The organism is Variovorax boronicumulans (assembly GCF_029892485.1).
Lineage (GTDB): Bacteria > Pseudomonadota > Gammaproteobacteria > Burkholderiales > Burkholderiaceae_C > Variovorax > Variovorax boronicumulans_B.
On record NZ_JARXVG010000002.1, the window covers coordinates 339435 to 397105 of the forward strand.

General features: G+C 66.6%; 51 protein-coding genes and 1 tRNA gene (2 of these 52 cut by a window edge). 18 read left to right on the top strand and 34 right to left on the bottom strand.

Annotated elements, in window-relative coordinates; genetic code table 11:
- The 6 genes from M2282_RS06755 to M2282_RS06780 form a co-directional block, all read left to right on the top strand.
- On the top strand, window positions 1–628 hold the 3' portion of the coding sequence (locus M2282_RS06755) for a class II aldolase/adducin family protein (protein WP_280808003.1). The gene continues 161 nt to the left of window position 1, outside the view; the window shows 628 of its 789 coding nt (coding positions 162–789); its start codon lies beyond the left edge, outside the window; it ends in the stop codon at window positions 626–628.
- A gap of 84 nt (window positions 629–712) precedes the next feature.
- A complete protein-coding gene (locus M2282_RS06760; RefSeq protein WP_280808235.1) occupies window positions 713–1672 on the top strand; it encodes a Bug family tripartite tricarboxylate transporter substrate binding protein in 960 nt (319 codons plus the stop codon).
- Complete coding sequence (locus tag M2282_RS06765; RefSeq protein ID WP_280808004.1) at window positions 1669–2628, top strand: D-2-hydroxyacid dehydrogenase; 960 nt, start codon at window positions 1669–1671, stop codon at window positions 2626–2628. The genes M2282_RS06760 and M2282_RS06765 overlap by 4 nt, the downstream gene beginning before the upstream one ends.
- Window positions 2629–2669: 41 nt before the next feature.
- Complete coding sequence (locus M2282_RS06770; protein WP_280808005.1) at window positions 2670–3644, top strand: tripartite tricarboxylate transporter substrate binding protein; 975 nt, start codon at window positions 2670–2672, stop codon at window positions 3642–3644.
- 84 nt (window positions 3645–3728) lie between these two features.
- Window positions 3729–6008 (top strand): glycoside hydrolase family 3 N-terminal domain-containing protein, encoded by a 2280-nt coding sequence (locus M2282_RS06775; protein WP_280808006.1) that lies wholly within the window; start codon window positions 3729–3731, stop codon window positions 6006–6008.
- A 168-nt stretch (window positions 6009–6176) separates the two neighbouring features.
- Window positions 6177–6869: a class I SAM-dependent methyltransferase gene (locus M2282_RS06780; protein WP_280808007.1), complete on the top strand. Its 693-nt coding sequence runs from the start codon at window positions 6177–6179 to the stop codon at window positions 6867–6869.
- A gap of 91 nt (window positions 6870–6960) precedes the next feature.
- Here M2282_RS06780 and M2282_RS06785 read toward each other — a convergent pair whose 3' ends face one another.
- The 8 genes from M2282_RS06785 to urtA form a co-directional block, all read right to left on the bottom strand.
- On the bottom strand, window positions 6961–7311 hold the full coding sequence (locus M2282_RS06785) for an alpha/beta hydrolase (protein ID WP_280808008.1): 351 nt from the start codon (window positions 7309–7311) through the stop codon (window positions 6961–6963).
- A gap of 150 nt (window positions 7312–7461) precedes the next feature.
- Entirely contained in the window at window positions 7462–7803 is a 342-nt protein-coding gene (locus M2282_RS06790; RefSeq protein ID WP_280808009.1) for an FmdB family zinc ribbon protein, read from the bottom strand.
- Window positions 7804–7814: 11 nt separating this feature from the next.
- Complete coding sequence (gene fmdA, locus M2282_RS06795) at window positions 7815–9047, bottom strand: formamidase (protein WP_280808010.1); 1233 nt, start codon at window positions 9045–9047, stop codon at window positions 7815–7817.
- Between the two features lie 24 nt (window positions 9048–9071).
- A complete protein-coding gene (gene urtE, locus M2282_RS06800; RefSeq protein WP_280808236.1) occupies window positions 9072–9761 on the bottom strand; it encodes an urea ABC transporter ATP-binding subunit UrtE in 690 nt (229 codons plus the stop codon).
- 326 nt (window positions 9762–10087) lie between these two features.
- A complete protein-coding gene (urtD, locus tag M2282_RS06805; RefSeq protein ID WP_280808011.1) occupies window positions 10088–10831 on the bottom strand; it encodes an urea ABC transporter ATP-binding protein UrtD in 744 nt (247 codons plus the stop codon).
- Between the two features lie 14 nt (window positions 10832–10845).
- Window positions 10846–12048, bottom strand: a complete 1203-nt coding sequence (urtC, locus tag M2282_RS06810) for an urea ABC transporter permease subunit UrtC (RefSeq protein WP_280808012.1) — start codon at window positions 12046–12048, stop codon at window positions 10846–10848.
- Between the two features lie 31 nt (window positions 12049–12079).
- Complete coding sequence (gene urtB / locus M2282_RS06815; RefSeq protein ID WP_280808013.1) at window positions 12080–12994, bottom strand: urea ABC transporter permease subunit UrtB; 915 nt, start codon at window positions 12992–12994, stop codon at window positions 12080–12082.
- Window positions 12995–13136: 142 nt separating this feature from the next.
- Window positions 13137–14402, bottom strand: a complete 1266-nt coding sequence (urtA, locus tag M2282_RS06820) for an urea ABC transporter substrate-binding protein (protein WP_280808014.1) — start codon at window positions 14400–14402, stop codon at window positions 13137–13139.
- Between the two features lie 263 nt (window positions 14403–14665).
- Between urtA and M2282_RS06825 the strand changes: the two genes are divergently transcribed.
- From M2282_RS06825 to M2282_RS06845, 5 genes are all read left to right on the top strand, one after another.
- Complete coding sequence (locus M2282_RS06825) at window positions 14666–18070, top strand: hybrid sensor histidine kinase/response regulator (RefSeq protein ID WP_280808015.1); 3405 nt, start codon at window positions 14666–14668, stop codon at window positions 18068–18070.
- Window positions 18033–18953 carry a response regulator transcription factor gene (locus M2282_RS06830; RefSeq protein ID WP_280808016.1) on the top strand — a complete coding sequence of 307 codons (921 nt, stop codon included), beginning with the start codon at window positions 18033–18035 and terminating at the stop codon, window positions 18951–18953. Before M2282_RS06825 ends, M2282_RS06830 begins: the two co-directional genes overlap by 38 nt.
- 107 nt (window positions 18954–19060) lie before the next feature.
- The gene (locus M2282_RS06835; RefSeq protein WP_280808017.1) at window positions 19061–19828 is read left to right on the top strand and encodes a TIGR04325 family methyltransferase; all 768 of its coding nucleotides are present in this window, start codon (window positions 19061–19063) and stop codon (window positions 19826–19828) included.
- Between the two features lie 179 nt (window positions 19829–20007).
- A complete protein-coding gene (locus M2282_RS06840) occupies window positions 20008–20817 on the top strand; it encodes a substrate-binding domain-containing protein (protein WP_280808018.1) in 810 nt (269 codons plus the stop codon).
- Window positions 20818–20894: 77 nt separating this feature from the next.
- Window positions 20895–21632 (top strand): transporter substrate-binding domain-containing protein, encoded by a 738-nt coding sequence (locus tag M2282_RS06845; protein ID WP_280808019.1) that lies wholly within the window; start codon window positions 20895–20897, stop codon window positions 21630–21632.
- A 1-nt stretch (window position 21633) separates the two neighbouring features.
- Here M2282_RS06845 and M2282_RS06850 read toward each other — a convergent pair whose 3' ends face one another.
- From M2282_RS06850 to alaS, 22 genes are all read right to left on the bottom strand, one after another.
- Entirely contained in the window at window positions 21634–22041 is a 408-nt protein-coding gene (locus tag M2282_RS06850) for a hypothetical protein (RefSeq protein ID WP_280808020.1), read from the bottom strand.
- Window positions 22042–22123: 82 nt separating this feature from the next.
- Window positions 22124–24343, bottom strand: a complete 2220-nt coding sequence (locus M2282_RS06855) for a M1 family metallopeptidase (protein ID WP_280808021.1) — start codon at window positions 24341–24343, stop codon at window positions 22124–22126.
- A gap of 685 nt (window positions 24344–25028) precedes the next feature.
- Complete coding sequence (locus tag M2282_RS06860) at window positions 25029–26345, bottom strand: MFS transporter (RefSeq protein ID WP_280808022.1); 1317 nt, start codon at window positions 26343–26345, stop codon at window positions 25029–25031.
- Window positions 26346–26381: 36 nt separating this feature from the next.
- Complete coding sequence (locus M2282_RS06865) at window positions 26382–27488, bottom strand: porin (protein WP_280808023.1); 1107 nt, start codon at window positions 27486–27488, stop codon at window positions 26382–26384.
- Window positions 27489–27511: 23 nt separating this feature from the next.
- Entirely contained in the window at window positions 27512–28480 is a 969-nt protein-coding gene (locus tag M2282_RS06870; RefSeq protein ID WP_280808024.1) for a PDR/VanB family oxidoreductase, read from the bottom strand.
- Window positions 28481–28499: 19 nt separating this feature from the next.
- Window positions 28500–29546 (bottom strand): aromatic ring-hydroxylating dioxygenase subunit alpha, encoded by a 1047-nt coding sequence (locus tag M2282_RS06875; RefSeq protein ID WP_280808025.1) that lies wholly within the window; start codon window positions 29544–29546, stop codon window positions 28500–28502.
- Between the two features lie 12 nt (window positions 29547–29558).
- Entirely contained in the window at window positions 29559–29780 is a 222-nt protein-coding gene (locus tag M2282_RS06880; RefSeq protein WP_280808026.1) for a recombinase-like helix-turn-helix domain-containing protein, read from the bottom strand.
- A gap of 31 nt (window positions 29781–29811) precedes the next feature.
- The gene (locus M2282_RS06885; protein WP_280808027.1) at window positions 29812–30969 is read right to left on the bottom strand and encodes an FAD-dependent monooxygenase; all 1158 of its coding nucleotides are present in this window, start codon (window positions 30967–30969) and stop codon (window positions 29812–29814) included.
- A 35-nt stretch (window positions 30970–31004) separates the two neighbouring features.
- Window positions 31005–31991: a Bug family tripartite tricarboxylate transporter substrate binding protein gene (locus tag M2282_RS06890; RefSeq protein WP_280808028.1), complete on the bottom strand. Its 987-nt coding sequence runs from the start codon at window positions 31989–31991 to the stop codon at window positions 31005–31007.
- A gap of 14 nt (window positions 31992–32005) precedes the next feature.
- A complete protein-coding gene (locus tag M2282_RS06895; RefSeq protein ID WP_280808029.1) occupies window positions 32006–32977 on the bottom strand; it encodes a VOC family protein in 972 nt (323 codons plus the stop codon).
- Window positions 32978–32990: 13 nt separating this feature from the next.
- Window positions 32991–34466, bottom strand: a complete 1476-nt coding sequence (locus tag M2282_RS06900) for an aldehyde dehydrogenase (RefSeq protein WP_280808030.1) — start codon at window positions 34464–34466, stop codon at window positions 32991–32993.
- 10 nt (window positions 34467–34476) lie between these two features.
- Window positions 34477–35274 (bottom strand): aspartate dehydrogenase, encoded by a 798-nt coding sequence (locus M2282_RS06905; RefSeq protein WP_432422874.1) that lies wholly within the window; start codon window positions 35272–35274, stop codon window positions 34477–34479.
- 20 nt (window positions 35275–35294) lie between these two features.
- Window positions 35295–36998, bottom strand: a complete 1704-nt coding sequence (locus M2282_RS06910; protein WP_280808031.1) for a thiamine pyrophosphate-binding protein — start codon at window positions 36996–36998, stop codon at window positions 35295–35297.
- Window positions 36991–37824 carry an SDR family oxidoreductase gene (locus M2282_RS06915; protein ID WP_280808032.1) on the bottom strand — a complete coding sequence of 278 codons (834 nt, stop codon included), beginning with the start codon at window positions 37822–37824 and terminating at the stop codon, window positions 36991–36993. Before M2282_RS06915 ends, M2282_RS06910 begins: the two co-directional genes overlap by 8 nt.
- Window positions 37825–37829: 5 nt before the next feature.
- Window positions 37830–38666 carry an IclR family transcriptional regulator gene (locus M2282_RS06920; protein WP_280808033.1) on the bottom strand — a complete coding sequence of 279 codons (837 nt, stop codon included), beginning with the start codon at window positions 38664–38666 and terminating at the stop codon, window positions 37830–37832.
- A 42-nt stretch (window positions 38667–38708) separates the two neighbouring features.
- Window positions 38709–39581, bottom strand: a complete 873-nt coding sequence (locus tag M2282_RS06925) for an alpha/beta fold hydrolase (protein WP_280808034.1) — start codon at window positions 39579–39581, stop codon at window positions 38709–38711.
- Window positions 39582–39588: 7 nt separating this feature from the next.
- Window positions 39589–40137: a cupin domain-containing protein gene (locus M2282_RS06930; protein WP_280808035.1), complete on the bottom strand. Its 549-nt coding sequence runs from the start codon at window positions 40135–40137 to the stop codon at window positions 39589–39591.
- 30 nt (window positions 40138–40167) lie between these two features.
- A complete protein-coding gene (locus tag M2282_RS06935; protein WP_280808036.1) occupies window positions 40168–40983 on the bottom strand; it encodes an SDR family oxidoreductase in 816 nt (271 codons plus the stop codon).
- Between the two features lie 7 nt (window positions 40984–40990).
- Window positions 40991–41977, bottom strand: a complete 987-nt coding sequence (locus M2282_RS06940) for a Bug family tripartite tricarboxylate transporter substrate binding protein (protein WP_280808037.1) — start codon at window positions 41975–41977, stop codon at window positions 40991–40993.
- 176 nt (window positions 41978–42153) lie between these two features.
- Entirely contained in the window at window positions 42154–43413 is a 1260-nt protein-coding gene (locus tag M2282_RS06945) for a D-amino acid dehydrogenase (protein WP_280808038.1), read from the bottom strand.
- A 314-nt stretch (window positions 43414–43727) separates the two neighbouring features.
- Window positions 43728–44744: a 2-dehydropantoate 2-reductase gene (locus M2282_RS06950; RefSeq protein WP_280808039.1), complete on the bottom strand. Its 1017-nt coding sequence runs from the start codon at window positions 44742–44744 to the stop codon at window positions 43728–43730.
- 163 nt (window positions 44745–44907) lie between these two features.
- On the bottom strand, window positions 44908–47532 hold the full coding sequence (alaS, locus tag M2282_RS06955; RefSeq protein ID WP_280808041.1) for an alanine--tRNA ligase: 2625 nt from the start codon (window positions 47530–47532) through the stop codon (window positions 44908–44910).
- Window positions 47533–47786: 254 nt separating this feature from the next.
- Here alaS and M2282_RS06960 point away from each other — a divergent pair, with 254 nt between their 5' ends.
- The 3 genes from M2282_RS06960 to M2282_RS06970 all read left to right on the top strand — a co-directional run bounded on the left by M2282_RS06960 (window position 47787) and on the right by M2282_RS06970 (window position 51845).
- Complete coding sequence (locus M2282_RS06960; protein ID WP_280808042.1) at window positions 47787–48608, top strand: ferritin-like domain-containing protein; 822 nt, start codon at window positions 47787–47789, stop codon at window positions 48606–48608.
- A gap of 166 nt (window positions 48609–48774) precedes the next feature.
- A complete protein-coding gene (locus tag M2282_RS06965; RefSeq protein ID WP_280808043.1) occupies window positions 48775–50277 on the top strand; it encodes an ATPase domain-containing protein in 1503 nt (500 codons plus the stop codon).
- On the top strand, window positions 50274–51845 hold the full coding sequence (locus M2282_RS06970; protein WP_280808044.1) for a hybrid sensor histidine kinase/response regulator: 1572 nt from the start codon (window positions 50274–50276) through the stop codon (window positions 51843–51845). The genes M2282_RS06965 and M2282_RS06970 overlap by 4 nt, the downstream gene beginning before the upstream one ends.
- A 13-nt stretch (window positions 51846–51858) precedes the next feature.
- Here the strand turns inward: M2282_RS06970 and M2282_RS06975 are convergent, their stop codons facing one another.
- From M2282_RS06975 to M2282_RS06990, 4 genes are all read right to left on the bottom strand, one after another.
- On the bottom strand, window positions 51859–52071 hold the full coding sequence (locus M2282_RS06975) for a hypothetical protein (protein WP_280808045.1): 213 nt from the start codon (window positions 52069–52071) through the stop codon (window positions 51859–51861).
- Window positions 52072–52585: 514 nt separating this feature from the next.
- Window positions 52586–52870, bottom strand: a complete 285-nt coding sequence (locus tag M2282_RS06980; protein ID WP_280808046.1) for a hypothetical protein — start codon at window positions 52868–52870, stop codon at window positions 52586–52588.
- A gap of 493 nt (window positions 52871–53363) precedes the next feature.
- Window positions 53364–53735, bottom strand: a complete 372-nt coding sequence (locus tag M2282_RS06985; RefSeq protein ID WP_280808047.1) for a hypothetical protein — start codon at window positions 53733–53735, stop codon at window positions 53364–53366.
- A gap of 708 nt (window positions 53736–54443) precedes the next feature.
- A tRNA-Gly gene (locus M2282_RS06990) sits at window positions 54444–54517 on the bottom strand.
- 206 nt (window positions 54518–54723) lie between these two features.
- Between M2282_RS06990 and M2282_RS06995 the strand changes: the two genes are divergently transcribed.
- The 4 genes in view from M2282_RS06995 to M2282_RS07010 are tightly spaced (at most 35 nt apart) and all read left to right on the top strand, a layout consistent with a single transcriptional unit that may run on beyond the window.
- The gene (locus tag M2282_RS06995) at window positions 54724–55494 is read left to right on the top strand and encodes a GntR family transcriptional regulator (RefSeq protein ID WP_280808048.1); all 771 of its coding nucleotides are present in this window, start codon (window positions 54724–54726) and stop codon (window positions 55492–55494) included.
- Window positions 55491–57227 (top strand): fumarate reductase/succinate dehydrogenase flavoprotein subunit, encoded by a 1737-nt coding sequence (locus M2282_RS07000; RefSeq protein WP_280808049.1) that lies wholly within the window; start codon window positions 55491–55493, stop codon window positions 57225–57227. The genes M2282_RS06995 and M2282_RS07000 overlap by 4 nt, the downstream gene beginning before the upstream one ends.
- Before the next feature lie 30 nt (window positions 57228–57257).
- Complete coding sequence (locus M2282_RS07005; protein ID WP_093433491.1) at window positions 57258–57491, top strand: 4Fe-4S dicluster domain-containing protein; 234 nt, start codon at window positions 57258–57260, stop codon at window positions 57489–57491.
- Window positions 57492–57526: 35 nt separating this feature from the next.
- On the top strand, window positions 57527–57671 hold the 5' portion of the coding sequence (locus tag M2282_RS07010) for an ABC transporter substrate-binding protein (protein ID WP_280808050.1). Its footprint extends 1268 nt past the window's final position; the window shows 145 of its 1413 coding nt (coding positions 1–145); it begins with the start codon at window positions 57527–57529; its stop codon lies beyond the right edge, outside the window.

The following is a 57671-nucleotide window of genomic DNA, read 5'->3' on the forward strand; positions in this document are numbered from 1 at the left end:
GCACGGCGCATTCCTCATCAACCCCTACGGGATGATGTACGAGGAGATCACCGCGTCCAGCCTCATCAAGGTCGACGCCGATGGCCGCATCCTCTCGTCGCCCGACTTCGGAGAGCTCAACTACGGCATCAACAAGGCCGGCTACGTGATCCACAGCGCGGTGCATGCCGCGCGGCCCGACGTGGCCTGCGTGATCCACACGCACAGCTGGGCGTCGATGGCCGTGTCCTCGCTCGAATGCGGCCTGCTGCCGCTCACGCAGACGGCCATGCGCTTCCTGAAGATCGGCTATCACGAGTACCAGGGCGTGGTGCTGAACACCGAGGAGCAGGCCTCGCTGCTCGCCGACCTCGGCCAGAGCGAGGCCGTGATCTTCCGCAACCACGGCGCGCTGGTGGTGGGCCGCAGCGTGGGCGAGGCCTTCAACTGGATGCACCGGCTCGAGCTGGCCTGCCGCGCGCAGATCGGCGCGATGTCCTGCAACACGCCGCTGAAAGCCGTGCCGCAGGAGGTGCTCAAGGAAACCTGGAACAACTACCAACCCGGCACCCGCCGCCCCTACGGCCTCATGGAGTGGCCCGCGCTGCTGCGCAAGCTCGACCGCATGGACCCGGGCTTCCGCGACTGAGAACGCCTCATTTCCCGCCACGAAGAAATCTCCAAGGACACAAGAATGAAACGAGACAACCCCCTTTTCTTACTGCGAAGGCTCATGGGCGTGGCCACCGCCGCGTTGCTGGGCATCGGCCTCGGCACCGCGCCCCGTGCCGATGCGCAATCGGCATACCCCGGCAAACCGGTTCGCGTGGTCGTCGCCTTCACAGCAGGCGGCACAACCGACATCCTCGCGCGCGCCGTCACGCAGCAGATGTCCGAGAAGCTGGGCCAGCCCTTCGTCATCGACAACAAGCCCGGCGGCGGCGGCAACATCGGCACCGAGTTCGTGGTGCGCGCGCCAGCCGATGGCTACACGCTCATCGTCAACTCGGTCGGTCCGATGGCAGTGAACCAGACGCTCTACAAGAACATGACCTACGACCCGCTCGCCGACCTCGTGCCGGTGGTGCAGATCGCCGACGTGCCCAACGTGCTGGTCGTGAACCCCGAGGTGCCTGCGAAAACAATGGAAGAGTTCATCGCCTACGCCAAGGCCAACCCCAACAAGCTGAACTACGGCTCGACCGGCATCGGCACCTCGTCGCACCTCTCCAGCTACATGCTCAGCAAGCGCATCGGCGCGGAGACTCTGCACGTGCCCTACAAGGGCGCCAATGCGCTGACCGACCTGCTCGCGGGGCGCATCCAGTTCATGTTCGCGACCATCCCCTCGGTCATCTCGCACATCCGCGCGGGCAAGCTACGTGCGATTGCGGTGAGCAGCCTGAAGCGCTCGCGCTCGCTGCCCGATGTGCCGACCGTGGCAGAGAAGGGTTTCGCCGGTTTCTCGGCGGGCTCATGGTTCGGCTTCTTCGCGCCCAAGGGCACGCCTACGCAGGTGATCGCGCTCCTCAACAAATCGGTGAACGACGCACTGCCTTCGCTCGAAGCGCAGATGATCCGCGAGGGCGCGGACCCGGTCGGCGGCACGCCCGAGCAGTTCGGCAAGTTCACGCGGCAGGAGTACGACAAGTGGAAAGTGATCGTGCGCGAATCGGGCGCGACCGCCGAATGAGTTCGCCGCTGCGCATCCTGATGACGCACGAGGCCGCGCAGCGGGCCGGCGCTGGCATCGCCGAGGCCCTAAATGGCCGCTCGCATGTGCTGGTGGATACGGGAGACGATGCGGACGTCGCCTTCGTCTCGCGCGACGTCACCGGCCTCTCGACCAAGCACCAGGTGCTGCCCCAAACGCAGCAGTTTCACGATGCCTTGCGCGGCGCGCCATCGCTGCGCTGGGTGCATGCGCATTCGTCGGGTGCGGATCGGCCCGTGTACGGCGAACTGCGGGCGCGCGGCGTAGAGGTGACGACTTCGTCGGGCGCCAATTCGGGCGTGGTCGTGCAGACCGCGCTGGCCGGCGTGCTGATGCTGGCACGCTGCTTCCCTCAGCTGCTCGCGGCGCAGCGCGAGAAGACCTGGGCACCGCTCGTGGGCAGCGGCCTGCCGCGCGACCTGGCGGGCCAGACGGCGGTGATCGTCGGCTGGGGGCCGATCGGGCAAGGCCTCGGCGCGCTGCTCTCTGCGTTGGGCCTGCAGGTGATTGCCGTGCGCAGCAGCACGAGCGCCGACAGCGTGCGCTTCGAGGACATCCACACCGTGCTGCCGCGCGCCGACTGGCTGCTGCTCGCCTGCCCGCTGACCGACCGCACGCACGGCCTCGTCGATGCGGATGCGCTCGCGCTGCTGCCGCCCGGTGCACGGCTCGTGAACGTCTCGCGCGGCGAGGTCGTCGACGAACCCGCGCTCATCGAAGCACTGCGCAGCGGCGCGCTCTCTGGCGCCTACCTCGACGTGTTCGCGCACGAGCCCCTGCCGGTCGATTCGCCGCTGTGGGACATGCCGAACGTGATCGTCACGCCCCACACCGCCGGCCACTCGGACGGCAACGAGGCGCGGGTCGCCGCGCTCTTCCTGGACAACCTGAAACGCTGGAACGAAGGCCAGCCGCTGCTGAACCGCGTGGCCTGACGCCACCTCATTTCGAACAACAACACCAAGACCTCACGACCATGAACCGAAAAACCTTCCTCCGAACCGCCACCGCCACGCTGCTGCTCGCCGCGGGCGCGTCCTCGGCACTCGCCGCCGACTGGCCCACCAAACCCATCACCCTCATCGTGCCCTTCGTGGCCGGCGGCACCACCGACATCGTCGCGCGCACCGTGGGCCAGAAGCTCTCCGAATCGCTCAAGCAGCCCGTGATCATCGACAACCGCGGCGGTGCGGGCGGCACCGTGGGTGCAACCATCGCCTCGAAGGCACCGGCCGATGGCTACACGCTGTTCCTGGCCACCATTGCGCATTCGATCGCACCGGGCCTCTACAAGAAGTTGGCCTACGACTTCCAGCGCGATTTCGATCCGGTGGCGCTCGTGGCCTCCACGCCCAACGTGCTGATCGTCAACGACAAGGTGCCCGCCAAGACGGTGGCCGAACTCGTGGCGTACATCAAGGCCAACCCCGGCAAGGTCAACTTCGGCTCGGCCGGCAACGGCAGCACCGAGCACATCTCGGGCGAGCTCTTCCGCTCGATGACCAAGACCGACATCGTCCACGTGCCCTACAAGGGCGGCGCGCCGATGATGGCCGACCTCATGGGCGGCCAGATCCAGTTGGCCATCGAGACCAGCCCCTCGGCCTCGCCGCACATCCACGCCGGCAAGGTGCATGCGTTGGCCGTGACGACGAAGACGCGCTCGCCCGCCTACCCCGGCGTGCCCACGCTCGACGAGGCGGGCCTCAAGGGCTATGACATGACGACGTGGTTCGCGCTGATGGCACCGTACGGCACGCCGCCCGAGATCGTGCAGCGCCTGAACACCGAACTCGCCCGCGCGGTGCAGCAGCCCGACGTGGTCAGGCGCTTCGAAGAACAGGGCGTGACGGCCGGGAACATGAAGCCCGCGGAGCTCGCGACCTTCATCGGCAAGGAGACCACCAAGTGGGTGAAGGTGGCGAAGGAAGCAGGTGCAACAGCGGAGTAAAAGGCCGGGTCAGACATAGCCCTACGGCCACGACGGAAACCCGCTTGCCGGGGGCCGGGCGCGTCTTCTGCAGAATAGGAGGCCATGCACGTTCGAAAAGCGGCGCTCGCCGCCCTCCTCTCCCTCTCCTCCGGCTTCCTTCCCTCCGCCTTCGCCGCTTCCGCCCCGGGTGACCCCACGCCCTCGGAGGTGGCGGACGCGCGCATCGAATCGCTGATCGCGCGCATGACCGTCGAGGAAAAGGCCGGCCAGCTCAGCCTCTACGGGCCGGCCGACATCAACATCCCCAACAACCCGCAGACCGCCTGGCGCAACGGCCAGCAGGAGACGGCCGATGTGCGCGCCGGGCGCGTCACCGGCCTTTTCAACAACGCGGGCCTCGAAGGCAAGCTGCGGCTGCAGCAAGTGGCGGTGCGCGAATCGCGGCTGGGCATTCCGCTGATCTTCGGTGCCGACGTGATCCACGGCTTTCGCACCATCTTCCCGATGCCGCTGGCCGAGGCTTCGAGCTGGGAGCCGGCGCTCGCCGAGCGCACCACGCGCGCGGCCGCGGTAGAGGCCACGACCGACGGCTTTCGCTGGACCTTCGCGCCGATGGTGGACATCGCGCGCGATGCGCGCTGGGGCCGCGGCCTCGAAGGCGTGGGCGAAGACCCGTACCTGGCGCGCCAGTTCGCCGCTGCGCGCGTGCGCGGCTTCCAGGGCAGCAATCTCTCGAACGCCGATTCGATGCTCGCCACGCCCAAGCACTTCGCGGCCTACGGCGCGGCCGAGGGCGGGCTGGACTACAACAGCAGCGACATCTCCGAGCGCACGCTGCGCGAGGTCTACTTGCCGCCGTTCCGCGCGGCCATCGACGCGGGCGCGCTCTCGGTCATGAGCGCCTTCAACGAGATCGGCGGCATCCCCTCGACCGCGAACCGGGCGCTGCTCACCGGCGTGCTGCGGGACGAATGGAAGTTCAAGGGCTTCGTGGTCTCCGACTTCACGGCGGACGAGGAACTCATCGAGCACGGCTACGCCGCCAACAGCCGCGAGGCCGCCAAGATGGCCTTCATGGCCGGCACCGACATGAGCATGCAGAGCGGGCTCTACATGCGCCACCTGCCCGACCTCGTGGCCTCGGGCGAAGTGCCGATGGCGCGGCTCGACGAGGCCGTGCGCCGCGTGCTGCACGTCAAGCAGAAGCTGGGCCTCTTCGACGACCCGTTCCGCGGTCTCGACGGACCACCCGCTGCGAAGCGCGCCGAGAACCCCGAATTCATCGCGCTCGCCCGCGAGGATGCGCGCCGCTCCATCGTCATGCTGAAGAACGAGGCCAAGCTGTTGCCGCTGCCCAAGGCCGGCACGAAGATCGCGCTGATCGGCCCCTTTTCCGAAGGCACCAAAGACCTGATGGGCTCGTGGAGCCTGTTCCCCGGCCAGTCGGCGCCGGTGGGCATCGACGAAGGGCTGCGCGCCGCATTGGGGCCGGATTCGTCCGTGACGATCGCGCGCGGCTCGAACGTCGAGTCGCCGTTGCCCGGCGGCATCGAGGCCGCGGTGGCCGCCGCACGCGATGCCGACGTGGTGGTGCTCGCCATCGGCGAGAGCCAGAAGTTGTCGGGCGAATCGCGCTCGCGCAGCGACATCGGCCTGCCGCAGCCTCAGCAGGACCTGGCCGAGGCCGTGGCCGCCACCGGCAAGCCAGTGGTGGTGCTGCTGAGCAACGGCCGCGCGATGGCGCTCAAGGGCGCGGTGCGCAACGCGCGCGCCATCCTCGTGACCTGGTTCCTGGGCGTGCAGACGGGGCATGCGATTGCCGACGTGGTGTTCGGCGACTTCAACCCCTCGGGCCGCCTGCCGGTGAGCTTTCCGCAGACGGCGGGCCAGGTGCCCTACTACTACGCTCACAAGCGCACCGGCCGGCCCTCGCCCGAAGGCGCGCCGGGCACGTCGTTCAAGACGCGTTATGTCGATGCGACGAACGAGGCGCTCTACCCCTTCGGCTTCGGCATCGGCTATGCGCCGGTGCGCTACGACAACGTCGAGCTGAGCCAGGAGCGCATGACGATGGGCGACACGCTGCGCGTGCGCGCCACCGTCACCAACACCGGCATGCGCGAGGCCGAGGAAGTGGTGCAGCTCTACCTGTCCGAGCGCGCCGCGAGCGTGACGCGGCCGGTGCGCGAGCTCAAGGGCTTCCAGAAGGTGCGCATCGAGCCGGGCACGTCGAAGGTGGTCGAGTTCACGCTCACCGCGGCCGACATGGAATTCGTCGGCCGCGACATGAAGCCCGTGGCCGAGCCGGGCGAGTTCGACCTGTGGGTGGCGCCTTCGGCCGCGAGCGGCATCCGAAAGCGCTTCGTGCTCACGCGAGAGTGAGTCTGGCGGTTCACTCGCCGCTGGCGGTCGGGGCCAGTGAGAGCTTGCTTAGGTCCGTATGAGAAAAGCCGGCGCCTCCGTCGGCGGGGCGCCGGTATTGCACAGCGCGCATACTGGGCCTCCTTTGCTGCTTCGAGGCCTCGCCCGCGAGGCCCCGCACCCCTTTCGATGCCGGGCTACGAAATCAAGCTGGAACGCATCGCCATCGCGGGTGCGGATGACCTGGTCATCCGGTCGCTGCTCGATCGCCAGCAGTTCTCCGACCCGCTGGGCGCCGCGGCTGCGCAAGGCATCTCTTCGGCGGCATGGCCGATGTTCGGGCTGCTGTGGCCCTCGGGCGCGCAGCTGGCCGCGCGCATGGCGGTGCACCCCGTGGTTATCGGCGCGCGCGTGCTGGAGATCGGCTGCGGCCTCGCGCTCGCGAGCCTGGTCGGCCACCGCCGCGGCAACGACATGACCGCAAGCGACTGCCATCCGCTCGCGGCGGGTTTCCTGCTGGAGAACCTGCGGCTCAACGCACTGGCGCCGATGAAGTACCGGCGCGGCCACTGGGGCATGCGCGAGATGAACGCCCCGGGCGACGTGCTCGGCCTGTTCGACCTCATCATCGGCAGCGACCTGCTCTACGAGCGCGATGCGAGCGGGCTGCTGGCTGCATTCATCGGTCGCCATGCGGGCCCGGCCGCGCAGATATGGATCGTGGACCCGGACCGCGGCAACCGGCCGGCCTTCAATCGGCAGATGGCCGACGAGGGGTTCGGCATGTGCGAGGAACGGCTCGACCAACGCGCTTCGCAGGGCCGTGTGGCGTATCGGGGAAGGCTGCTGACCTACAGCAAGCGGCGGGCGCCGCAACCGTGAAAGCAGCAACGGGAAAAGGGCCCGAAGGCCCGTTCTACATTGCGCCGATCGTCGATGACGACCGGCAAGCAATGATTCCGCAAAGACCGGCTCAGAGCCCCGCTTGGCGCGTGAACGACACGCTGGGCTTCTTGTAGGCTTGCGGCACTTCGTCGCGGTAGAAGGCGCGGCGGTCGAGGCTGGCGAGCGGGTCGTGGGCCTTGGCAACAGCTTCGGCTTGAACGGTTGCGCGGTCGGCCGTAGAGGTGAAGGGTTGCGCGCCGGCGCTTGCACCGTCGCCGTATACGTTGCCGGCGCGAGCGGCGGCAACGGCTTGCGGTGCGACTTCGGCACGCGACACCGACGAGTTCACGGTGTGCACGCCGTCATAGGTTTCTGCATGTGCTCCGGCAGCAGCCAGGAGCGAGAGAGCAGCAGCAGCGAGGATCTTCGAGGCATTCATTTCAATCTCCTTCAGGGGTTGGTTGGTGAGGAGAAGTTTGATCCTGAAGCCCGCTGAAAAACCGCCACAAAAGGAATCGCGGCGTTCACGGGATTGAAACAATCGGGAATTGCTCCAACCCGTTGCACGGCCGCGATCCTGTGTGCAACCTCAGTGCGAAATCATCCAGGGCCGCTTGGACGGTGCCGCCTTCGCACCGTTCGGCGCGGTCACCGTCGCGCTGCGGCGCGACGATGAGCAGCAGCCGCAGCCCGCCGGATGCTTGAAGCGCGCGTAGTCGCGCGAGCTCCCCGGCTCGTGCCGCGCGCGTTCGTTGGTTTCCATAGCGCTGCGCGTGCCCGAAGCCATCAGTGCAAGCCGTGGTGCGGCCGAAAGTACACGCGGCGAGGCGCATCCGCAGTCGGGGCACGCAGCCGGTTCGTCGCGCTGGCTTGAAGGCCTCAGCGCATCGAAGCCGCCGCACTGCCCGCAGGCGTAGTCGTAGGTCGGCATGGCTTTTTTCTTCAGCGCAGGTCGTGCGACAGCGGCATGTTGACGCTGCCGTCGATCATCTTCACCGGGCCCGAGGCGTTCGGGTTGATGTCGAAGTCGAAGATGCCCGTGGGCAGCCACAGCGTGGCGCACGAGTTGGGCACGTCGACCACGCCGCTGATGTGGCCCTGCACTGGTGCCGTGCCCAGGATCGAATAGGCCTGCGCGCCTGAGTATCCGAACTTCTTCAGGTACTCGATGGCGTTCAGGCACGCCTGGCGATAGGCCACGTTCACGTCCAGGTAATGCTGCTTGCCGCTCTCGTCCACCGAGATGCCTTCGAAGATCAGATAGTCGTTGTACTGCGGCGTGATCGGGCTGGGCTTGAAGATCGGGTTCTTGATGCCGTACTTGGCCATGCCGCCCTTGATGAGCGTGACCTTCATGTGCACCCAGCCCGCCATCTCGATGGCGCCGCAGAAGGTGATCTCGCCGTCGCCTTGGCTGAAGTGCAGGTCGCCCACGCTCAGGCCCGCGCCATCGACGTATACGGGGAAGAACACCTTCGAGCCGCGCGACAGATCCTTGATGTCGCAGTTGCCGCCGTGCTCGCGCGGCGGCACCGTGCGTGCGCCCTCCGCTGCGGCCTTGGCGCGAGCTTCGCCGGTCATCTTGCCCATGTGCGCAGTGCCGGCGAACGGCGGATTCGCGAGGCCCGGCACGCGGTCCGGATCGGTGGCGATGAGCTTGCCTTCGCGCTCGTTCCACATGTCGAGCATCGGCTTGTCGGGCAGGCAGCCGATGAGGCCGGGGTGAATCAGCCCCGCGAAGTTGACGCCCGGAATGTGGCGCGAGCTCGTGAACATGCCCTTGAAATCCCAGATCGATTTCTGCGCTTCGGGAAAGTGATCGGTGAGAAAACCGCCGCCGTTCTTCTTCGAGAAGAAACCGTTGAAGCCCCAGAGGCTGTCCTGCTTGGCGCCGATGTCCAGCAGGTCGACCACCAAGAGGTCGCCGGGCTCCGCGCCCTTCACGCCCACCGGGCCCGAGAGGTAGTGCACCGTGCTCAGGTCGATGTCGCGCACGTCGTCGGCGCTGTCGTTGTTCTTGATGAAACCGCCGGTCCAGTCGAAGGTTTCGAGAATGAAGTCGTCGCCCGGGTTGACCCAGCAGGCCATCGGAATGTCCGGGTGCCAGCGGTTGTGGATGTTCTCGTTCTCCGTGGGGGACTTGGTCAGGTCGACCTTGATCAGCGTGTCCGTCATTTGCAGTGGCTCCTGGGGTTGTGGTTAGACAGAGAGATAGGCCTTGATGTGATCGATATCGGTCTTGTCGCGCGCGGTCTCGTGCACGAGCCGCCCGCCTTCGATGACGAAGAGCCGGTCGGCCACGTCCATCGCGAAACTGAGCACCTGCTCGGACACAATGATGGTGATGCCCCGCAGCTTGCGGATCTCGTTGAGCGCCTTCGCGATGTCCTTGATGATCGAAGGCTGGATACCTTCGGTGGGCTCGTCGAGCAGCAGCACCTTGGGGTCGGTGACGAGTGCGCGCGCGATGGCAAGTTGCTGCTGCTGGCCGCCGGAAAGGTTGCCGCCCTTGCGGCGCTTCATGTCCCACAGCACGGGGAACAGGGCGTAAATTTCTTCGGGGATGCGCTTGGTCTTCGAGTTCTCCAGGCCGGTCTGGATGTTCTCCTCGACCGTCAACGTCGGAAAGATCATGCGGCCCTGCGGCACGTAGGCGATGCCCTTGGCCACGCGCCTGAAGCTCTCGTCGCGCGACACGTCCTGGCCCGCCACTTCGATGCGCCCGCTCTTGATCGGCAGCACGCCCATGAGGCTCTTGAACAGCGTGGTCTTGCCCATGCCGTTGCGGCCCATGATCGCGACGGTTTCGTTGGCATGGCCCACGAACGAAATGCCGTGCAGTGCCTCGCTCTGGCCGTAGGCGGTGTGCAGGTCTTCTACCTTCAGCATGATGTTGCTCATGTCAGTGAGTCCTTTGCGCGTTGCTTGTGTTCTTAGCGCTGTTGTTCGGGGCGTGTGCACAGGCCACCGGGTACTCCCCTCCGCGAATGTCCCCCGGGCTTCGCCCTCCTCCTTGATTTCGCTGCGGGGAGCACCCGATGCCCTGTGCACCTGGACACGCTGCTGGTGCACGGCCGATCAACGACCGATGCGCGTGACGAGCACGCCGATGGGGTGCCTTGCGCAGCGAAATCAAGGAGGAGCCGAAGGCGGGGGACATTCGCGGAGCAAGGTACCCCGTCGGCGTGATCGCGCCCTGAAAGACGGTGCTTCATCTAGTGCCCCAGGTAGACGTCGATGACCTTGGGATCGGCCTGCACCTTCTCCATCGGCCCTTCGGCGAGGATCTTTCCCTGGTGCATCACGGTGACCTTGTGGGCGATCTGCTTGACGAAGGCCATGTCGTGCTCGATGACGATCACCGCGCGGTTCTGGCAGATCCGCTTGAGCAGGTCGGCGGTGAGTTCGCGTTCGCGTGCGCTCATGCCGGCAATGGGCTCGTCGAGCATCAGGAGTTCGGGTTCCTGCATCAGCAGCATGCCGATCTCCAGCCACTGCTTCTGGCCGTGGCTCAGGAGGCCGGCCTCGGTGCGCAGCTTGTCGGCCAGGCCGATGTCTTCGGCCACCACCTGCACTTTCGACTTGACCTCGTCGTCGCACTTGAATGCCAGTGCGCCGAACACCGAGCGGCCTTTCGGAAAGGACACCTCGAGGTTCTGGAACACACTGAGGTTTTCATAGATCGACGGCGTCTGGAACTTGCGCCCGATTCCCAGCCGCACGCGCTTGTGCTCGGCCATCTTGGTGAGCTCGGTGTTCTTGAACTTGATGCTGCCGGCGCTGGCCTTGGTCTTGCCGCAGATCAGGTCGAGCAGCGTGGTCTTGCCGGCGCCGTTGGGGCCGATGATCACGCGCAGCTCGTTCCTGTCGATGTAGAGCGTCAGGTCGTCGATGGCCTTGAAGCCGTCGAAGGAGACGGTCAGGTCTTCCACGGCGAGCGCGAAGTCTGTGTTGCTCATGAAGGTGTTCCGGTTCAGGCGCGTTGGCTGCCGACACCTTCGGGCAGGTGGGGTTCGGGGGATGCGGTTGGCGTTGCGGGTGCAGCAGGCGTCATCGGCATGGCGGGTGGCGGCTGTACAGCGGCCTGGCGCAGTGCCTCGCGGCGGCCCTTCCACCAGGGGCGGATCTTTTCGTCCCACAGGCCCGCGAGCCCCATCGGGAAGGCCATCGTCACGCCGATGAACAACCCGGCCATCAGGAACAGCCACAGATCCGGAAAGCTCTCCGAGAACAGCGTCTTGCCTGCGTTCACAAGCAAGGCCCCGTACACCGCGCCCACCAGGCTCATGCGCCCGCCGACCGCGCAGAAGATCACCATCTCGATCGAAGGAACGATGCCCACGAAGCTCGGCGACATGAAGCCGACCTGCAGCGCGAACATCGCGCCGCCGATGCCCGAGAGCCCGGCCGCCAGGCAGAAGATGAAGACCTTGAAGTTCGACACGTCGTAGCCCGAGAAGCGCACGCGGTCTTCCTTGTCGCGCATCGCGAGCAGCAGCGTGCCCAGCTTGCTGGTCTGGATCCAGCGGCACAGCACGATGCTCGCGACCAGAAGGCCGACGCAGACGTAGTACAGGATGTACTTGGCGCTGTCGGTGCGCGTGTCCCAGCCCAGCATGGTCTTCAGGTCGGTCATGCCGTTGACGCCACCCGTGTAGCCCTGTTGCCCGATGATGAGCACGGTGCAGATCAGCGCGACGGCCTGCGTGATGATCGCGAAGTACACGCCGCCCACGCGGCGCTTGAACATCGCGAAGCTCACCAGCCACGCCAGCGCCATCGGCGCGAGCACCACCAGCGCCAGGCTCAGCGGCAGGCTCTTGAACGGCAGCCACAGCGTGGGCAGCTCGGTGATCTGGTTCCAGTCCATGAAGTCCGGAATGCCGGGCGTGGACTGGATCTTGGTGGTGATCGGGTCCGAGGCTTCGAGCTTCAAAAACATCGCCATCGCATAGCCGCCGATGCCGAAGAACACGCCCTGCCCCAGGCTCAGCACGCCGCCGTAGCCCCACACCATGACGAGCCCCACGGCGACGAAGGCGTAGGTGAGGTACTTGCCCACCAAGTTCAGGCGAAAGATGTCGAGCGAGAGCGGCAGCACGACCGCCAGCAGCAGCACCAGAAGCAGCAGGCTGCCGAGCTGGTAGCGCAGGATCGAGGCCTTGATGAAATTCATCGGAACGTTCTCCAGGAAGAAATCGGGTTCATCAACGACGCACCTTGACTGCAAAGAGCCCCTGCGGCCGCATCATCAGGATCAGCACGATCAGAGAAAGCGTCAGCACCTTGGCCATCGAGCCGGTCATGAAGAACTCGGAGATCGACTGCGTCTGCGCAATGCCGAAGGCCGAGACCACGGTGCCCAGCAGGCTCGCGGCGCCGCCGAAGGTGACGACCAGGAAGGCGTCGACGATGTAGAGCGAACCCGAGGTCGGCCCCGTCGAGCCGATGGTGGTGAAGGCCGCGCCCGCCATGCCGGCAATGCCGCAGCCGATGGCGAAGGTGAGGCGGTCGGTCTTCATGGTGTCGATGCCGGTCGCGTTGGCCATCGTGCGGTTGGCCACGGTGGCACGCACGCGCAGACCCCAGCGGCTCTTGTGCAGCGCGATGAGCACGCCGGCCGTGACCAGCGCGGTGAGCGCGAGCACGAAAAGGCCGTTGATCGGAATGTCCAGGCCTTCGTGCGGCGTCCACGAGCCCATGATCCATTCGGGCAGTGTGGGGCTCACTTCCTTCGGGCCGATGAAGGTTCTGAAGATCTGCTGCAGGCCCAGGCTCACGCCCCAGGTGGCGAGCAGCGTGTCGAGCGGCCGCTTGTAGAGATGGCGAATCAACACCCACTCCACGATCCAGCCGACGATGAAGGCGAACACGAACGCCAAGCCGATGGCGATCGGAAAGTAGTACGGCATGAACGCGGGCGCCATCCGCTCCGTCACCTGCGCGGCGAGGTAGATCGAATAGGCGCCGATGGTCATGAACTCGCCATGCGCCATGTTGATGACGCCCATCTGGCCGAAGATGATCGCCAGGCCCAGGCCCATGAGCAGCAGCACCGCGAAGAGGCTCAGCCCCGCGAAGCCCTGCATGAGGCCGATGTTCATCATGTCCGACAGAGTCATGGCAACGATTCCGGTGTTGGGTGTTGGCTCCTTCCCCCTCTGGGGGAAGGTTGGGATGGGGGCAGGCAGAGCGTGCCCAGTGGTAGCGCCGCTTGCCCCCACCCCTGCCCTCCCCCAGAGGGGGAGGGAGAAATGCAGAGGCTTACTGGTAGCCCTTGGGAAACGGATCGGGCTTGATCAACTCCGCCGACTCCGCCACCACCTTGAACGTCCCATCGAGCTGCCCCTGCCCGATGCGCGCCTTGCTCCACAGATGGTGGTTCGCATCCAGCTTCACGTAGCCTTCAGGCGCCGTCTTCAGCTCGATGCCAGGTGATCCGGCAACCACCTTGTCCACATCGAAGCTGCCCGCCTTCTCCACAGCAGCCTTCCACAGCCACGGCCCGAGATAGCCCGCCTGCGTCACATCGCCGATCACCGCGTCCTTGCCGTACTTGGCCTTGAAGGCGGCCACGAACTTCTTGTTGTTCTCGTTGTCCAGCGACTGGAAGTACTTCATCGACGAATAGAAGCCCGCGAAGTTCTCGCCGCCCACGCCGGTCATCTCGTCCTCGGTCACGGCCAGCGTCAGCAGGAACTGCTTGTCGCCGGTGATGCCCGCGGCCTTGAGCTGCTTGTAGAAGGCCACGTTCGAGCCGCCCACCACCGCCGCGAAAATGCAGTCGGGCTTGGCCACCTTGATCTTGTTGATCAGCGAGTTGAAGTTGGTGTGGCCCAGCGGGTAGTACTCCTCGCCCTTGACCGAACCCTTCTGGAAGTTCTCGATGTGCTTGCGCGCGATCTTCATCGAGGTGCGCGGCCAGATGTAGTCGGAGCCGACGAGGAAGAAGGTCTTGGCCTTCTTCTCCTTCGCGCCCCAGTCCAGGCCCCAGATGATCTGCTGCGTGGCCTCTTGGCCCGTGTAGATCACGTTCTTGCTCTGCTCCAGGCCTTCGTAGAAGGTCGGGTAGTACAGGAGGCCGTTCTCTTTTTCGAACACGGGCAGCACGGCCTTGCGCGAGGCGCTGGTCCAGCAGCCGAACACCGCGGCGCAGTGGTCGTTGACCAGCAGCTTCTTCGACTTCTCGGCGAAGGTGGGCCAGTCGGAGGCGCCGTCTTCCTTGATGACCTTGATCTTGCGGCCCAGGATGCCGCCCATGGCGTTGATCTGGTCGATGGCCAGTTGCTCGGCCTGGATGGAGCCGGTCTCCGAGATCGCCATGGTGCCGGTGGACGAATGCAGCTGGCCGACCGTGACTTCGGTGTCGGTCACCGCGAGCTTGGTGGTGTTGACCTTGGCGGTAGGAAACTGCGACTGGCCGAAGCTCAGACCGCTCAGGCCCATCACGGGCAAGGCGGCGGCGCCCTGCAGAAGGCGGCGGCGGCGCATGGCCAGGGCATCGAGAGAAGGATCGGAATCACGCGGCATCAGGAACTCCAGGCAGGTTGAGAAGCAGGTTGGGAAGGGTGAGCCGCGCACCATCACAGTGCATCGGACGGTGCCCCGAGCACCATGGCTGGTACTTTAGAAATCACCTGCGTTCACGCGAATACGTCATTCAACGTAGCGGCGGGAAGCTGCCCTGCCCGCAGACTCCCGAGCCAGACATCGGTGGTCCGTCAGTGGCAAGCAGCACAGGGAGCGCTTCTTGCTGTACCTGTCCCATGCCACCGCCGCCGCGAGAACCCGCCATGACATCCGTCTCCGGACAGAAGATCTTTCGCATCCGCCGCGACTACAACGCCTGGGTCGCGAACGAGACGCTGGAGGACTACGCGCTGCGCTACACGCCGCGCAGCTTTCGCAAGTGGTCGGAGTTCCGGGTGGCCAACGCGGCGTTCGGCGCCACCTCGTTCCTGGCGCTGGAGGCCATCGGCGGCGCCATCGCGCTGAGCTACGGTTTTTCGAACGCGCTGTGGGCCATCCTGGTGGTGGGGCTCATCACCTTTCTCACGGGCCTGCCGATCTCGTACTACGCGGCGCGCCACGGCGTGGACATGGACTTGCTCACGCGCGGGGCGGGCTTCGGCTACCTGGGCTCCACGCTCACCTCGCTGATCTACGCGAGCTTCACCTTCATCTTCTTCGCGCTGGAGGCGGCCATCCTCGCGCTGGCGCTGCAGATGTACCTGGACTGGCCGCTGTGGCTGCTGTACCTGGTGTCGTCGATCGTGATCATTCCGCTGGTGGCGCGCGGCATCACGCTGATCTCGGGGCTGCAGCTGTGGACGCAGCCGATCTGGATCGTGCTGTTCGTCTGCCCCTTCATCGCGGTGATGGTGAAGAAGCCAGAGCTGTACGCCGACTTCACCGGCCTGGTGGGCCGCACCTCCGACAGCAGCGGCTTCGATCCGCTGATGTTCGGCGCAGCCGCCACGGTGGCCTTCTCGCTCGTGGTGCAGATCGGCGAGCAGGTCGACTACCTGCGCTTCCTGCCCGAGAAGACCGCCGCCAACCGCGGGCGCTGGTGGGCCGCGGTGCTCATCGCGGGCCCGGGCTGGATCGTGCCGGGCATGCTCAAGATGATGGGCGGTGCCTTCCTCGCGTTCCTCGCGCTGCAGCACGAGATACCGGCCGCGCATGCCGTCGAGCCCACGCAGATGTACCTCACGGGCTTTTCGTACGTGCTGCGCGATCCGGCCTGGGTGCTCGGCATCACGGTGCTGTTCGTGGTCGTGTCGCAGATGAAGATCAACCTGACCAACGCCTATGCGGGCTCGCTGGCCTGGTCGAACTTCTTCGCGCGGCTCACGCACAGCCACCCGGGGCGCGTGGTGTGGCTGGTGTTCAACGTGGCCATCGCGATCCTGCTGATGGCACTCGGCGTGTTCGCCGCGCTGGAACATGTGCTGGGCTTCTACAGCAACATCGCCATCGCCTGGGTGGGCGCGCTGGTGGCCGACCTGGTCATCAACAAGCCGCTGGGCTGGAGCCCGAAGACCATCGAGTTCAAGCGGGCGCACCTGTACGACATCAATCCCGTGGGCCTCGTCGCGATGCTGGTCGCGGCGGCGCTCGCGATGCTTGCGTACTCGGGCGCGATGGGCCAATGGGCGAAGGCCTTCTCTCCCTTCATCGCGCTGGCGACCGCGATGGTTGTTTCTCCGCTGCTGGCCTGGAAGACGCGCGGCCGCTACTACCTCGCGCGCACCGACATCGACCGCTGGGCGCCCGGCCAGAGCGTGAAGTGCTCGGTGTGCGACAACAGCTTCGAGTCGGAAGACATGGCGCACTGCCCCGCCTACAGCGCGCCGATCTGCTCGCTGTGCTGCACGCTCGAATCGCGCTGCCACGACCGCTGCAAGACCGACTCGCGCGCCGCCGAGCAGATGAGCGGCTGGCTGCAGGCGCTGCTGCCGCCGGCGCTGTCGGCGCGGCTGAACTTCCGCGTAGCACATTACCTGCTGGTGGCCACTTCGCTGATCGCGCTGCTGGCCACGGTGGTCGGCGTGGTCTATGCGCAGGAGGCCATCGCGGGCACCAGCGATCCGACCTTGTCCACGGCCTTCCTGAAAGTGTTCGCGCTGCTCTCGGTCGTCGCAGCAGTGGCCGCTTGGTGGGTGGTGCTGGGCAGCGAGAGCCGGCAGATGGCGCAGGAAGAATCGAACCGCCACAACAACCTGCTCGCGCTGGAAATCGAAGCCCACCGCCGCACCGACGCCGCGCTGCAGACCGCCAAGGAAGCGGCCGAGGCCGCCAACCAGGCCAAGACGCGTTATGTGGCGGGCATGACGCACGAGCTGCGCACGCCGCTCAACAGCATCCTGGGCTACTCGCAGATCCTGCTCAAAGGCGATGCCGTCGCGCCGCCGCGCGAGGCGGTGCAGACCATCCACCGCAGCGGCGAGCACATGCTGGGGCTCATCGATGGCTTGCTCGATCTGGCACGCATCGAAGCCGGGCGGCTGCAACTGGAGCCGGCCGCGCTCGCGTTGCCGGCCTTTCTCGATCAGCTGGTGCACATGGTGCGGCCGCAAGCCGAGAACAAGGGACTGGCCTTCGTCTACACGCATGCGGGGCAACTGCCGGCCTGGGTGCATGCGGATGCCAAATGGCTGCGGCAGATCCTCATCAACCTGCTGACGAACGCTGTGCGCTTCACCGACAGCGGCACCGTCACGCTGCATGTGGACGCCCGGCGCGAGGTGCTGCGCTTCGATGTGGTCGACACCGGCATCGGCGTCGCGCCGCAGGACCACCTGCGCATCTTCGAGCCCTTCGAGCGCGGGGCCACGGGGCGCCGGCGCGGCGAGCCGGGCACGGGGCTGGGCCTCACGATCACCGCCCTCCTCACCTCGCTGATGGGTGGCGAACTCGTGATGGCCCACACCTCGCCCGCGGGCAGCACCTTCAGCGTGCGCGTGTACCTGCGCGAGGTGGCCGACCCCGGCCCGCAAGCCAGGGGCGGTGCATTGCGGCAGCCGGTATCGGGCTACATCGGCGCGCGCCGCACGCTGCTCGTGGTGGACGACCAGCCCGTGCAGCGCCAGATGCTCGCGGGCATGCTGATGCCGCTGGGCTTCGAGGTGCGCGAGGCCGCGAGCGGCACCGAGTGCCTGGACAGCCTGCGCGAAGAACTGCCCTCGGCGATCCTGCTGGACCTCACGATGGACGACATGGACGGCTGGCAGACCGCCACCTCGGTGCGTGCCTCGGGCTTCGAGGACATCCCGATCATCATCGTCTCGGCCAACATGTTCGAGAACCAGACCGAACGGCTGCGCGCCGCGGGCTGCCAGGCCTTCGTCGGCAAGCCGGTGATCGAGTCGGTGCTCATCGCCACGCTGGAGCGGCACCTGGGCCTCGAATGGCTGACGGCCAGCGATGCGATGCCGCCCGCCGGCGAAGAAGAAGCGGCGCGCCCGCCGCAACTCGTGCTCTCGGAAGACGACCGCGCCGAACTGATGCGCCTCGTGCAGATGGGCCATGTGCGCGGCCTGCAGACCGCGCTCGACCGCCTCGCCGCCGCATCGCCCGCGGCGGCCGCCACCTGCACCTGGCTGCGCGGCATGGTCACCCGCTTCGACCTGGACAACCTCCGCAACGCACTGGCAGAAGATGCAGACACTCCCCTCGGCCCCGTCCTCTCGCCCTGAATCCGAACGCCCCGTGGTGCTGGTGGTGGACGACGCCCCCAGCAGCCTGGGCATGCTGTGCGACACGCTGGAGGCCAGCGGCTACACCGTGCTCGTCGCGGCCGACGGCGAGGCCGCGCTGCAGCGGCTCGAACTGGTGGTGCCCGATGCGATATTGCTCGACGGCCTGATGCCCGGCCTCTCGGGCTTCGAGACCTGCAGGCGCATCAAGGCCAACCCGGCGCTCGCGCACATTCCGGTGCTGTTCATGACGGGGCTGTCGGAAACCGCGCACGTGGTCGAAGGCTTCGAGTGCGGCGGCGTCGACTACGTGGTCAAGCCCATCCGCGCGCAGGAGGTGCTCGCGCGCCTGCACACGCATGCGCGCAACGCCCGCATCACCCGCATGGCACGCGATGCGGTGGACGTGGCCGGCATGGGCGTGGTGTTCGTGGACACGCGCGGGCGCATCGCATGGCGCTCGCCGCAAGCGGCGCTGTGGCTGCACGCGCTCGAAGACCCGGTGGCACCGGGGCTGCTGCCGCAATCGCTCGAACCCGTGCTGAATCCGGGCGCGGCGATCGTTATCGGTACCGCCACCGGCATGCGCCTGTCGGTGCGCAACCTGGGTGCGGCGGCGCTCGGCGAGACGATGCTGCTGTTCGCGACCCAGCGCGAAGGTGGCGCGAGCGCTTCGTCGGCGCGGCTGGCCGAGGCCGCCCTCACGCCGCGCGAGACCGAGGTGCTGTCGTGGCTCGCCAAGGGCAAGACCAACCGCGACATCGGCGAGATCCTGGGCACCAGCCCGCGCACGGTGAACAAGCACCTGGAGCACATCTTCGAGAAGCTGGGCGTGGAGACGCGCGCGGCCGCGGCGGCACTGGCGAGCGGGCAGCTGGTGTGAATCGGTCAAAGGGGTAGGTACCCACACCCCGGGTTTTCCGGTCATTGAACGCGCGGGCTTTGCTCTGCAGAATGGCTTCACCAACGCGGAAAAAACCGGAGAAAGAAATGCTCTCGAACCTGCTGCCGCCCGCTTCGCCCGAAACCGCCTACCGGCAGAAGTTCCTGGACAACCAGGACGAGAACCTCTTCATGGGCTCGTTCGAAAGCTTCACCGCTGCAGAGGCCGACGCGCCGCCCTCCAAGGCCGTTGGCTACGACCATGCGGCGGCCGCCAACCTCTACAGCCCGCAGATCTATTTCTACGACTACCCGGGCCTGTTCTGGCTGGGACGCTCGATCGACGCGGGCCTCACGCGCGTTTTCGATCTCGGTGGCCACATCGGCATCAAGTACTACGCGTTCCGCCGCGTGCTGAGCTACCCCGACAGCCTGCGCTGGACCGTGTGCGACGTGCCCAGCGTCATCGAGAGCGGGCGCGCGGTGGCCGTGCAGCGCGAGGTCACCGGCCAGCTCGGCTTTACGACCGACTATCGCGACGCGAGCGGCTGCGACGTGCTGTATGCCTCGGGCAGCCTGCAATACCTGCCGGTGCGCATCGACGAGATGCTGTCGACGCTGCAAGCGAAACCGAAGCGCATCGTGCTGAACACGACGGCCGTGCACCCCGAGCGAACGATCTACACGCTCAACAGCATCGGTGTCGCAGTGTGCCCCTACCGCATCGAGCATCACGACGACTTGCTGGCAATGCTTGCCCGCTCGGGCTACAGGAAGCGCGACACCTGGCGCAACGAAGGCAAGCCGATCGAGGTGCCATTTGTGGACGGAGGCGACAAGGCCTATTACGCGGGCGGCTGCTTCGATCTGGTCTGAGGCGCGCCCGGCGATCGGACGCGATCCGCCGCTATCGCATTGCCCCGGGGGGCGGAAGCCGCCCGCTCGGCCTCGGTATTAACCACTAAACCCCTGAAGGCTGATTGACAGCCCCGGCCTCTACGATGGCAACGGCAGGCAGCGCCCCACGCCGCCGACCTCTTTCTCCAGGAGACACCGTGAAGCCTTTTTCTTTCTCTCTCACCCGGCGCGCCGCACTCCCGCTTGTCGCGGCCCTCGCCCTGGCCGGCTGCGGCAGCTTCGGCAGCAAGCCGGCCACCGGCGACATCCACGTCATGACCTCGGGCGGCTTCACCGCCGCGTACAACGACCTGCGCCCCGAGTTCGAGCGCAGCAGCGGCCGCACGGTCAAGACGGCCTACGGCGCCTCGATGGGCAACGCGGAAGATTCCATTCCCAGCCGCCTCGCACGCAACGAGCCGGCCGATGTGGTGATCCTCGCGCGACCGGCGCTCGACGACCTCGTGGCCAAGGGCCAGGTGGTGCCCGGCAGCCAGGTGGACCTGGTGCGCTCGGCCATCGGCTTCGCGGTGCGCAAGGGCGCGCCCAAGCCGGACATCGGCACCGTCGATGCGCTCAAGCGCACGCTGATCGCGGCGCCATCGATCGCCTACTCGGCCAGCGCGAGCGGCACCTACTACGAGACCGAGCTGCTCAAGAAGCTCGGCATCGAAGACCAAGTGAAGCCCAAGAGCAAGCGCATCCTGAGCGAGCGCGTCGGCACCGTCGTCGCGCGCGGCGACGCGGCGCTCGGCCTGCAGCAGGTGAGCGAGCTGCTGCCGATTGCAGGCATCGACTACATCGGACCGCTGCCCGCCGAGGTGCAACGCAACACGGTGTTCTCGGCCGGCATCGCGACCGGCTCGAAGCAGCCCGATGCGGCGCGCCAGCTGATCCGCTATCTCAACTCGCCGGCGGCCGCGCCCACCATCGCGAAGACCGGGCTGGAGCCGCTCACCGCGCGTTGATGCCTTGAGGCGCCCAGCCGGGGCGCCCTCTTAAACTGCGCGGCATCCCCTTCCTCTTTTCCCGACGAACGGACGCCATGACCCAGCCCTCCCCCGCCCTCGTTTCCGCCTTCGCGCCCAGCGGCACGCTGCGCGCCTCGATCAATCTCGGCAACCCGATCCTCGCCAACAAGGACGCCGCGAGCGGCGAGCCGGTGGGCGTGTCTATCGACCTCGCACACGAGTTCGCGCGGCGCCTGGGCGTGGGCATCGAGCTCGTGGTGTTCGAGAAGGCCGCCGCCTCGGTCGATGCGGTGAAGAACGAGAAGGCCGACATCGGCTTCTTCGCCATCGATCCCGCGCGCAGCGAAGGCCTGCGCTTCACCGCGCCCTACGTGCTGATCGAGGGCAGCTACCTCGTGCCCGAATCGTCGGCGCTGACCGACAACGCGCAGGTCGATGCGCAAGGCCATCGCATCTCGGTCGGGTCGGGCAGCGCCTACGACCTGTTCCTCACACGCGAGATCCAGCACGCCGAGATCGTCCGGCTGCAAGGCGCGGGCCCCGCACTCGCCGCCGTGCGTTCGAGCCAGGTCGAAGTGGCGGCCGGCATCCGTCAGCTGCTCGAAGGCGAAGCCGCGCGCGCACCGGGCGTGCGGGTGCTGCCGGGGCGCTTCATGGTGATCCAGCAGGCGATGGGTACACCGGCCAGCCGCGGCGACGAGGCACAGGCGCTGCTCGCCGCCTTCGTCGAAGAGATGAAGGCGAGCGGCTTCGTCGCCGATGCGCTGAAACGCCACCGCATCGAAGGCGCGATCGTCGCGCCTGCGGCCTGACTCAGAGCTTGTAGGCCTCCACCGGCCCCTGCGAATAGAACAGGAAGTAGCCGGTCTCGGTCTTGAAGCTGTTCTTCTGCCAGCCCGGCGGCACCTTGAAGATCGCGAGCTGGTCGCTCGAGACGCCGACGAACTTCGTGTTCTCGCTGTCGGTGGTGATCCTGGTCCAGCGCTCGCGCGTCACCGGCTGCATCTGCATCTTGGGTTCGCTCCACTCGGGCGTGCGCACCTTGTCGCGCATGATGTAGCGGTCGCCCTGGCGCTCGATCTTCACGACCTCCTTGAGCGCGCCGTTCTTCTTGATGGCGTAGACGCCGACCAGCTCGGCCTCGGGTCCGCCGCCAGCGCCGCAGCCGGCCAGCAGCGAGACGCAGGCGCCCGCCACGATGTACTTGAGTAGATTTTTCATGATGGTCATGGTGTGAGGCATGAGCCGCCGGACGCGCCCGCGAAGGGCACGCCCGGCCGGCATCATGCGTGGGTCACAGGGCTCAGCGCTTCTCGTTCTCGCGCAGCTTCAGGCTGCCCTGGAAGCGCAGCGCGTGCGGGTACTCCTCCTTCTCGCCGGCATCCACCGCCGCCATCTTCTGCTGGCTCAGCTGCGTCTTCGCGAGCAGCGGCTCCGGCAGGTTCAGCACGCCCTTAATCTGGTCGTACTGCACCTGCGTGATGCGGCCCACCTCCTTCAGGCGGAACGCGTCGCGCTCGATGTTCAGCAGCAGCGGCTTGTTGCCCGCGAAGTTCTGCACCTTGGCCAGCAGGTCGCTCCACGACTGCGCGCTGTAGTTGCTCACGTAGTAGTCCTGCCCGGTCGGCCCGGCCAGTACCGCCGTGCAACCCGGCAGCTCCAGCTGCACCGCGTTGTTCGACATCACGAAGGTCTTGCGCTGCTCCATCGAATTGCCGTACGCCAGCGTGACGGGGATGGTCCACGTCGAGGCCGGGAACTGGTTCTGGTTGGGGAACGACTCCTGGCTGATGTTCACGTAGGTGCGGTCGCCGGCGCATTGCGCGTCCACCGTCAGCAGCGGCACGCCCGTCTGGCGGATGAGGCTGTCACCGATGTCGCTCACCTTCTTGTCGGTGACCTTCTCCAGCGAACTCCACAGCCGCGACGGCGTGACGTTGCCGTACGCATAGTCCTTCAGGTAGATCCGCAGGCCCTTCTGCATCGCCTCTTCACCGATGTAGTTCTGGATCGTCTCCAGCACGTGGCTACCCTTGTTGTAGACGAAGATCGACGGGCTGATGAAGCCGAACGAACCTGCGTCGTTCAGGTTGCGCTGCACCGGCACCGCGGTGTTCTTGAGGTCCGCCACGATCACGTTGTGCTTGTCCAGCACATAGTCGGAGAAGCTGTAGTACTCAGGGTGGAATTTGATCGTGGTGCGCCGCTCGAACCAGCGCGCGAACGACTCGTTGAGCCACACGTTGTCCCACCAGTCGAGCGTGACCAAGTCGCCGAACCACTGGTGCGCCACTTCGTGCGTCACCACCGTCACCGAGTACAGCGTGGGCGTGGTGCCCGGCTTGGTCAGCACCGCATCGGCAAACTCGAAGATCGAGCCCCAGTTCTCCATGCCGCCGAAGCCGGTGTTGGGCTTGTTGTCGTAGCTGTCGTTGGCCGCGACGGTGTCGAACTTCTTGAAGGGCAGCGGGATGCCGGTGTACTTGTAGTAGTAGTCCATCGACACCTTGGTCCACTCCATCGCGAACTTGGCCCAGTCCGAGCGGCCCGGCGGCGTGAACCAGCGCAGCGGCATGTCGCTGCCATCGAGCGGGTTCTTGAAGGTATCGGCCAGGATGTCGAACTTGCCGCCGCCGAAGAAGGTGAGGTACATCGGCATCGAAGGCGTCTTCTCGAACGCCACGCGCTGGTAGCCGTCGGGCAGCTTCACCGCTTCGGTCTGTGCACCGTTGGACACCGTCTTCCAGTCGCCCGGCACCTCGGCCGAGATCTCGAAGGTGTGGCGGAAGGCCGGCTCGTCCCAGCCCGGGAACCACTGGCGCGCGTAGTTGGTTTCGCCCTGCGTCACGATGGCATCGCTGCTCACGCCTTCGGGCGTGGACAGGCCCACCTTGAAGATGCCGGTGGCGGCCGAGCAGAACGGGTTGCGCGCCATCTCCGCGGGCGGGCAGTACTCCGCATCGGAGAACTGGATCTTGCCGTCCCACTCCATGTGCAGCAGGTACTTGCCCTTGGCGATCTGGCCGTCGTTCAAGCGCAGTTGCACGAAGTCGCCGAGCGTCTGCGGCGTGGGGATGAGCGGGATCGCCTCGCCCGGGTTCGACACCTTGCGCAGCGTGGTGCGGCCCTTGGCGAAGTTCAGGTTGTGCGCCGCGACGACGATGGCATCGACCGGCTTGAGCACCTCGATCTCCACATCGCCGCGACCCACGAAAGTCTTGAGCGCCGCATCGGGGCGGAACCACAGCTTGTAGTTGCTCGGCCAGACGGTGTCGGGCAGTTCCATCGGCTTGGCAGACCTGTCGACCGCCGACACGGCTGCAGGCGCGGGCACGCCGTCGTCGGGTGTCTTGCCTGTGCTGTCGGATGCGGGGCCGGAAGTGATCGGGCCTGAAAGGCCGACACCCGAACCGCCACCGAACGAAGGGCCACTGTCTCCGCCGCCCCCGCAAGCCGTGACGACGGCCAGGGTCACAGCAGTGATGGCAAGATGATTCACGAGGGAGTAATTGAGTTTTTTCATGATCGCCTTCTGGTAAGGACATTGCGCTGTCCTTGCATGCAGCGGCGGGTAGCCGGTGATGCGCGGAGACGCGCGGTGATGGAAGAACAACTGACGCTGCGAACAGGCAGCACCGCACCCTCCCGGCGAACGACACGTTCGTCAGGACAAAACGGAACCACCGGAATTTTTCTTAAGTCGATGTGCCACGCACAAGCAAATGCACGCGCAACACCAAGCCACGCTGCAAGCTATGCAGGCGGCCCCAGGATGCGGGGGGTGATGGCTTCCATTCCCGTCGGCTCGCGGGTGGATGGGGTGTGGGGGGATCGGGCCTCGAGGCGGCTGTGTGCCTTAGCGCCCGCGCATCGGCGTGGCTCGTTCATGCGCAGCAGGAACGACACGCGTTGTGCTCGTCAGGATCAGAATTCTTGCGGCTCTTGTCGTTGAAATCACGCGCATTCCCTCGTCCATTGAATGCGTTCAGTTGTAGCTGATCGAATGCGACATCTCAACGACTCGCGGAACTTTTCGCTCTCAAAATGTTCGTGCGCGATAGGACGAATGGAGTCATCGCATTCGATGCATGTCGTGCGATACGAAGTTGGTTTCGCAGATGCGGCACATGCGCGGCGCGCGTACGAAAACTCGTAGTCATCGAGTGTGACGATGCGGCCACACTCGGCACCTCAAAGCGATACAGGCGCTACAAAACCTCTGAATGCGCGGCGCTCGAAGCCACGCGCGTGCGTTCGCGCAACCACAGAACGAAGCCGCAGCCGAACACCACGACCTGCGTACCTATCAGCAGCGCGAAACCTGCGAAGAAGCCCGATGCGGATGCCGCCGATGCGGTGACCGCGCCCGATGCTGAAGAGCCGTGCGACACCGCGCTGATCACGCCGCCCATCAACGCCGGCATGAAGCCCGCCACGAGGCTCCCTGCCCCATTGGTCACGCCGAATGCGCTCGCGGTGTGCTCGGGCCGCGAGCAATATTGAATGGTGCTCGGGATCGCGGGGCTCTGCAGTCCCCAGAAGAAGTTGGCCGCGACGAGGCAGCACGCCGCGGCATACGGATCGTGTGCGTTGATGGCCATCAGCACCGACAGCGCCACGCCCACGCTCGCACCCATGAAGATGAAGGGCACGTGCTCGCGTTCGATCCTGTCGATGACCACGCCGCTCAAGAGCACGGCGAGCACCGTGGCGTACTGCGGCAACGAAGCGAGCCAGCCCATCTCGCGCAGCGAGAAGCCGCGCGCCTCGTGAAGGTACGTGGGCAACCAGTTGCTGCTGCCCCAGAGATAGGCGAGCGCCGCCGATGTGAGCAAGGTAATGAGGAACAGGTGCCGCGTCTGCAGCGCGCCCTTCACGATCGCGCCCACGCGCGCCATCGCTTCACCAACCGACGACGGCCGCGCAGTGTCTTCCTTGCCGGCCGGCATGCGCACGAACGCCAGCACCAGCGGAATGCCCAGCGCGATGTTCATGATGCCCAGCACATGAAAAGAGGTGTCCCACTGGAACTGCGCGAGCAGGTAGCCCACCAGCGGATAGCCGACCGCCAGGCCCAGGCCCGTTCCCATGTTCACGAGCGCATTGGGCTTGCCGTTCTCGTGGCTCTGGAAGTGCGCCTTGATGTACGACGAGGCCAGCGAGAACAGCGGCCCCTCCGACACGCCCAGGAGAATGCGCGAAGCCAGCAGCAGGCCGTAGCTGTTGAACATCGGCGATGCCCAGGTCACCACGCCCCAGAGAACCAGCCCATAGACCAGGCTGCGCCGCACGCCGAAGAGCGCCGAGCAGAACGGCGTGAGCACGAAGGCCGACACGCCATAGCCGAGCATGAATGCCGTCGCCAGCAGGCCCTGGCTCACGCGGTCGTTCGCCGCAAGGCCCACGTGGTTCAGGAACGCGGCGTCGGTGATCAGCACCGCGATGTTGATGCGGTCCACGTACGAGATCGCGACGATCACGAACAGCGTGACGACGCCGTACCAACGAAAGTGTTTGCTCTGCATGGTGTTGCTGTTTCTGCTGTGTGGCGGCGCGTGCGCCTAGAACATGTGGCGCATGCCGAACTCGGTGCCGCTGGACGCACGGTTGCGCGCCGTGATGGCACCCGAGAGCGCCTGCGCGGCACCGTTGCTGTTGCCGATGCGCGCGATGGTCGCGTACAGCGCAGTGCGCTTGGAGAGGTTGTGCACGTAGCCGATGGCCAGCTTCGACGAGGTGGGCTTCAGCGCGGCACCCGCCGGCTCCAGTCGGTAGCGTGCGTACGAAGCCTTGATCTCGCCGACGCCGACGGGCAGCTGGAAGCCGATGAGCGCGCCCTTGGCCTCCGTGGTGCCCTTCGACTCCGTGTACAGCTCGCTCGTGAGCTTCAGGTTCATCAGCGACGGACCGAAGGTGTACGCCGCACCCAGGTTGGTCACGCGCAGGTCGCCGCTCGCATAGCGCGTCTTGCCGGTAGCAATGGCGATGTTGAGGCCACCGCTCTGGTAGCCGAATCGCAGCCCCGTGTGGTTGCCATCGCGCTTGTTCGACACCAGCGTGCCCGGCAGCACCGAGGTCGAATCGTTCTCCCCCATCGCGTACATCACCTGCCCGTAGAACCCGCCGAGCGATGCCGGCAGCAGGTAGCCGATGCTGTTCGATGCGCGCGTGCCCGTCGGCGCGACCAGGCCGCCGAGGCCCGAGAAATAGATCTGGTTGGCACCGATGCCGCCACCCGTGCCGAAGGGGTCGAAGATGGCGGTGTTCCAGAACGCGGGCACGTAGTCGCGGCCCAGGCGCACCTCGCCGAAGGGCCCCGCGAGGCTCACGGTCGAGCGGCGGTTGAAGCTCAGCACGCCCGCGGTGCCGTTGCCGCTGGCCTGGTTGTTCGAGTTCGACGGGAAGCCCAGGGCGCTGTCGTTCTGCAAGCCCATCTCGAGCCAGAAGTTGGCCGAGTAGCCGCCGCCCAGGTCTTCGGTGCCGCGAAAGCCGAGGCGGCTGAACATGTTGCCGCTGTTGCTCAGCTGCGTCTTGTGGGCCGATCCGTCACCGCTGCCGCGTGTGTAGGTGACAGCTGCATCAACCACGCCGAAGAGCGTGAGGGAAGATTGGGCCAGCGCTCCGCCAGCCACGCTGGCCGAAGCCAGCGCGATCAAGTATTTTTTCAATGGATGTCTCGGTTGGTTTTTTCTCAGATGTCCAGCACCAGCCGCTCGCCCTTGCAGCGAGAGACGCAGATCATCATGGTCTTGTTGGACGCACGTTCGATCTTGGTGAGGATGCCGTCGTGGTGCTCGACTTCGCCTTCGAGCACAGCCGTTTCACAGGCGCCGCACACGCCTTCCTTGCAGCTGTGGTCGGGGTTGAGCCCGGCGTCGATGAGGCTGTCGAGAATCGACTTGCCCGCCGGCACCTCGACGCTCTTTCCGCTCTTCGCGCACTGCACCACGTAGCCTTGCGTGGCGCTGGGCGCCTCCACATGCAAAGCGGCAAAGCGCTCGATGTGCGCGTTGGCGTAGCCGAGCTGCTCGCAGCTTTTCTCGAACGCGTCGAGCATCGGCGTCGGGCCGCAGCAGTAGTAGTGACTCGCGGCGCCCTTACCGGCCAGCAGCGCGGCGAGGTCGGGCGGCGCGCCCTTCTCGTCGTCGAAGTGCCAGGTGAGCTGTATCGCCTTCTCTTTCGCCAGTGCCTCGATGGCATCGCAGAACGCGGCCTCCTTGCGGGTGCGCGCGCAGTACAGCAGCTCCACCGGTTTACCGATGGCCACGAGCCGCTGCAGCATGCACCAGATGGGCGTCACGCCGATACCGCCGGCCACGAGCACCGAGCGCTCGGCGCTCTCTTGCAGCTTGAAGTTGTTGCGCGGAGCCGAGATCGGCAGCGTCATGCCCACGCGCAATTGCTGGTGCACGTAGCGCGAGCCGCCACGGCTCTTGCGGTCGTTGAGCACGCCGACCACGTAGCGCTGACTGTCGCTGGACGGATTGCACAGCGAATAGCTGCGCACCAGCCCGTTGGGCAGGTGCAGGTCGATGTGGGAGCCGGCCTCGAAGGCCGGAAAGTCCACGGCGGGCGTGGCCGGCCGGAACTCGACGCTCACGATGCCGTCGGCCTCGTAGCGCATCGTGTGCACGAGGGCGTTGAGCGTGGGAGAAGACATGGGCGTGCTCGCTTCCGTGTCAGGCCGTGGCGGCTTCGGCCGTCTCGGCCAGTTGCGCAACGGCGAGGTTGCGCATGTGGCGGCGCAGGCGAACGATGCCCAGGTCGTGCTGGTACAGGTTCTCGTGCTGGTTGGCGTCGGGCTCCATCTCTTCGAGCATCACGCGGTCCTGCTCCAGCACATGCCAGTGGCGCGCCTCCAGGCGGTTCTTGTAGAGAAAGCGCCAGGTGTCGCGCTCCCAGCCCTTCGGGAGCTTTCGCACACGCCAGAAGAAGGTGGCCGTCATGCCCTTCACGATCGGCGAGAAGGCGCCGACGATGATGAAGTTGCCGCCGGGGCCGCCGGTCTTGGGGTACGGAATTTCGAGCCGCATCCAGTGGATGCCGGTGTCGGCCCACTCGGTCCAGTCGAAGTTGACGTTGCGCTGGCCTTCCTTCTCGAACACGAAGCCGATGTCGGTCGCGCGGATGCCGAACTTGGCACTCGAATCGCCCTCGGCCATCGAATGCGACTGCTTGTGCAGGTAGGTGCCGTGCATCGGGTCCATCACGTTGTCGAGCACGTAGCGGTAGTCGCCCTTCCACTCGGTGTAGCAGAGGAAGCTGCCGTACTCGGCGTCGTCGGTCAGTTGCTCGGGCAGCACCAGCGGCGGCGGAATGTCGACCGACTCCTTCGAGTTGTAGAGGAACACCGCACCCGCGCGCTCCTGCACATGGAAGTGCCGCGTGGCCTGCGAGCTTTCGAGCTTGCAGCCGGGGCTGCCGGGCACGCGCGTGACCACGCCGTCATGGCGCACCTCGACGCCGTGGTACGGGCACGAGAGGCGGTCGCCGAGGATCACGCCCTGCGACAGCGGCGCGCCGCGGTGGGGGCAGCGGTCTTCCAGCGCATGCAGCACGCCTTCGCCGTCGCGCCAGAGCGCGAGCTTGCGGCCCAGGCGGCGCAGGGAGATGGGGTTCTCCTTGATGAAGTGCGAGGGGCAGATCGGGTACCAGAGATCCTTCAGGCCGATTTCGAGCAGGTGGTCGACCGGGTCTGCGGGAACGGGTTGGATGGCGATGGTCATGGTGGGTTCTCCTCAGGCGGCCAGCGTGGCCATTTCCTTGCGGTACAGCGCCTCGGTCCAGGGCTGGCCGCCGGGCGTGGCGAGGCCGCTGTCGTTCAGGCGCTGCACGAGGCCGCCGAGGTCGTGGATGCCATCGGCGAAGGCGCGTTCGATCACGTCGCCCAGCAGGTCTTCGTAGGTGGTCGCGGGGCGCTGGCGCGCCTGGTGCGGTTGGAGATAGCGGTCTTGTTGCATCGTGGGCCTCCGGGGGTGAGGTGAAATGAAATCAGGCAGTGGCGGCGACGGGTGCGCCCAGCGGCACGGTCCAGGCGTCGTAGGCGTAGACCCAGTCGGCATTGCCGCCTTCGCGCAGCCAGTTGTTGCCGCGCGAGCCGAGCTGCACCTGGCTGGCGCGTTCGATACGGGCTTTCTCGTAGTCCTTGAGTGCATCGGCCGCATCGGACATCGACACACCTTCGAGATGGCGCGACAGCACGACGGCGTCTTCGATCGCCATGCCCGCGCCCTGCGCCATGAACGGCAGCATCGGATGCGCGGCATCGCCGAGCAGCGCCATGCGGCCCTCGGCCCAGGCGGGCATCGGGTCGCGCTCGTACAGCGCGGTCTTCAGCACCGTGTCGCAGGCATCGAGCAGGGCCCGCGCCTCGGGGTGGTAGGCCACGTACTGCTCGCGCAGTTCGTCGACGCTGCCGGGCGCGGTCCACGACTCGAGGTGCCAGGTGTCCTGCGGCGTGGTCGCGAAGATGAAGATGTCCTTGCCGCGGTTCAGCGGAAAAGTGACGATCTGGCTCTGCGGGTTCGGCCCCCACCACTTGGTGAAGGCGCCGAGGTTGGGCACGCCGGCCACGCGCTCTGCGGGCACCACGGCGCGGTACGCGACGATGCCGGTGAAGCGCGGACTCTCGGCGCCGAACATCGCGGTGCGCACGCACGAATGGATGCCGTCGGCGCCGAGCAGCACGCCGACGCGGGCGCTGGTGCCGTCGGTGAACGAGAGAGTCACGCCCTCTTCGTCCGCGGCGATCTTCTGGGCGCGCTTGCCCAGGGCGACGCGCTCGGCCGGGAACATGTCGGCCAGTGCGGCCAGCAGGTCGGCGCGGTGAATGGTGAGCTGCGGTGCGCCGTAGCGTTCCTCCGCTGAATCGGCCATTTCCAGGCGCGAGGTTTCCTCGCCGGTGTCGTAGGTGCGGCTGATGCGGTGCGACGGGCGCGCCGCTGTCACGCGGGCTGCTTGGCCGACGCCCAGGCCATCGAGGGCGCGCACCGCATTGGGCGTGAGGTTGATGTCCGCGCCGACGCGGGCGAACTGCTTGGCCTGCTCGAACACGACCACGTCGTGCCCTGCGCGCCGCAGCGCGATGGCAGCCACCAGGCCTCCGATGCCGGCACCGACGATGCCGATGGTGGATTCGCTTGTCTTCATGGATGTCTCTCTGTTCGTTCTTTCTTGCATGCGGCTCACTCGGCCACGATGTTTCGGGCCTTGATGATTCGGGCCCACACGGCCGTTTCTTCGCGGATGTGCGCAGCGAATTCGGTGGGCTTCATCGCCGCATCGGTCATGCCCTGCACCTTCAGGCGCTCGCGCACATCGGGCTGGGCCAGCATTTGCGCCGCGTCTTTCGCAAGCTGCTCGACCACGGCGGGCGGCGTGCCCTTTGGCGCGAGGAGGCCGTACCAAGAGGTCACCGTCACGCCCTGGATGCCCTGCTCCGCCAGCGTCGGGATATCCGGCGCCGCTGCACTGCGCGTCGCCTCGGTCACACCCAACGCAATGAGCTTGCCGTTCCTGATGAAGGGCATGGTCGCGGGCAGGTTGCTGAACATCAGCGGCACCGAGCCGCCGAGCACGTCGTTGAGCGCTGGCGCCGTGCCTTTGTAGGGCACGTGCAGCAGGTCGATGCCGGCTTGCTGCTTGAACAGTTCGCCCGCCAGATGCAGGCCGCTGCCTACGCCCGGCGATGCGTACGAGAGCGTGTTGGGCTTGGCCTTGGCCATCGCCACCAGCTCCTTCGCGCTCTTGATGCCCGACGACGGCGAGGCCACCAGCACGTTGGGCGCCTTGGCGAGCATGGTGACGGGCACGAAGTCCTTCGCGATGTCGAACGGAAAGTTCGGCATCAAGGTCGGGTTGATCGTGAGGTTGCCCGCCGGCACCACCAGCAGCGTGTGGCCATCGCCCTTGGCGCGCTTGACCTTGTCGATGCCGATGTTGCCGGCCGCGCCGACGAGGTTCTCGACCACGGCCGCCTGGCCGTAGCGCTTGGCAAGGCCGTCGGACAGCACGCGTGCGAGCGTATCGACCGGGCCGCCGGGCGGGAACGGCGAGACGATGGTGAAGCGCTCGCTGGCCAGCTGTTTCTGCGCATCGCTCTGCGCATGCGCAGGCAAGGCGATGGCCAACGCTGCGGCAGCCATCAGCGAGAAAGAAAAACGTCGTTGCATGAGGTTCACCGGGTTCACTTCTTTTCGGTCAGGAAGGCGCCCTTGGGGCCTTCCGCGTTCTTCTGGCGGCGCGTGTTGCCGTCCAGACCGCCATCGACCGCCCATTCGGCGAATACCGTCGGGCCGGGCTCGAATTCCCGTGGCTGCCAGTCGGCGGTGAGCTGGTCTTCGTCGGCGTAGTACTCGATGAGTCCGCCCGCCGGATTCTTGAAGTACCAGAAGTACGCGGACGACACCGGATGCCGCCCCGGGCCGAGCTGCGTCTCCCAGCCACGACGCGAGAAATGCAGGCCACCGCCGAACACCTCGTGGATGTCGCGCACGGTGAACGCCACGTGGTTGAGGCCGCGCTTGCCCGAGGGAATCTGCAGCAGGAACAGGTCGTGGTGGCCGCCCTCCGCCGCGCAGCGCATGAAGGCGCCGCGGTTCGGGTAGCTGTCGGACGAGATGAAACCGAAGCGATCTGCGTAGAACGCGCTGGTGCCCACCACGTCGTTGACGAAGAACACCACGTGGCCGACTTCGATCGGCGTCGCACGGTCGTAGATCGGTGCGGCCTGGTTCACGCGCGGCTTGGCGTTCCAGGTGTTCATCGCGCCGCAGTCGACATCGACCGCATGCTTGCGGCTGACCTGCAGGCGCACGGCGAGGCCGTTGGGGTCGATGCAGCCGATGCGGCGCGCGCCGTCGATGGTGCTGTCGAAGAAGGCCGGGTCCGTCGCGATGGCGGCGGCGTAGCGGTCGAGGTCCGCATCGTCATGCACGCCCCACACCACCTCGCGCAGCGTCGGGCCTTCTTCCATCGCAGGCGGCAAGTTCGCCTTGTCCAACGCCGCGACGACGACCCTGCAGCCGTTGAGGCACTCGAAGACGAGTTCGTCGGGCGCCTCCGACTTCAGCGCGAGGCCCCAGTCCTCGAAGAACTGGCGGCAGGTGTGCAGGTCGTCCGCCCCGTAGGTGATCTGGTCGATGCCTAGAACGCTCATGGTCGTGTCCTCTTCAGTTCGCCCATGGGAGCGGTTGGTCGTTCGTGCCCCAGTACATGCTCTTCTGCTCCATGTACTGGAAGATGCCTTCGCGGCCCTTCTCACGGCCCAGGCCGCTGTCGCGCCAGCCGCCGAACGGCGTGGAGACCGAGAACTGCTTGTAGGTGTTGACCCAGACGGTGCCGGCCTGCACCGCGCGGCCGAGCTTCCAGGCGCGCTTGAAATCGCGGCTCCACACGCCTGCGGCCAATGCGTAGACGCTGTCGTTCGCCTGCGCGATCAGCGACGCCTCGTCGTCGAAAGGCATCGCGACAAGCACCGGGCCGAAGATCTCTTCCTGGCTGATGCGCGCGCTGTTGTCCAGCCCTTCGATGATGGTCGGCTTGTAGAAATAGCCGTTGTCGTAGCCGGCGCCGTGCGGACGAACGCCGCCCGTGCGGATGCGGCCGCCTTCGGACACGCCCAGGTCCACGTAGCGCTCGATGCCTTCGCGGTGCTTCGCCGTGATGAGCGGACCCATCTGCGTCTGCTCCGAGGCCGGGTCGCCCACGCGCAGCGCATTGGCGCCTTCGGCCAACCGCGTGAGGAACTCGTCGTAGATGCTGCGTGCGGCAAAAAGGCGCGAGCCTGCGATGCACGATTCGCCCGACGAACTGAAGATGCCGTAGAGCACGCCGTTCACCGCATGGTCGAGGTCCGCGTCGTCGAGCACCATGGTCGGCGACTTGCCGCCGAGTTCGAGCGACACCGGCATCATCTTGTCGGCCGCGATGTGGGCGATGTGCTTGCCGGTGGTGGTGCCGCCGGTGAACGACACGCGCTTGACCAATGGATGCTTCGTGATCGCATCGCCGATGACCGAGCCCTTGCCCGGCAGCACGCTCACGATGCCCTTGGGGACTCCGGCCTGCTCGCAGATGCGCGCGAGTTCGAGCGCCATCAGCGGCGTGACTTCGGCGGGCTTGACGACCACCGCATTGCCGGCCGCCAGCGCGGGCGCCAGCTTCTGCGCTTCGCTCGCGATCGGCGAGTTCCACGGCGTGATGGCGGCGACCACGCCCATGGGCTCGTGCACGCTCATCGTGACGAAGGCGCCGCGCGACGGGGTGATGGTTTCTTCGAGCGTCTCCAGCGCGGCCGCGAAGAACTGGAAGGTGGCCGCGGCGCTCGCCACGAGGTTGCGCGTTTCGTTGATCGGCTTGCCGTTGTCCAGTCGCTGCTTCTGCGCGAGCGATTCGCCTTCTTCGCGGATCAGCTGTGCCACGCGGTGCAGCACGGCCGCGCGCTCGTGCGGCAGGCGTTGCGCCCAGCCGCTGGTGCGGAAGGCGTGGTCGGCGCGGACGATGGCCTCTTCCACGTCGGCGAGGCTCGCGGCTTTCAGGCGCGCGATCGGTTCGCCCGTGGCGGGGTACAGGCTTTCATACACATCGCCGCCACCCAGGCGCCATTCGCCGGCAATGCAGATCGGGAGAAGTTCGGAGGAAATCATGGGAAGAAACTCAGATGGCGAGGGGCGCCACGCGGTTGCGCAGCGCACGCACCGCGCTGTACACGGTCAGCGCGGAGGTCTTGGGGTTGGCCGCGAGCGGCTTGTTGCGCATGGTCAGCTCGAAGCTGCCGAAGGCGCCCTCGGCTTCGACGGTGTGCACGTTCTCGGCGGTGGCGGGGTCGGCGATCAGGCGGACCTGCGTCTTGTCGAGCCCGAGGCCCGCGAGCGAGACGGTGGCCGCGACGTTGGCGTTCTTCGGATACAGCAAGGCCGCTTCGCGCGCGCTGCCTTCGAAGATCACGGTGGCTTGCGTCAGCGCATCGAGGTCGCGCCCCTGCTCGGCCGGCGTACCCTTCCAGGCCTTCGGCGGCTTGCGGCCGGTGTAGCGCACGCTGTCGAGGCCGCCGATGCGGGCGGCGGCGAGCGCATCGATCCCGCCGATGGCGCCGGGAATCAGCTGCACCTGCGTGCGGCCCGCGACGGCGGCGGCTTCGAGCTTTTCAGCGAGGCCCGCGGCCGACAGCGCGCCGACCGAAGCGACCACGCATGGCGTGCCACGCGCCAGCGCCGGCAGCACATGCTCCTCGATGGCAGCATGCCCCGCGGTCTCGACAACGAGGTCGATGCCGGCGACAGGCACCACGCTCAGCACCTGCGCGCCGGGCACGGCCTTCTGCGCGGCGGCCATGCCTTCGGCAGGTACGACGATGACCGTCACCTTCAGCGCCGGATCGTCCCGGAGCAGTTCGAGCACCGCGGTGCCGATGGCGCCGCAGCCGACGAGTGCGATGCGTGTGATGGCTGTCATTGAAGGGGCTCCGCTCACTGTCACTTGGCCGTGCCGAGTGCTGGAATCTGCGTGACCGTGTTCGTCGGCGGGCCGGCGAAGCTGGTCTTGAAGCCGCCGATGGAGAGCATGTCGATCTCCAGCAGGAACGGGCCGTCGGTGGACAGCGCTTCGTCCAGGCGCGCCGACAGGTCGGCGAGGTCCTTCACGCGGGCGTGCGGCAGCGCGATCGACTTGCACAGCAGGTCGTAGTCGGGCGTGTGCAGCTCGGCGTAGCACTGGCGGCCGCCGTACTGCGCATCCTGGATGTTCTTGATCACGCCGTAGCTCTTGTCGTTCATGAGCACGATCACCATCGGCGCCTTCTCCTGCACCATGCAGGCGAGCTCGCCCAGGTTCAGGATGAAGCCGCCGTCGCCGGCCAGGCAGAAGGTCTTGCGGCCCGAGCCGGTCACCGCCGCGCCGATGGCCGCGCCAATCGCCATCGGCATGCCCTGGCCGATGCCGCCGCCGGTGGCGTGCACGCCGGCGCTCGGCTCGAAGATGCGCAACTCGCGGTTGCCCCAGGTGCTGTTGGAGACGGTCACGTCGCGCACCCAGTTGAACTGGCGGCCCGCCACGGACTGGAGCCGGCGCACGAGTTCGGCGTACGGGCCGAGGCCGTCGCGCAGCGTGGCGACCGCTTGGTCGTGCGCGGCGCGCAGGTCGACCAGCAGTTGCGCATCGGCCTTGTAGCCGGCGGCTTCGAGGCGATCGGCCAGGCCTTCGAGGGCCAATGCCGAATCGCCGCAGACGAAGGCTTCGGAGGCATAGCAGCGGCCTTCGGCGGCGGCATCGGCGTCGATGCGGTACAGCGGGCGCGGCAGCTTCAGTTCGTACTTGAGCGTCTCGTTGCCGCGCAGGCGCGAGCCGACCACGAGCATCGCATCGCAGGTTTGATAGAAGGCCTCGACCGGCTTCTGGATGTTGTAGGCGCCTAGCGAGCCGGCGTCGTCTTCGGGCACGGTGCCGCGGCCCTGCGTGGTGGTGACCACGCCGAAGCCCAGCTTCTGCAGGCGCTGGATCGCACCGCGGGCATGGCGCGCACCGCCGCCGACCCACAGCAACGGACGCTTGGCAGTTGCCAGGCGCGCGGCCAAGGCGTCGAGTGCCGCGCCAGACGGCACGGGCCGCTCGACGGGCAGCGGCGACAGGTCAGCAGGCATCGTCATGAGCGCCGACTGGATGTCGATCGGAATCTCCACGCTCACCGGGCCGGTGGGCGCCGTGAGCGCGAGCTGCACCGCGCGCTTGAGCGTGCCGAGCACCGTCTCCACGCTGCGCACGCGCAACGCTGCCTTCGACACCGCCTTGAGCATGGTGAGCTGGTCGGGTGCCTCGTGGATGTACGACATGCCCTTGTCCAGGTACGGCGTTTCGATCTGCCCGGTGATGTGCAGCAGCGGCGCGCCAGCGGTCAGCGCCTCGACCAGGCTGCCCGCGATGTTGCCCGCGGCCGGGCCGGTGCTGGTGATGCACACGCCCAGGCTGGCGGTGGAGCGCGCATAGGCGTCGGCCATGTTGCCCGCGCCCGCCTCGCCGCGCGCCGAGATGAAGCGCACCATGCCGCGCTGCGCGAAGGCATCGAGGATCGGCATGTTGTGGATCGAGATCACGCCGAAGGCCGCCTTCACGCCGCACTGTTCGAGAAAGGCCGCGACGACTGCGCCGACCGCGACCATGTTGTTGTTGCTGGGTTCATGCATGGCGCGACAGGCCTCCGGAGATATCGATGTGGCTGCCCGTCGTGTACGACGCGAGGGGCGAAGCGAGAAAAAGGATCGCGCGTGCGGCTTCGGTCGGAAGCCCCAGGCGACCCAGCGGGATGTGTTTGTTCTGCGCGAGCTGGCCGCTCCAGGCAGGCCAGTCCTGCGACTTGTCTTCGCGCGCTTCGAAGCGGCGGCGCCACTGGCCCGACTCGACCAGGCCGATCAGGATGCCGTTGACGCGCACGCCCTGCGGCGCGAACTCGGTGGCCATCGAGCGCACGAGGTTCAGGATGCCGGCGCGTGCGGCCGAGGTGGCGACCATGTGCGCTTCGGGCTGGCGTGCCAGCAGCGAGTTGGCGCAGACGATGGCCGCATCGCCCACCACCGCGCGCTGCGCGGCCAGCTGCGGCAGGAAGGCGCGCGTCGGGTTGATGACCGAGAAGAACTTCAGGTTGAGTTCTTCGGTCCAGGCCGCGTCGTCGGTCGTGGCGAAGGTGGAGACGCGCCCCTGCCCCGCGTTGTTGACGAGCATGGAAGCCGGGCCGAGCGCGGCCTCGCTGGCGGCGGCGAAGGCCTTGACCGCGTTGCCGTCGAGCACGTCGCAAGACTGCGCAAAGAGCTTCGCGTGGGGAAACTGCTCGCGCAGGCCGGCCACTGCGCGGTCCAGCCGCTCGGCGTTGCGGCCGCACAGCGCGACGGCGGCGCCGCTCGCGAGCAGCAGCTCGACGGTCGCGAGGCCGATGCCCGAGGAGCCGCCCGTGACCACGGCCACGCGGTCCGCCAAGGCGTCCGCAGCGAAAAAGGAAGATGCCTGCATCGTCATTCCCGTCATGCGCTGCGAAGCGGCACCACCTTGTTGGCACGCGCGGGCGAGTAGTTCAAGAGGCCCGAGATCTCCTCGGCCACGCTGCGCACGCGCAGCACCATCTCGTCCATGCGGCTTTCCTCGATGTGGTCCGAGGTGATGGTCGCGCCCAGCGCCGCCACGATGTGGCCGCTGTGGTCGCGCACCGGCGCGGCGATGCTGGAGATGTTCGATTCGAAGAAGCCCTCGCCCAGCACGTAGCCGCGCGAGCGGTCGGCTTGCACCATGTCGAAGAGTTCGTTCACCGTCCTGGGCGTGCTCGGCGAGAAGGTCTCCAGCTTGTCTTCGGGATAGAGCGCGCGCAGCTGCGGCAGCGTGAGGTCTTCCAGCAGTACGCGGCCGAGCACCGTGGCATGGGCCGGCAGGCGCGTGCCCACGGTGACCGAGCTGGCGAACGGCGTGGGCGGTGCGACCTTGGCGACGTAGACGATCGATCGGCCGTCGCGCACCACCAGGTTGCAGGGCGTGCGCAGCTCATCGCAGAGGCGGTTGAGCAGCGGCGTGCCCAGCTGCGTGAGTTCCAGCGAGGCGAGGTATTCGAAGCCCAGGCGCAGCACCGCGAGGCCCAGGCGGTAGTCGCGCCCGCCCTCGGCGCGCTCCAGGAAGCCCATGTTCTCCAGCGTGGTGAGCAGGCGGAACACGGTGGAGCGCGGCAGGTCGAAGCGGCGCGCCAGTTCAGGCGCCGAGAGCGTGCGGCTCTCGCGGCTGAACTCGCACAGCACGCGCAGGCCGCGTTCGAGCGCGGGCACGTTGTAGCGGTCGACGCCCTCTTCCATCACTTCGTTGTCGTTGGTGGCCATGGTGATTCGTTGTTCCCTTTGGTTGTTCTTTGGTGGTCCGGCTCAGGCGACGAGGGCTTTGCGCAGCAGCGAGGCCACGGCCTCGGGCCGCTCCACGTAGCTGGCGTGTCCGGCGCCTTCGATGGATTCGAGCGTCACCCCGCAGCCGCGCGCAACATCGGCGCAGGCTTCTGGCGTGGTGACCACATCGAGCGTGCCACAGGCCACGCGCACCGGCATGGCGGGCGGCAGGTCGGCCAGCAGGTCGCCGTTGCACAGCAGCTCGACGGCCTGGCGGTAGCCGCCGTCGCTCAGGCGCGCCATGTTCCAGCGCACCCACTGGCGCGCGAGTTCGCTGGCGGTGTCAGAGACGAGCCGGCCCGAGCGCCTGGCAGCCATGCCGGCGATGCCGAGCTCGTCGAGCGTGGCGAGGCGCTCGGCGCGCACCCTGGTGCGGGCTTCAGCGCGCGATGGCGCGCCGTAGCCGGCAGCCGGGCTGATGAGCACGAGGCTGCGGATGCGCGATGCCAGGGCCGAACCCTTGCGTGCGGCCGATGCCGCCGTGAGCGCGCCGAGCGAATGGCCGACGAGCACGCACGACTGGATGTCGAGCGCATCGAGCAAGGCGTGCAGGCGTTCCGCGTAGTCCGCAGCGGATGGCGCTGCCGGCGCGAGGGGCGTCGACGCGCCGTAGCCCGGCGCATCCCACGCGATCACGCGGGCCTGCGGCGCGAGCAGCATCGCGACGTCGAGCCACGAGGCCGCGCCGGAGCCGATGCCGTGCAGGCAGACGATGGCCGGCCCCGTGCCGCGTTCGCGCACCGACACCACTGCATCGCCGCCGACCGGCACGCTGCGTGCGGGGAAACGATCGTCCAGCAGCGCCAGCTCGGAGGCGGGCAGCGCCAATGCGTCGGTGGCCATCGTGTCGCTCATGCCGTCCTCAGCGCTTGATCTTCGCGAGCGGGTGATCGGCCGGATACGTCGGCGTGACCGGCTTCTTTGCGCCGAGCATCACGCACATCAGCGCGTCTTCGTCGCCGATGTTGATCTCCTCGCGGTACACGCCCGGCGGCACCGAGATGAGGTCGCGGTCGGTCATGATGGTCTCGAAGCGCTCGCCGTCCTTCTCGATCACGACCTTGAGCTTGCCGCGGATCAGGAAGAACACCTCTTCCACATCGGTGTGCAGGTGCGGCGGGCCTTCGTGGCCGGCCGGGATCACCATGGTCGAGAAAGTGAAGTGTTCCGCGGGCACGGTGTTCACGTCCTTCGCGACGCCGGTGCCGCCGGTGCCCACGTAGCGCATCTGCGCACGGCGGAACTTGGGGTCGAAGTCGGCCTGGAACTTCAGCGCGTCCCAGTCGTACTTGCGGGTTTCGTAGCGCGCGATGCGGGTGTTCATCCACTCGGCCAGGCTCGTGCCTTCGGGCTGCGCCAGGGTGCTGGCGGCAGCGTCGTTGATCTTCTGTTGTTCGGACAGATCGCTCATAGGGTTCACTCCTTCGTCGGAAAAATTCAGTCAGTGCATCGCAAAGCCGCCGTTGACGGCCAAGAGCTGGCCCGTCACGAAGCGCGAGAGGCCGGACAGCAGGTACAGCGTGGCGCCGCACACATCGGCAGCCTGCTGCTCGCGCGGGATGGCGCGGCCTTCGAGGTATTTCTGGTGGCGCGCCATCGGCACGTACTCGGTCGCCTCGACCAGCGTGAGGCCCGGCGCCACGGCGTTGACGGTGATGTTGTCGCCGCCCCATTCGCGCGCCAGCGAGCGCGTCATGGAGATGACCGCGCCCTTGCTCGATGCGTAGGCCAGCAGGTTGGGCGCGCCCCAGAGCGCGGTGTCGGAGGCGAGGTTGACGACCGCGCCACGGCCGCTCGCCGCGAGCGCGCCGCGGCAGGCGCGGCCCATGAGCCAAGTGCCGCGCACGTTGACGTTCATCACGCGGTCCCACATGTCGATCTCGAGCTGGTGCGCATCGCGGCCGCCCGAGTTGGTGATGGCGGCGTTGTTGATCAGGCCGTCGAGGCCGCCGAGCAGGCGGATCGCCTCGCTGGCGCAGGCATCGATGGAGGCCGGATCCGACAGGTCGACAGTGAGCGCATGCGCCTTGTAGCCCGCATCGCGCAGCGCCTTGGCCTCGGTGTCGGCGAGTTCGCCGAGGATGTCGGCCAGCACCACGCTCGCGCCCGCCGCGGCGATGCACTGCGCGAACGCGAGGCCGAGGCCACGCGCACCGCCGGTCACGAGCACGCGGCGGCCGGCCAGCAGGTTGGCGGGCAGCTCGGCCAGCAGCGACTGCAGGCTCGACGAATCGGGAATGGCTTTGGGTTCGGTCATGAGGTGTTCAGTCGGCCTGGATGCCGAGCTCCTTGATGACCTTGCCGAAGCGCGCGTAGTCGGCCGCGTTGGTCTTGCCGAGCACGTCGGCATCGCCGCCCACCGGCGTGGTGCCGAGCACGGCCATGCGCGCGACGATGTCCGGCATCTTGAGGATCTCGTTGAAGTGGCCGTTGAGCGTCTTCACGATCTCGGGCGGCAGGTTGCGCGGGCCCCAGAGGCCGTTCCAGGCGACCACCTCGACGTCCTTGTAGCCCAGCTCGGCGAGCGTCGGGACCGTGGGCGCGAGCGGCGAGCGCTGGCTCGATGCCACGGCCAGCGGCTTGAGCTTGCCGTTGGCGAAGTAAGGCGCCACCGGGCCCAGCGTGATGAAGGTCACCGGCACATGGCCGCCCAGCACGTCGTTGACCGCGGGCGCCACGCCCTTGTAGGGCACATGCGCGAGGTTTGCGCCCGAGGCACGGGCGAACATCTCGCCCAGGATGTGCATCGGCGAGCCGCTGCCCGGGCTGGCGTACGAGAGCGACTTGCCGGCGCCCTTGGCGGCGGCGACCGCGTCCTTCAGGCTGGCGATGCCGCTGCCGGCGCTCGCCACCAGGAAGAGCGGCTGGCTGCCGGTCTGCACGATCGGCGTGAAGCCGGCGAGCACGTCGTAGCCGGAGGCGCCGTTGGTCTTGAGCACCAGCTGCGCGATCGAGAAGGTGCTGGGCGCAAGCAGCAGCGTGTAGCCGTCCGCAGGCGCCTTCGACACGTAGCCGCTGCCGATGATGCCGCTGGCACCCGGGCGGTTGTCGACCACCACCGGCTGCCCCACGCGTGCCGAGAGCTTTTCGGCGAAGAGCCGCGCCAGCGCATCGGTGTCTCCACCCGCCGGATAGGCGACGACCAGCGTGATCGGCTTGGCCGGGTAGTTCTGTGCCAAGGCGGGTCCGGTGGCGCAGACAGCGGCCAGGGAAATGGCGGCTGCGATGGCAAGGCGGCGTGTGTGCTTCATGGGTCCGTCGTGGTCGGCGTTTTGTTTCATTAGAGAAACAACGATTTATTAATGGAACGCACGAAGGATAATCACGAAGACAACTTCATGACTAAGTAGAAACCCTAGATGTCGCAACCCAACGTAAACAGGGCGGCCTTTGGGGCCGCCCTGCTCTGGGATGAGGGTTGTGACTGCTACCCGCCGTAGCGCGCCACGGTCAGGCCTTCCATGTCGATATCGGGCGCCTTGCCGGCGATGAGGTCGGCCATCACGCGGCCCGTGCCGGCCGCCATGGTCCAGCCGAGCGTGCCGTGGCCGGTGCTCAGCATCAGGTTGGGGATGCGCGTGGCGCCGACGACCGGCGTGCCGTCGGGCGTCATCGGACGCAGCCCCGTCCAGAAAGAAGCCTCGCGCACGTTGCCGCCCTTGGGGAAGAGATCGGTCACGACGTGCTCGAGCGTGTCGCGCCGCCGCGGGTTGAGCGCGAGGTCGAAACCCGAGAGCTGCGCCGTGCCGCCCACGCGGATGCGGTCACCCAGGCGCGTGACCGCCACCTTAAAGGTTTCGTCCATCACGGTGGATTCGGGCGCGCCGCTGGCATCGGTAATGGGCACGGTGATCGAGAAGCCCTTGACCGGATACACCGGCAGGTCGATGCCCAGCGGCCTGACCAGTGCGGGCGAGTAGCTGCCGAGCGCGACGACGTAGCGGTCGGCGGTGAAGCTGCCCTTGTCGGTGCGCACGGCGGTCACGCCCTTCGCGGCATCGTGCTCGATGGCCTGGATGTTCACGCCGAAGCGGAAAGTCACGCCCGCTGCTTCCGCCAGCTTGGCGAGTGCCTGCGTGAACTTGAAGCAGTCGCCGGTCTCGTCGCCCGGCAGGCGCAGGCCGCCGACGAACTTCTCCTTCACCGCCGCGAGCGCGGGCTCATACGGCAGGCAGCCGTCTCGGTCGAGCACCTGGTAGGGCACGCCGGAGGCCTTGAGCACCTCGACATCCTTCGCGGTGCCGTCGAGTTGCTGCTGCGTGCGAAAGAGCTGCAGCGTGCCCTGCATGCGCTCGTCGTACTGGATGCCGGTGTCGGCGCGCAGGGCCTTCATGCAATCGCGGCTGTATTCGGCGAGGCGCACCATGCGGCCCTTGTTGAGTTCGTAGCGCGCCTGCGTGCAGTTGCGCAGCATCGAGAGGCCCCAGCGCCACATCGCCGGATCGAGCATCGGCTTGACGACCAGCGGGCTGTGCTGCATCAGCATCCACTTGATGGCCTTCACCGGAACGCCGGGTCCGGCCCAAGGCGCGGAGTAGCCGGGCGAGACTTCGCCCGCGTTGCCGAAGCTGGTTTCGAGCGCGGGGGCCGGCTGGCGCTCCAGCACCGTCACCTCATGGCCGGCGCGTGCCAGGTAGTACGCCACCGAGGTGCCGATGACACCGCTGCCGAGAATCAGGACCTGCATGAGAACTCCCTCTTTGGATGGCCGCAACGGCCTGAGGGTACAGGCTTGGGGCCTGTTCACCCTACGCAAGGGGTCGCGAAGCTCGCCACAGCCCGCCCATCAAGGCGCGTGACGCCGTGCGTGCGTCCGCACGCACAAGGAACGCAACGCCGAGGGGCGGGCTGTGGCGAGCTTCCCTCCGGGTTGCTTCGCCAAGGGGCCGTCTGCGGCGTTGCCCGCGCTTGCAAGGCCAAAGCCTTGCTGCGCCCGGGCGCCTTGCAGCCAGCCCCTTGGCGAAGCAACGCGACCCCTTGCGTAGGGTGAACAGGCCCCAGCTACAGGCCGAGAGCGTCTTGCAATTGGCGTGCCGGCCAGCGCTCCGGCCGCTGCGGCCAGGCTTCGAGCAGCGCGACCATGCGCGCATTGCGCGGCGCACTCAGGCCGTGTTCCTGCGCGAGGCGCACGACCTCGCCGCTGAGCGCGTCGATCTCGGTGCGCCGGCCGAGCGCAAGATCGTCGGCCATGCTGGAGCGCGCCTTGGCGTCGATGCGCAGCATGCGCGCCGCGACGATGCGAAAGAGCCAGTCAGGCAGACGCAGCAGGCTCGCCAGCCGCTGCGCCGGAACGGCCGCCACCTGCGCGGGCGTGATGCCGCTCACACCGAGCACGCTGAGCGTTTCGTCGATGAGCGCCGCAAAGCATTGGCGATACCCGCGGTGCATCAGCTCCTCGCGCAGCGGCAAACCCGAAAGCGCATTGACCGGGTTGTTGAGGTTCAGCAGCAGCTTGCCCCACTGCACCGGCAGCAGGTCTTCGTGCAGGTCGAGCGGCACGCCGGCGCGCTCGAACACAGGCAGCCACGGGCGCAGCGCCGCGTCGTCCTTGGCGGCGAGCCGTCCGGCCGTGCCGCGATGGAAGGCGCCGTCGCCGATCTCGGCCACGTTGTACGGCACCATGCCCGGCAGCACGTTGAGCGACGGGCCGGCCTGCGATGCGGCGGCGCTGTTGGAAATGCCGTTCTGCAGCGAGACGACCGTGGTGCCCGCGGGCAGCGAGAAGGCCAGTTCACCTGCTGCCTCGGCCGTAGCACCGCTCTTCACGCAAAGGAGCACCAGAGCCGGCTTGGCGCCGGCGGGCACCTGCTCGCACAGGCGCAATGCCGAAGGCAGGATGTGGTGCTTAGCGCCGTCGAGATCGCTGAGCGAGAGGCCGTGGTCCGCAAGTTTCTTCAGCACGCGGGGCCGGCCGACGAAGGTGACGGGCACGCCCGCCGCGGCGAGCCGGCCGCCGATGTAGCAGCCGATGGTGCCCGCGCCCATCACGAGCACTTCGCCGGGCAGCGCGCCTGTCATCTCAGTTTTCCATCACGCTGCGCGTGAGCCTCGACGCATGAAACTGCCGTGATCCAGTCGGGAGACACCGCGGAACCGGCTTTGCCGGGCCGCTGGTGTCGCCCCCTGAAAGGGGGTTGGCGAAGCGACACGAAGTGCGCGAAGACTGGGGGTAAGTTTCATCCTAGACGCGTTCCGCGACCCAGCCCTGAACCGACTTCAGCGCGGCAGGCACGCCCGCCGCATCGGTGCCGCCGGCCATGGCCATGTCGGCCTTGCCGCCGCCCTTGCCGCCGACCTGCTGCGCCACGAAGTTGACCAGCTCGCCGGCCTTGGCCTTGCCCACGGTGTCGGCAGTGACGCCAGCCGCGATCTGCACCTTGTCGCCATCGACGGCGACCAGCACGATGATCGCGGTCTTGAGCTTGTCCTTCAGCTTGTCCATGGTGTCGCGCAGCGTCTTGGCATCGGCGCCATCGAGCTTGGCCGCGAGCACCTTGATGCCGTTGACGTCGATGGCCTGTGCGATGAGCTCGTCGCCCTTGGACGATGCGAGCTTGCCCTTGAGCGAACCCACTTCGCGCTCCAGCGCCCTCACCTGCTCCAGCACCTGCGTGAGCCGGCCCTGCAGCTCGGCGGCCGGCGACTTGAGCGTGGCGGCCACGCTCTGCACAGTGGATTCGAGGTCCTGCAGGTACGACAGCGCGTTGGCGCCGGTGACGGCTTCGATACGGCGCACGCCGGCAGCCACGCCGCCTTCGCTCACGATCTTGAAGAGCCCGATGTCGCCGGTGCGGCCCACATGAGTGCCGCCGCACAGTTCGCGGCTGGTGCCGATGTCGAGCACGCGCACGGTCTCGCCGTACTTCTCGCCGAACAGCATCATCGCGCCGGTCTTTTGGGCCGATTCCATGTCCATCACGCGCGCCTGCGTGGCGACGTTGGCGAGGACTTCGGCGTTCACGCGCTTCTCGATCTCCAGGATCTGCTCGCGCGTGACGGGCGCGTTGTGCGCGAAGTCGAAGCGCGTCTTGTCGGCATCGACCAGCGAGCCCTTCTGCTGCACGTGGTCGCCGAGCACTTCGCGCAGGGCCTTGTGCATCAGGTGGGTGACCGAGTGGTTGCGCATGGTCGCATTGCGGCGTTCGCCATCGACCGCGGCCTTGACCGCGTCGCCGACCTTGAGCGTGCCTTGCGTTTGCGTGCCGTGATGGCCGAACACGTCGGCCTTGATCTTCTGGGTGTCATCGACGCCGAATTGCACGCCTTCGGCGCTGAGCACGCCCTGGTCGCCGACCTGGCCGCCGCTCTCTGCGTAGAAGGGCGTGGTGTCGAGCACGACGATGCCGGGCTGGCCTTCCTTCAGTTCATTCACCGCTGCGCCTTCGAAGTACAGCGCGACGACCTTGGCGCTTTCCTCCAGGTGTTCGTAGCCGGTGAAGGTGTTGCCCGCGCCGGTGTATTCGACGTTGCGGTCCATCTTGAACTTGCCGCCCGCACGGCCCGCGGCCTTCTGCTTTTCCATGGCGACGTTGAAGCCGGCCTCGTCGACGCTCACGCCGCGCTCGCGGCAGACGTCGGCCGACAGGTCGAGCGGGAAGCCATAGGTGTCGTGCAGCTTGAAGGCGACGTCGCCCGGCAGCGTCTTGGCGCCGCCGGCGAGGGCCGCGTCGAGGATTTCCATGCCGTTGGCGAGCGTCTCGAAGAAGCGCTCTTCTTCGGCCTTCAGCGTGTCGGTGATGCGCTTTTCATCGGCCACGAGCTTGGGGTACGCATCGCCCATGAGCTTCACGAGGTCAGGCACCAGCTTGTGGAAGAAGGGCTTCTTCTGGCCCAGCTTGTAGCCGTGGCGGATCGCGCGGCGGATGATGCGGCGCTGCACGTAGCCACGGCCTTCGTTCGAAGGGATCACGCCGTCGGCCACCAGGAACGAGGTGGCGCGGATGTGGTCGGCAATCACGCGCAGCGAGTTGTTCGACAGGTCTTTCTCGCCGGTCTCGCGGGCCGCGGCCTTGATGAGCGCGTCGAAGATATCGATCTCGTAGTTGCTGTGCACATGCTGCAGGATCGCGGCGAGGCGCTCCAGGCCCATGCCGGTATCGACGCAAGGTGCGGGCAGTTTCTTGACCGAGCCATCGGGCTGCATGTCGAACTGCATGAACACGTTGTTCCAGATCTCGATGTAGCGGTCGCCGTCCTCATCGGGGCTGCCGGGCGGGCCGCCGGGGATCTCGGGGCCGTGGTCGAAGAAGATCTCGGAGCACGGGCCGCACGGGCCGGTGTCAGCCATCATCCAGAAGTTGTCGGACATGTAGCGGCCGCCCTTGTTGTCGCCGATGCGCACGACGCGCTCGGGCGGCAGGCCGATTTCTTTCGTCCAGATGTCGTAGGCCTCGTCGTCCTCGATGTAGACGGTGGCCCAAAGCTTCTCGGCCGGCAGCCCGTAGACCTTGGTCAGCAACTCGAAGGCCCAGGTGAGCGATTCGCGCTTGAAGTAGTCGCCGAAGCTCCAGTTGCCCAGCATCTCGAAGAAGGTGTGGTGGCGCGCGGTGTAGCCCACGTTCTCAAGGTCGTTGTGCTTGCCGCCGGCGCGAAGGCACGCCTGGACCGAGGCGGCGCGCACGTAGTTGCGCTTGTCTTCGCCGAGGAACACGTCCTTGAACTGGACCATGCCCGAGTTGGTGAACATGAGCGTCGGGTCGTTGCCCGGCACCAGCGAACTCGAGGGCACCACCGTGTGGCCCTTGGAGGCGAAGAAATCGAGAAAGGTCTTGCGGATGTCCGCGACCGTGAATGTGGGCTGGCTCATCTTTGGATTTCGTCTTCTGTCGAGGACGGCCTGGCGATGGCGACCTCTTGTCGAAACCACTGCGTCGAACCGACCTGACTGCTTGATTTGCTTGAACAAATGATTATAGGTTTGCCTATGCAGCCCGGGCGCCCCCGGGGCGAAGGGCGCGATCGGGGCGCCGCGGCTAATATGCGCCCTGGCTCCCGCGCGGCCGAACCAAACGCAGCGAGCCCCGTCCTATTCATATGCACAACATGAATCAAGGAGTCCGCATGGCAGGTCTTGAGGCCGAACACTGGAAGATCGAGGACCTCGATTTCTCGCGCATCGCGCTCGACAAGGTGCGCCCGGACGAGAATCTTTTCTACCTGGTGGCCTCCGCCTCGTTCGTCGAAAGCGGCTCGGACCTGTACACGCACAACCTGGTCGATTTTTTCCGCGGCGACGATGAAGTGACCGATTGGCTCTCGAACTACTGGGAGCCCGAGGAACTGCAGCACGGCCAGGCCCTGCGCGCCTATGTGCGCCACGTGTGGCCCGAGTTCGAATGGGACACGGCCTACCAGGGCTTTCTCGAGGAGTACGCGACCTACTGCAAGGTCGAATTGCTGGCCCCCACCCGCGCCCTGGAGATGACGGCGCGCTGCGTGGTCGAGACCGGCACCGCCACCTACTACCGCGCCATGGCGCGCGCCACCGACGAGCCGGTGCTGCGCGACCTGGCCACCCGCATCGCGACCGACGAGGTCAGCCACTACAAGCACTTCTACCGTTTCTTTCGCCGCTACCGCGAGCAGGAAAAACTCAGCCGCTTCCGCGTGATCGGCACCATCGGCCGGCGCACGCTGGAGCTCAAGAGCGAAGACGCGGACTGCGCGATCCGCCACGTGGTGAAGGCCCGGGCACCCCATCGCGCCGACGACACGGCCTATGTGCAGCAGCTGAGCGCGCGCATGAACAGCACCATCCGCACCAACCTGAGCGCCGCCAGCACGCTCAAGATGCTGATGCGGCCGCTGGAACTGCCGGCCAGGGTGCAGACGGTGATCCAGTACCCGATCAAGCAGTTCATGCAGCACGTGTTCCTGCGCTAGGCGCCGCAGACGCCCCTCTCCCTCGACCTCCTCCACGACTGGGCATCACGGCAAGAATCGGTGCCCGCCGACAAAGGCTTGGCCGATTTCCCGGCCTTGTCCTGCATGGCTTTTTTGCGCTCGCATGATTGAATTTGGTATCAGTATTTCTCATGGAGCAACAACGATGGAGGCCAAGTCATCAAGCCCCGAAAAACGGCAAAGCAAGCTGTTGAGCATCGGGGTGCCAGGACTGGACGACGTGATCGGCGGGGGTCTGGAACCCAATCGCCTCTACCTGGTGGAGGGAACGCCGGGGGCCGGCAAGACGACCATTGCCCTGCAGTTCCTGCTGCAAGGCGCGCAGCAGGGTGAATCGGTCCTGTACGTCACGCTCTCCGAAACCGAGAACGAGCTGCGCGGCGTGGCCACCTCCCATGGCTGGGACCTGACGGGCCTTCACGTGCGCGAAATGCTCCCGGCGCAGGACAGCCTGCACCCGGAAGAGCAGTACACGATGTTCCATCCCTCGGAAGTGGAGCTGAGCGAAACCACGCTTCGGATATTGAGCGACGTGGACGCGCTCAAGCCATCGCGCATCGTCTTCGATTCGCTGTCCGAGCTGCGGCTGCTGTCGGGCACGTCGCTGCGATACCGCCGGCAGATCCTGGCGCTCAAGCAGTTCTTCGCGGGCCGGCAATGCACCGTGCTGCTGCTGGACGACATGACCGCCACCGAGCACGACCTGCAGGTGCAGAGCATTGCGCATGCGGTGGTGCGGCTCGAGCAGCTGAACTCCGACTACGGCACCGCGCGGCGCCGGCTCCTGGTCGTCAAGTACCGCGGCCAGCCTTACCGCGGCGGCTTCCACGACTACAAGATCAATCGCGGCGGCCTTCAGGTCTTTCCGCGGCTTGTGGCGTCCGAGCATGTCACCAGCGGACCGCTGATCAAGATGCCCAGCGGCATCGAAGAGATGGATGCGCTGCTCGGGGGCGGCCTCGAGAAGGGAACGAGCACCCTGCTCGTGGGCGCGCCGGGCACGGGGAAGTCGTCGGTGGCGGTGCAGTTCGCCCTCACGGCGGCGCAACGGGGCGAATGCGCCGCGCTGTTCATCTTCGACGAGAGCGTGAACACGCTGCGCACGCGGTGCGCGAGTCTGGGCATGGACCTCACCCCGTACATCGACTCGGGGCTCCTGCGCATCAAGCAGGTCGACCCCGCCGAGCTCTCGCCGGGCGAACTGATCCACGAGATCCGCCTGGCCGTGGGCGAGCATTCCGCCAAGGTCATCGTCATCGACAGCCTCAACGGCTATCTCAATGCCATGCCCGATGAGCGATTCCTCATCGTCCAGCTGCACGAACTGCTCACCTACCTCGGGCAGTCCGGCGTGGCAACGCTGCTGGTCGGTGCGCAGCACGGCCTGATCGGCATGCAGATGCAGACGCCCGTCGATGCCAGCTATCTCGCGGACGCGGTGGTCATGCTGCGCTACTTCGAATTCGCGGGCGAAGTCCGCCAGGCGATCTCGGTGCTCAAGAAGCGGGGCGGCGCGCACGAACGCAGCATTCGCGCCTTCTCGATGAGCGAGAAAGGCCTGCACGTCGGCGAACCCCTGCGCCGTTTCCGCGGCATCCTGACCGGCATACCCGTGCCCATCGATGGCGTCTCCGCCACGCCGCCGTGACGACGAACACGGCTGCGGACGAAGACACGCAACTGCGCGTCCTTCTCAGGACCGCCACTTCGAGGGACGCCGTGATGGCGGCCGCCGTGCTCGAGCGCGCCGGCATCGCCACCCGGGTGTGTGCCAGCCTGCACGAGCTGGTGCAGGAGATCGGCCATGGCGCGGGCGCCGTGCTGGTGTCCGAGGAAATGCTGTCGGGCAACGGCGCCGCCGACCTGTCCGATGCGGTGTCGGCGCAGCCGCCGTGGTCGGACCTGCCGGTGCTGGTGCTGGCCAAGCAAGGGGCCGATTCGCGTGCCGTTGCAGTGGCCATGGAAGGCATGGCCAACGTGACGGTGCTGGAGCGGCCGATCCGCGTGGCGGCGCTCGTCAGCGCGCTTCGAAGCGCCCTGCGGGCCCGGCGGCGCCAATACGAGCTGCGCCGCATCCTCAACGACCTGAACGAGGCCGACAAGCGCAAGACCGAATTCCTCGCCACGCTGGCGCACGAGCTTCGCAATCCGATGGCGCCGCTGAGCACCGCGCTCGCCATCCTCACGCGCAAGACGCTCACGCCCGAAGCCGCGCTGCCCTACTACCAGCTCATGGGCCGCCAGATCGACCACATGGTGCGCCTGGTGAACGACCTGATGGAGGTGTCGCGCATCACCCGCGGGAAGATCGAACTCCAGCTCGGCGAACTGATGGTCGACCGGGTGATCCGCGATGCCGTGGAACTCAGCCGGCCGCTGATGGACGCCGGCCGGCATCGGCTGCAGGTGCATGGTGCAGATCCCACGTTGGCCGTGGAAGGCGACAGCGTGCGGCTCACGCAGGTGTTTTCCAACCTCCTGAACAACGCGGCGAAATACACCCCCGAAGGCGGCCGGATCGACGTGTTCGTCGAGCGCGACGATGCAAACGCCGTGGTCCGCATCCGCGACAACGGCGCCGGCATTCCGCCGGACATGCTGACGTCGATCTTCGACATGTTCGTGCAGGTGAGCGGCACGGCCAGGGCGGCCCAGGGCGGCCTGGGCATCGGGCTCACGCTGGTCAAGAGCCTGGTGGAGTTGCATGGCGGCAAGGTCGGCGCAAAGAGCAACGGGCTCGGCGAGGGCAGCGAGTTCGTGGTGTCGCTGCCGCTGTTCGTCAGGCGCGGTGCGGGCGTCGAGGAACAACCTCGCCCCTCCACGGAGGCGTCCATTGCGCAGCACAGCATCCTGGTGGTCGACGACAACCGCGATGCGGCGGAATCGCTGGCGGCGCTCCTGAACATATTGGGCGCGCGCACGGCCGTGGCGTTCAGCGGCATCGAGGCCCTGAAAACGGCGGACAGCTTTCGCCCTTCGCTGGCGATCCTGGACATCGGCATGCCCGGAATGGACGGCTGCGAACTGGCGCGGCGGCTGCGCGACAGCCCTGCGCACCGCGGGATGACGCTGGTCGCACTGACAGGCTGGGGCCAGCCCGACGACAGGGTGCGGATCGCCCAGGCCGGCTTCGACCATCACCTGCTCAAGCCCGTCGACATGGAGGAACTGTCGATGGCCCTGCGGCGACTGGCGCACCGCGATTCAACGCGGTAGCCGCGGCGCCGCTTCAAGCGCCGCGGAACTGGCGCAGCGCGCGGTAGCCGGTCCGGGTGAGTCCGGTCACCGTCGCCACGGGCACGCCGGTCTCGGTGACGCCAGGAAGCACGGCTTTAACGCATCCTTCCTGCAACAGGGCCCGCACCGCGGCAATGCCCTGCGCGCCCGCAACGGCGGTGGGCAATTCCTGCGTGGAGAGGTAGTGCAACAACGTGAGGCGCATGCTTCTTCAAGGTCCTGAACGCGTGGGGGATACGTGGCGAAACCGGAACACGTTCCGCATGAGGCACGGAGAACAAAATCTTGACGACCTTCAGCCTCGAGGAACCGCTCGGAACGAGCGGGTGCAAAAGCGGATGCAGAAGCAACCTCTACCAACGCCGGAAGACCGTCAAGATTCAGTATCGTTCTCCAACCTTAAGCAGGACTGAAAACCGGTTGCCCGTCCCTTGCAATCGATGCACGAGGTTATGGGGAGGCGCGCCGGCTCGCCAGTGCCGAAAGTCATCCGCCTTCGACTTCGACCGGCCGACTCGCATGGCCGCTTCGTCGCACTCAGAAGTGCTGGGCGACGATCACCGCCATACCGGCCAGCGAAACGGCCCCGCCTATGACTTTTCTCAACGTCTTCATGCGACTCTCCAACAGTGAGTCACGATGATGCCGCGCCTGCATACGCCGCGGGTTTGGCAATACTCATGTCCCGGATAGCGACGACCGATGTACCAGCCCCGGTTTCAGGTCGCGGAGGTCAGACCCGGCTTGCGGCTGCCATCGAGCGAATACAACTGCGGCCTATCGTCTGCAAGGACATCGGCAGGCCCGCGCGTCGTGTCCCGCGGTTGCCGGTAGAGCTCGCTCTCGAGCCGCCGGACGCGCTCCGCGTACATCCGCGCCAGTGCGCTGTGGTGCTCCGCGGCCGCCTGGTGTTCGATGCGCGCCATCTGCGCTTCCTCGAGCAATGCCGAAGCCCTTTTGAGGTATGCGGTATGGCTCGGACGAAACAAGAAGTCGAAGGTCATTTCATGCTCCTTGCCGCAAGAGTGCGGTCGAGACATGTTCCTCCCCGGGACCCTCGGAAGTCTGTCAGCGCGCGCCTACCCCGGCGATGGCGGGGACTACCCTTTGCCTAGCACATGCCCATGTCAGGTTTTCCATTTTCAATGGGGACAATGTTGTGGAAAACCATGTGCGAAGCGCTCGAAATCGTTGCCTGGCGTGGCCTGCAACACGGTGCCTCCAAAAGCGGCAGCCGATGAAAAATATCTGGAGCTGCCCTGATTTCCGTTCCCTGGAGGGCACAAAAACGCCATCTGCTATACTCCCGCCTTCGCCCGGACTTGCTCCGGGCGTTGCCTGGCCAGGCAAGCCGAATCTCACACCGGCGCGTCGAAGTCACTGCGACGAGAAAAACAACAGGGTGGCTTCCGCAATTGAACATTTGCCGTAACCGTGGACCGCGTGAGAGTTCACGACCATATTTCCAAAGCCCGCCGCGTGCGGGCTTTCCCTTTTCTACTGGGCCAGTTGAGCTTGGCCGCTCTCGAATTCCTGCTCGGTTCCACGCGGAAGTTCGGCCAGGAACGTCGCCACGACGATGGCGGCGGCCCGGGCTACGTCGAGCACGTCCGCAATCTCGAACCGGAGCGACGCCGTCTTGCCCGTGGAGCCAAGCGGCCGGCGCAGTTCGACGAGAACCTCGGCTGCCAGTTCACGGTCGCTGCGCGCGCGGCCGTCCGGCCGCATGACCCACCGATCGACCTGGTCGAACGGAATGCTGCGAAAGACCCCGACGACGGGGAAATACTGAAACCGCTCTTCGTCGAGCCGGATCGGAATGCTGAAGCGGCACAGGAAAGTGCCCGCCACAGGTGACAGTTCGTTCATCGCTCCCATCGGATACACCTTTTTCGTTATGGGAGGAGTGTGCTGCAGCGATCCGCGCATCGGGAATGGTCGACCTTCAATATCCGGCACAACCAGACACGATTCCACAAACTTGATGGCTCAAGGTGACTTAATCCCGCATTCGAGAACGTCTGCCCCAAAAAAAACCCAGCGCGAGGCTGGGCTGAATCTCTTCAGGTGCTGTCACACACAGAGAACTCGCACTTCGAAGCGAGTCCGCAAAATCTAGGGCCTCGAACCAGCCCTCCCTGTAAGACGAGACCGACACTTCAGGTTTGAGCGGCATGAGACAGCCATTGCAGCATGCCAATTACTTCACGTTTTTATGTGTGTCCTACGCCGAAAGCCTATTTTTGGCTTACAGCCGATCACAACCACCCCAACGACGATCGATGGGCTGTCACGCAACAGGGCCGCATACAAAGAAGAGCTCTCTGTTTCGTCCTTAGAGCGCCCCTTCAGGGGGCTCCTCGAACCCGCTCCGGCGGGTATTTTTTTGCTTGGTCGATTCCTCCCAGAAATCTCCCATTTCGGGGTTCATCATCGCCGTGCCCGCCACAGCCCCGCGGCGGGTTCCTCCCTCCGGCCCTCACGCAAGTACAGGCCATTCAGCCTGCCGCGTGCGGGCTTCTTTTTTGCACGCTGCCGTGCCGCGCTTTAAGGGGGTTGTTTCCGGGATCGAAGAGATGGAGCGGGTGAAGGGAATCGAACCCTCGTATGAAGCTTGGGAAGCTGCCGTTCTGCCATTGAACTACACCCGCATTTGCAACCCGTTGATTTCAAACGAGTTGTCGACCCAAGCGCGATTCTACAGAGTAACGAAGCGCACTCGACATCGAGCCTCTTTGTCGCGCGAGGCGATCAGGCGCCAATTTCCGCATATCGAAGCACGTTTTCGTTCTTTAGCGAAAGAAGCCTCGCTGACTAGCATCCGACCTGTTTCAACTGGTCATAACAAGTCAGCCGCATGTCTACCGCCAAGGCGCTCGAGCCGATTGCCTTTTCCCCCGTCCCGCTCTACACGCAGGTGCGCGAAACGCTGCGCGAGCGCATCCTCGACGGCAGCTACGCGCCGCACACGCAACTTCCTTCGGAGAGCGAGATGGTCGCGCTCTTCAAGGTCAGCCGCATCACGGTGCGGCAGGCGCTGAGCGACCTGCAGCGCGAGAACCTGATCTTCAAGATTCCCGGCAAGGGCACCTTCGTCGCCAAGCCCAAGGCGTTCCAGCAGCTCGGCCAGCTCGAAGGCTTTGCCGAGTCGATGGGCCGCATGGGCTACGAGATCCGCAACCAGGTCACGAGCCACAAGACCGTGCCGGCCTCGCCACGCGTGGCGCAGCGCCTGGGCCTCGCCGAGGGCACGGCGGTCGCGCAGATCAAGCGCGTGCGGCATCTCAATCGCGCCCCCGTGTCCTACGAGGTGACCTACCTGCCCCACGCCATCGGCGAGCGGCTGCGGCAGGCGGACCTCGCGGGGCGCGACATCTTCCTGATCCTGGAGAACGACTACGGCATCGCGCTCGGCCACGCCGACCTGCAGATCGACGCGATGCTCGCCGACGAATTGCTCGCACGTTCGCTTGACGTTCCCGAAGGCACCGCGGTGCTGCGCGTGGAGCGCCTCACCCACACCGCCGATGGCGCGCCGCTCGATTTCGAAGACCTCTATTTCCGCGGCGATGCATTCCAGCACCGGCTTCGCATCGCCCGCAGCCACCCGACCAAGGACATCCTATGAACATCATCACCCGCACGGTCGACGTGCTGGTCATCGGCGGCGGCACAGCCGGCCCGATGGCGGCCGTCAAGGCCAAGGAAGCCAACCCCAAGCTCGAAGTGCTGCTGCTGGAGAAAGCCAACGTCAAGCGCAGCGGCGCCATCTCGATGGGGATGGACGGCCTGAACAACGCGGTCGTACCCGGCTTCGCCACGCCCGAGCAGTACGTCAAAGAGATCACCACCGCCAACGACGGCATCGTCAACCAGAAGACGGTGATGGCCTATGCGCGCAACAGCTATTCGATGATCGAGGAGCTCGACCGCTGGGGCGTGAAGTTCGAGAAGGACGAGACCGGCGACTACGCGATGCGCAAGGTGCACCACATGGGCACCTACGTGCTGCCCATGCCCGAGGGCCACAACATCAAGAACGTGCTGTACCGGCGCCTGAAGCGCACGCGTGTGGAGATGTCGCAGCGCCTCGTGGTCACGCGCCTGCTGACGGCCTCCGATGGAAGCATCGCCGGCGCGATGGCCTTCGACTGCCGCACGGCCGAGTTCCACGTGATCCGCGCGAAGTCCGTGGTGCTGGCCACAGGCGCGGCCGGCCGGCTGGGCCTGCCCGCCTCCGGCTACCTCTTCGGCACCTACGAGAACCCGACCAACGCGGGCGACGGCTACAGCATGGCCTACCACGCCGGCGCCGAGCTCTCGGGCATCGAGTGCTTCCAGATCAACCCGCTCATCAAGGACTACAACGGCCCCGCCTGCGCCTACGTGACCGGCCCCTTCGGCGGCCACACCACCAACAACAAGGGCGAGCGCTTCATCGAGTGCGACTACTGGAGCGGCCAGATGATGATGGAGTTCTACAACGAGCTCCAGGGCGGCAACGGCCCGGTCTTCCTCAAGCTGAGCCACCTGGCCGAGGAGACCATCGCCACCATCGAGCAGATCCTGCACACCAACGAGCGCCCGAGCCGCGGCCGCTTTCATGCCGGTCGCGGCACCGACTACCGCGAACAGATGGTGGAGATGCACATCTCCGAGATCGGCCTGTGCAGCGGCCACTCGGCCTCGGGCGTGTGGGTGGACGAGCATGCGCGCACGACGGTGCGGGGCCTACACGCCGCGGGCGACCTGGCCTGCGTGCCGCACAACTACATGCTCGGCGCCTTCGTCTACGGTCGCCTTGCGGGCGAAAGCGCCGCGCGGCATTGCGCCGAAACTGAACTGCCCGCGCTCGATGAAGAGCAGGTCGCACGCGAGCACGCCCGCGTCAGCGCCCCGCTCCTGCGCGAGGGTGGCCTGCCGCCCGCGCAGGTCGAATACAAGCTGCGCCGCATGGTCAACGACTACCTGCAGCCGCCCAAGGTGACGCGCAAGATGGAAATCGGCCTCTCGCGCTTCGAGCAGATCCACGAAGACCTCGAACAGCTCGCCGCCCCCGGCCCCCACGAACTGATGCGCGCGATGGAAGTGCACGCCATCCGCGACTGCGCCGAGATGGCCGCGCGCGCCTCGCTCTACCGCACCGAGAGTCGCTGGGGCCTGTACCACCACCGCGTGGACTTTCCCGAGCGCAACGACCGCGACTGGTTCTGCCACACGCAGCTGCAAAAGCAAGGCGACGCCATGGTGAGCTTCAAGCGCCCGGTCGACCCCTACATCGTGCCGCTGGATGCGCACGAGATGTCGGCCTACCAGCACCTGCGCGTGCCCGCCACGGTGCGCGAGCCGGTCGCGGCCTGACACCGCCTCCGTAAGAAAAGAGAACCCCACATGCCCCTCGCCTTTAACCCCACCAGCGTGCCCGTGCGCATCGACGACGACAAGTGCATCGCCCACAAGGGCTGCACCGTCTGCGTGGACGTCTGCCCGCTCGACGTGCTCGCCATCGACCTCAGCAAAGGCAAGGCCTACATGAAGTTCGACGAGTGCTGGTACTGCATGCCTTGCGAAAAAGACTGCCCCACCGGCGCGGTCACCGTCGACATCCCCTACCTGCTGCGCTGAGCCGTAGTCGTCGAATTCAACCCGGAGCAACCACGATGAAGACCCACAAAACCCTGGCCCTGTGGGGCGCAAGCCTGGCCCTGATGCTGGCCTTCCCGGCCGCGCAGGCCGAGGCCATCCGCATCGCCATCGGCACGCAGGACACCACCATCAACTGCGCCACCGGCGGCCTGCTGATCC

Coding starts and splice junctions, on each gene's coding strand:
- M2282_RS07000 (WP_280808049.1), top strand. CDS start 55,491: ATGAACATCATCACCCGCACGGTCGACGTGCTGGTCATCGGCGGCGGC.
- M2282_RS06825 (WP_280808015.1), top strand. CDS start 14,666: ATGACATCCGTCTCCGGACAGAAGATCTTTCGCATCCGCCGCGACTAC.
- M2282_RS06910 (WP_280808031.1), bottom strand. CDS start 36,998: ATGCATGAACCCAGCAACAACAACATGGTCGCGGTCGGCGCAGTCGTC.
- urtB (WP_280808013.1), bottom strand. CDS start 12,994: ATGACTCTGTCGGACATGATGAACATCGGCCTCATGCAGGGCTTCGCG.
- M2282_RS06900 (WP_280808030.1), bottom strand. CDS start 34,466: ATGATTTCCTCCGAACTTCTCCCGATCTGCATTGCCGGCGAATGGCGC.
- M2282_RS06950 (WP_280808039.1), bottom strand. CDS start 44,744: ATGACAGGCGCGCTGCCCGGCGAAGTGCTCGTGATGGGCGCGGGCACC.
- alaS (WP_280808041.1), bottom strand. CDS start 47,532: ATGAGCCAGCCCACATTCACGGTCGCGGACATCCGCAAGACCTTTCTC.
- M2282_RS06835 (WP_280808017.1), top strand. CDS start 19,061: ATGCTCTCGAACCTGCTGCCGCCCGCTTCGCCCGAAACCGCCTACCGG.
- M2282_RS06995 (WP_280808048.1), top strand. CDS start 54,724: ATGTCTACCGCCAAGGCGCTCGAGCCGATTGCCTTTTCCCCCGTCCCG.
- urtD (WP_280808011.1), bottom strand. CDS start 10,831: ATGAGCAACACAGACTTCGCGCTCGCCGTGGAAGACCTGACCGTCTCC.
- M2282_RS06780 (WP_280808007.1), top strand. CDS start 6,177: ATGCCGGGCTACGAAATCAAGCTGGAACGCATCGCCATCGCGGGTGCG.
- M2282_RS06920 (WP_280808033.1), bottom strand. CDS start 38,666: ATGGCCACCAACGACAACGAAGTGATGGAAGAGGGCGTCGACCGCTAC.
- M2282_RS06965 (WP_280808043.1), top strand. CDS start 48,775: ATGGAGGCCAAGTCATCAAGCCCCGAAAAACGGCAAAGCAAGCTGTTG.
- M2282_RS06855 (WP_280808021.1), bottom strand. CDS start 24,343: ATGAAAAAACTCAATTACTCCCTCGTGAATCATCTTGCCATCACTGCT.
- M2282_RS06890 (WP_280808028.1), bottom strand. CDS start 31,991: ATGCAACGACGTTTTTCTTTCTCGCTGATGGCTGCCGCAGCGTTGGCC.
- M2282_RS06985 (WP_280808047.1), bottom strand. CDS start 53,735: ATGAACGAACTGTCACCTGTGGCGGGCACTTTCCTGTGCCGCTTCAGC.
- M2282_RS06850 (WP_280808020.1), bottom strand. CDS start 22,041: ATGAAAAATCTACTCAAGTACATCGTGGCGGGCGCCTGCGTCTCGCTG.
- M2282_RS06885 (WP_280808027.1), bottom strand. CDS start 30,969: ATGAAGACAAGCGAATCCACCATCGGCATCGTCGGTGCCGGCATCGGA.
- M2282_RS06930 (WP_280808035.1), bottom strand. CDS start 40,137: ATGAGCGATCTGTCCGAACAACAGAAGATCAACGACGCTGCCGCCAGC.
- M2282_RS06895 (WP_280808029.1), bottom strand. CDS start 32,977: ATGAGCGTTCTAGGCATCGACCAGATCACCTACGGGGCGGACGACCTG.
- M2282_RS06775 (WP_280808006.1), top strand. CDS start 3,729: ATGCACGTTCGAAAAGCGGCGCTCGCCGCCCTCCTCTCCCTCTCCTCC.
- M2282_RS06960 (WP_280808042.1), top strand. CDS start 47,787: ATGGCAGGTCTTGAGGCCGAACACTGGAAGATCGAGGACCTCGATTTC.
- urtC (WP_280808012.1), bottom strand. CDS start 12,048: ATGAATTTCATCAAGGCCTCGATCCTGCGCTACCAGCTCGGCAGCCTG.
- M2282_RS06760 (WP_280808235.1), top strand. CDS start 713: ATGGGCGTGGCCACCGCCGCGTTGCTGGGCATCGGCCTCGGCACCGCG.
- M2282_RS06770 (WP_280808005.1), top strand. CDS start 2,670: ATGAACCGAAAAACCTTCCTCCGAACCGCCACCGCCACGCTGCTGCTC.
- M2282_RS06785 (WP_280808008.1), bottom strand. CDS start 7,311: ATGAATGCCTCGAAGATCCTCGCTGCTGCTGCTCTCTCGCTCCTGGCT.
- M2282_RS06915 (WP_280808032.1), bottom strand. CDS start 37,824: ATGACGATGCAGGCATCTTCCTTTTTCGCTGCGGACGCCTTGGCGGAC.
- M2282_RS06905 (WP_432422874.1), bottom strand. CDS start 35,274: ATGACAGCCATCACACGCATCGCACTCGTCGGCTGCGGCGCCATCGGC.
- urtE (WP_280808236.1), bottom strand. CDS start 9,761: ATGCTGAAGGTAGAAGACCTGCACACCGCCTACGGCCAGAGCGAGGCA.
- M2282_RS06765 (WP_280808004.1), top strand. CDS start 1,669: ATGAGTTCGCCGCTGCGCATCCTGATGACGCACGAGGCCGCGCAGCGG.
- M2282_RS07005 (WP_093433491.1), top strand. CDS start 57,258: ATGCCCCTCGCCTTTAACCCCACCAGCGTGCCCGTGCGCATCGACGAC.
- M2282_RS06980 (WP_280808046.1), bottom strand. CDS start 52,870: ATGACCTTCGACTTCTTGTTTCGTCCGAGCCATACCGCATACCTCAAA.
- M2282_RS06925 (WP_280808034.1), bottom strand. CDS start 39,581: ATGAGCGACACGATGGCCACCGACGCATTGGCGCTGCCCGCCTCCGAG.
- M2282_RS06790 (WP_280808009.1), bottom strand. CDS start 7,803: ATGCCGACCTACGACTACGCCTGCGGGCAGTGCGGCGGCTTCGATGCG.
- M2282_RS06940 (WP_280808037.1), bottom strand. CDS start 41,977: ATGAAGCACACACGCCGCCTTGCCATCGCAGCCGCCATTTCCCTGGCC.
- M2282_RS06845 (WP_280808019.1), top strand. CDS start 20,895: ATGACCCAGCCCTCCCCCGCCCTCGTTTCCGCCTTCGCGCCCAGCGGC.
- M2282_RS06875 (WP_280808025.1), bottom strand. CDS start 29,546: ATGACCATCGCCATCCAACCCGTTCCCGCAGACCCGGTCGACCACCTG.
- M2282_RS06870 (WP_280808024.1), bottom strand. CDS start 28,480: ATGTCTTCTCCCACGCTCAACGCCCTCGTGCACACGATGCGCTACGAG.
- M2282_RS06880 (WP_280808026.1), bottom strand. CDS start 29,780: ATGCAACAAGACCGCTATCTCCAACCGCACCAGGCGCGCCAGCGCCCC.
- fmdA (WP_280808010.1), bottom strand. CDS start 9,047: ATGACGGACACGCTGATCAAGGTCGACCTGACCAAGTCCCCCACGGAG.
- M2282_RS06975 (WP_280808045.1), bottom strand. CDS start 52,071: ATGCGCCTCACGTTGTTGCACTACCTCTCCACGCAGGAATTGCCCACC.
- M2282_RS06830 (WP_280808016.1), top strand. CDS start 18,033: ATGCAGACACTCCCCTCGGCCCCGTCCTCTCGCCCTGAATCCGAACGC.
- M2282_RS06860 (WP_280808022.1), bottom strand. CDS start 26,345: ATGCAGAGCAAACACTTTCGTTGGTACGGCGTCGTCACGCTGTTCGTG.
- urtA (WP_280808014.1), bottom strand. CDS start 14,402: ATGCCGCGTGATTCCGATCCTTCTCTCGATGCCCTGGCCATGCGCCGC.
- M2282_RS06935 (WP_280808036.1), bottom strand. CDS start 40,983: ATGACCGAACCCAAAGCCATTCCCGATTCGTCGAGCCTGCAGTCGCTG.
- M2282_RS06945 (WP_280808038.1), bottom strand. CDS start 43,413: ATGCAGGTCCTGATTCTCGGCAGCGGTGTCATCGGCACCTCGGTGGCG.